Genomic DNA, 56086 nt, shown 5'->3' with positions numbered 1-56086 from the left:
CGGTTGGCCGTTTTCGACCAGGATCTGGGTCACGACACCGGCTTTGTCGGAGTCGATTTCATTCAGGAGCTTCATCGCTTCGATGATGCACAGGGTATCACCTTCCTTGACGGTAGCGCCCACTTCAACATAGGCGGCGCTGCCAGGAGCGGACGAGCGGTAGAAGGTGCCGACCATCGGCGACTTGACCACATAGCCCGTTGGCTCGGCGGCGACCACGACGGCGGCTGCCGCAGCGGGAGCGGCGGCTGGCGCGGCTGGCTGGTATTGGGCTTGCATGCCTTGCGGCTGCATCATGACCATCTGGTTTTGCGGCATGGCCGACGATTTGACGATGCGAACCTTGCTTTCGCCTTCGGTAACTTCCAGCTCTGCGATATCCGATTCGGCGACCAGGTCGATCAAGGTCTTGAGTTTTCGTAGATCCATGTAAAACCCCTAGGAATGTAGTTTGTTTTTTGAGTGATGCGGTGATGTCCAAGAACCTATCGCCGCGCTAAATGCGTGCAGATCGCGTAGATTAACGTTTTTTAAGCGCAAAGTCGATGGCAAACCGATATCCATCGATACCCAGCCCGCAGATCGTCCCCTGCGCGATCGCGCTGAGAAATGAGTGATGTCGAAACGTCTCGCGTTGATAAATATTCGAGATATGGACTTCCACGAACGGGATGGCGACCCCGGCCAGCGCATCGCGCAAGGCAACGCTGGTATGGGTCAGGCCGCCCGGATTGATGACGATGGCATCGATCCCTTCCGCTCGCGCGGCATGGATGCGGTCGATCAGCGCGCCTTCGTGGTTGCTTTGAAAGCAGACCAGGTCGGCGCCGGCCGCCATGGCTTGCGCCATTGCTGCCTGTTCGATATCGGCCAAGGTGCTGGCGCCGTAGACCTCAGGCTCGCGCGTTCCCAGCAAATTCAGGTTGGGACCGTTGAGCAGAAGGAGGTTTTTTGCCATGTATGGAAGACCGTTTTAGCGAAAGTTCCGCATTTTGCCGCCAAAGATACGCATTGGCAAGAGAAAAAAGCACGCTCCGAATTTACAATTTATCCAGATCGGCGCGCAATTGATCAAATTTCAAGCGGCCAAGATAGGTCTTTTTGACTTCGCCATCGGCGCCGATCAGCACCGTGAAGGGCAAACCGCCCGTGGCATTGCCAAAATGGCGCGACAGGTCGGTACCGCTCATGCCGGAGACATACACGGGATAGGCGATCTTGAACTTGCTGGCAAAGGTGGCAATATTGCTGGCCGAATCGATGCCGATACCGATCACCTGCAGGTTTTTCGCCGCATAGTGGCCTTGCACTTCGGATAACTCCGGCATTTCTTCCACGCAAGGCGGGCACCACGGCGCCCAGAAATTGACCAGCACATTCTTGCCTTTCCATTGCGACAACGCTTGCGTGGCGCCGGCCGCGTCCGGCAGGGACAGCGCATACAGCTCGGTGACGGGGCCCGTCGCGCCCGGCGCGATGGTCGTCGTCAGCGGCCCTGCTGCTTTGGCTTTTTCCTTGCTCAAACCGACGTAAGCGCCCATGCCGCCAAACATCAGCGCCACGATGGCGCACGCGATCCAATTCTTTTTTGTCATAACTTTATCTATATCAATGTTAGTCGGCAGCCGGCATACCATCTGCGAGGCTGGCGGCCAGCAGGCTGCGCAGCCCGGCGATGTCGGTGCGCAGCACCTTGCCATCCGCCTTGGCTTTCAGCGCGCCGCGCATATCGTCGAGCTCATACATGGCCGCGTGCACGCCTTCGTTTTTCCACAAGAAACTGGCGGTCTCGACCGCATCATAACGCGCCCCCTTGAAATGCGGGCTTTCCGACATGTCGAGCACGACATTTTTATTCAGCAGGAAGATGTGGATTTCCTTGGCGCTCTCGGCAAACAGCTGCAAATAGATCTCGTCGTGCGGGCCGGCCGTGCCATTGAGCACGGGACCGCTGAGCAGGGGATGAAATTGTTGCAACGCTTCCATCACCTGCAGCGCGATCGTGCGCAGCTGGAACAGCCGCGCCGGCTGGCTGCCGGCCAGGAACAGGGCATTGTATTGCCGCACCTGCTCCTCGATCATGTCGTTGTCAGGCAGGATATTGGGCCGGTTCGGCGCGTCGCCGAGGACTTGCCGCGCCGCCTTGCGCTTGGCGCTGCCATAGTCGGCGCCGTCCTGCGCCACGAGGCGCGCGGCAGCGGCGGCGATTTCCAGGCGCAACTGCGCGCTATCGTCAAATGCATCGTTCGTCATGAGCGAGATGATACTCCGAAGCGGAAAAAGTCATGGCGTCAGGTAAAATCCTGCACTTGCTGTTTTTTATCCCACCGTCTTACTTACTTAAGCGTGCGCCTTTCGCACTGATCACATGCATATTCATATTCTCGGCATTTGCGGTACCTTCATGGGCGGCCTGGCTGTCCTGGCCAAGGAAGCCGGCCATAAAGTTACCGGTTGCGATGCCAACGTGTATCCGCCGATGAGCACCCAGCTGGAATCGCAGGGAATCGAACTGATCCAGGGTTTCGATCCGGAACAGACCAAGCTGAACCCGGATTTGTATGTGATTGGCAATGTGGTCTCGCGCGGCAACCCGCTGGTGGAAGAGATCCTCAACCGCAGCCTGCCGTATGTGTCCGGCCCGCAATGGATCGGCGAACACATCTTGCGCAACAAGTGGGTACTGGCCGTGGCTGGCACGCATGGCAAGACGACCACGTCGGCCATGCTGGCCTGGATACTCGAAGACGCGGGCTACGCGCCAGGCTTCCTGATCGGCGGCGTGCCGATGAACTTTGGCATTTCCGCCCGCCTTAGCGGCAAGATCGACGGCAATAGCGCCGATTCCGACTTCTTCGTCATCGAAGCGGACGAATACGATACGGCCTTCTTCGACAAGCGCAGCAAGTTCGTGCATTACCACGCGAAGACGGCCATCATGAATAACCTGGAATATGATCACGCCGACATCTTCCCCGATCTGCACGCGATCGAGACGCAATTCCACCACCTGGTGCGCACCGTGCCCGGCATTGGCCGTCTCGTGTTCAACGGCGATGAAGCGTCGCTGCAGCGCGTGCTGGCGCGCGGTTGCTGGAGCGAAAAGGAAAGTTTTGGTCAAGATGCCAACTGGCAACTGCAAGAGCAGGCCGATGGCAGCTTCGACGTGTTCTTCAATGGCAAGCAGGAAGGCCATGTGGCGTGGGCGCTCACGGGCAAGCACAACCGCAGCAATGCGCTGGCGGCCATCGCCGCCGCGCGCCACGTGGGTGTACCGATAGCCCAGGCGTGCGCCTCGCTGGCCACGTTCGAGAGCGTCAAGCGCCGGATGGAAGTGCGCGGCGTCGTCAACGACATCACCGTGTACGACGATTTCGCGCACCACCCGACGGCCATTGCCACCACCGTGGGCGGCCTGCGCCAGAAGGTAGGCAGCGGCACCCGTATCCTGGCCGTGCTGGAACCGCGCTCGAACACGATGAAGCTGGGCGCCATGAAAGATGCGCTGCCGGGCAGCCTCAAGGATGCGGACCTCGTCTTCGGTTTCGGCAGCCAGCAAGCGCTGGGCTGGAGCCTGGGCGACGCGCTGGCGCCGCTGGGCAAGATTGCCAGCGCCTACGAAGACATCGATACCCTGGTGGCGGCCGTGGCGGCCAGCGCGCGTCCCGGCGACCAGATCGTGGTCATGAGCAACGGCGGCTTTGGCGGCGTGCACCAGAAATTGCTGGAGGCCCTGGGCCGATGATTCTGTACCTGCATGGATTCCGCTCGTCGCCCCTGTCGATGAAGTCGCGCCTGCTGGCCGCGCAGATGCAGGCGCTGGGCCGCGAAGGACAGTGGCTGTGCCCGCAATTGCCGGCTTCGCCGAAACTGGCGATTGAGCTGGCCCTGTCGCTGGTCAAGGACGTGGCGGCGGCCGAGCTGACGATAATCGGCTCCTCGCTGGGTGGCTATTACGCCACCTGGCTGGCCGAGCAGCTCGGTTGCCGCGCCGTATTGCTCAATCCTGCCATCGTGCCCCTGATCGACCTGGAACAGCATGTGGGCGTGACGACGGAATTCCATTCGGACAAGCCGTTCGAGTTCAAGCGCGAGTACATCGACGAGCTGCGCACGTTTGCCGTAGAGAAAATTACTGAGCCGCAACGCTATTTCCTGATTGCCGCCACTGGCGATGAAGTGCTCGACTACCGCGACATGGTGGCGCATTATCAGGGGGCGCGGCAGTTGCTCATCGACGGCAGCGACCATGGCATCAGCGAATTTGCCGACTACCTGGCGCCCGTGCTGGCCTTTTGCGGCATCGATGCGGACGCTGCCCAGTGAGGCCGGGTTCGCTGCGGCAGGCGCAATGGCATGCGCACGTAAATGCCGTCAATGCGCCGCCGGCCTTGCGCCACTGGCTCACGGGCGGCGGTTCGCTGACCGCCAAGCTGAAAGCGCATAGCCAGGCATTTCGCGTGCAATGTTTGCATCAGGAAACGGCACGTTGCTTGAGCGACGAGGCCGCCATCATTGGTTTGCACCGCGCGGGCCGCGTGTGGGAACGTGAAGTGCTGTTGCGTTGTGATGACAGACCGGCCGTGTTTGGCCATACCGTCGTGCCCATGCAGGCGACGGCCACGGACTGGCCCTTGTTTTCCGCGCTGGGCGAGCGTTCGCTGGGCACGACCCTGTTTGGCGACCGCATGGTACGCCGCGGCGAACTGGAATTTGCCCGCTTGCGCGCCGGGCACCCGCTGGTGCAGCGGGCGCAGGCGGCGCTGGCATTCGAAGGGCGGCGCGCCGACGCTCAGGCGCTGTTTTTTGCCCGCCGCTGCCTGTATCAGCGTCACCAGGGATTGCTGCTGGTAACGGAAGTATTTTTGCCGGCGGTGCTGGAGTTGACGCCCGTCACTCGTACCGTTGCAACCGACACATTAATAAACAAAGCATAACAATGAATCTATTTTTTGAAGAATCCGGCGATTTCAAGGTCGGCACGGTCCTGTCGCAAGCGGGTGAAGCGTACCAGGTCGAAATGGCCAGCGGCAAGCGCACCAAGGTCAAGGTCAAGGACGTGCTGCTGCAGTATGAAAAGCCGGCCCCGGCCGAGCTGCTGGAACAGGCCAAGGCGGTTGCCGCCGAGATCGATCTTGATTTCCTGTGGGAAGTGGCGGGCGAAGACGAGTTCGGCTTTGCCGAGCTGGGCGCCGAGTATTTCGGCCACGCACCGTTGCCGCCGGAAGCGGCCGGCCTGATCCTGGCCCTGCATTCGGCGCCCGTGTATTTCTACAAGAAGGGCCGTGGCCGCTACAAGGCGGCGCCGGAAGCGTCCTTGAAGGCAGCCCTGGCCGGTATCGAAAAGAAAAAACAGCAGGCGCTGGTGCAGGCAGGCTATGTGGAAGAGCTGAAGCAGAACCGCTTGCCCGCCTCGATGCAGCCCATGGTGCTGCAACTGCTGTTCAAGCCGGACAAGAACACGATTGAATACAAGGCGCTGGAAGCGGCGTGTACGGAATTGCACACGACGCCGCCGCGGCTGATGCTGGCTGTCGGTGGTATTGCTTCGCCGAAAGACTTGCACCTGTCGAAGTTCCTATTTGAAAATTTCCCGAAAGGCGCAGGTTTCCCGAGCGTGCCCGTGCCGTCCGTGACGGCCAAGCTGCCGCTGGCCGACGTGGCCGCCTTCTCGATCGACGACGTGACCACGACCGAGATCGACGATGCCTTCTCCGTGCAGCCGCTGCCCGATGGCACCGTGAAAGTGGGTATCCACATCGCCGCGCCGGGCCTGGGCATCCGTCCGGAAGACGTGATCGACAAGATGGCGCGCCAGCGCATGTCGACCGTCTACATGCCGGGCGACAAGATCACCATGCTGCCGGACGAAATCGTCAACGCGTTTACGCTGGCGGAAGGCACGACGTGCCCGGCCCTGTCGCTGTACGCGACCCTGGACCCGAAAGCGGACTGGGCCGTGGTCAGCACGCAGACGCGCGCCGAACTGGTGCCGATTGCCAGCAACTTGCGCCATAACCAGCTCGATGATCTGGTCAACGAGGAAACCCTGGCCAGCGGCGAAGGCGAGTACCCGCACAAGGCCGATTTTGCCGTGCTGTGGCAATGGGCGCAGCAGCTGGAACAGGGCCGCATGAAGAAGCGCGAAGCGTTTGGCCTGAAGCCGGAACAGAATAACCGCGTCGATTTCAACTTCTATGTGGAAAATGACATCGTCACCGTGGCGCGCCGCAAGCGTGGCGCGCCGCTCGACAAGATCGTCGCCGAGCTGATGATTTTTGCCAACAGTACCTGGGGCAAGATGCTGCACGACCATGGCGTGCCCGGCATTTACCGCAGCCAGGGCGGCGGCAGCGGCAATAGCTGGGCGGCAAAGATGCAGGTGCGCATGGTTACCCATGCGGCGCCGCACCAGGGCCTGGGCGTCGATCAATATGCATGGAGCACCTCGCCCCTGCGCCGCTATACCGATCTGGTGAACCAGTGGCAAATCATCGCCTGCGCCGAGCATGGCGTGACGGCGCCGCTGGTGGCCCCGTTCAAGCCGCGCGATGCGAATCTGTTCGCCATCGTTTCGGCGTTTGACGCCGCGTATGCCGCGTATGGCGATTTCCAGTCGAACATGGAACGCTACTGGTGCTTGCGCTGGTTGCACCAGGAAAATGCGCGCCAGGTCGACGCCGTCGTGCTGAAAGATGAAATCCTGCGCCTGGTCGACATTCCGCTGGTCATCAAGCTGCCGGGCATGCCGTCGGTGGCACGCGGCGCCCAGGTGAAACTGGACTTGCTGCGCTGGGATGAAGTCGACCTGAGCATCGAAGCGCGCCTGCTGGAAATCGCCGCCGTGCCCGATGCGGCGGCCGACGCCGAGCTCGACTACGAAGAAGAGGCGGGCGACGATGCTGCGGACGAAGGCGACGTGGCGGCCGAGCCATCGCCGGAAGCGGCGAACCAAGTCAGCGACGCCGATGCGGAAGTGGCGGAACTGGCCAGCGAAGACGTGGTCAGCGAGCCCGAGCTCAAATAAGGCGCCAATCAGGCTGCAAAGGCGGTGCTGAAAACTGTTGCCGGCACCGCCTTTGACGTAGAATTCAGCCATCTTGTATGGTGTGCTTGTTGCGAACTGGGTTGCGCGTGAAGTCTTTCCGAGAGAATCGTTTCCTGATGATAGCCGTGGCGGTATCGCTGCTGGCGCACGGCGCCTTGCTGGCGATGCATTTTGTCGCCCCGGCGCCGCAGCGGGCCGTGGCCACCGATCCCGGCCTGGAAGTGATCCTGGTCAACGCCAAGCATGCGAACAAGCCGCTGAAGGCCGACGCCCTGGCGCAAGCCAACCTCGACGGTGGCGGACAAGCCGACAAGGGCCGCGCCAAGTCGCCCTTGCCCGACATGCGCAAGGTGGAAGAGGGCGACAGCGTCAAGGCCAGCGCCCGGCGCATCGCCGAACTGGAACAAAAACAGCAGGAACTGCTGACGCAGGCGGCCAGGCCGACGCCTTACAGCGCCGCGCCCGTCACGGAAAAGGACAAGCCCAATCCCCTGGCCACCGGCTCGGACTTGATGGAAAGCAGCAAGGCCATCGCCCGTATGGCGGCCGAGATCAGCCAGACCGTGGAAGACCAGAACAAGCGCCCGCGCAAGACCTTCATTACACCCAGTACGCAAGAGGTCGGCTATGCCATGTATTACAAGACCTTGCAAAAGCGTATCGAGGAAATCGGCACCCTGAATTTCCCGCAAAAGAATGGCCGCAAGATGTATGGCGAACTGGTCGTCTACATCCCCATCTTCCAGGACGGCACGATTTACCAGAAGGAAGGCGGCGCCCGCGTGGAAAAAAGTTCGGGCAATCCGGCCCTCGATGCGGCGGCCCTGGCCATCGTGCGCCGCGCGGCGCCGTTTGGCCGTTTCCCACCGAACATGTTGTCGAGTGACAAGGATGACCTGTGGGTGGTGATTACCCGCTTCAAATTTACGCGTGAAGAAAAAATGGAAGCTAACCTGACTGGCGGCAGCAATTGAACAAGCAAGCAATGAATCCTGATCAATATTGTGTCTTCGGCAATCCCATCGCCCACAGCAAGTCCCCCCTGATCCACGCCGCGTTTGCCCTGCAGACGGGCGAGCCCATCGTCTATGACCGCCGGCTGGCGCCGCTCGACGGCTTTGCGCTGGCGGCCCGCACGTTTGCCGCCGAGGGCGGCAAGGGCGCGAACGTGACGGTGCCCTTCAAGCTGGACGCGTGCGCGCTGGCCACCGAGCTGACGCCGCGCGCGCAAGCGGCCGGCGCCGTCAATACCCTGCGTTTCGATGGCGACACCATTCTTGGCGACAATACCGATGGCGCGGGCCTGGTGGCCGACATCGTGCGCAACGCGGGCGTGAAGGTCGCCGGCAAGCGCGTCCTGCTGCTGGGCGCGGGCGGTGCCGCGCGCGGCGTCGTGCTGCCCTTGCTGGAACAGGGACCGCAGGAAATCTTCATTGCCAACCGCACCGTGGCCACGGCCGAGGCGCTGGTGGCGCAGTTTGCCGATGCGCTTGCCCACTCCGGCCAGCTGCGCGCCGGCGGTTTCGCGCAGCCCGATGGCGTCTTCGATATCGTCATCAACGCCACCTCGGCCAGCCTAGCGGGCGACTTGCCGCCCGTGCCGCCCGGTATCTTCGGTAGCCATACCCTGGCGCTGGACATGATGTACGGCGCCCAGCCCACCGTCTTCATGGACTTTGCCGTACAGCATGGCGCGCAGGTGCGCGACGGCCTGGGCATGCTCGTGGAGCAGGCGGCTGAAGCGTTTTACGTGTGGCGTGGCGTGCGGCCGCAGACGCAGGACTTGCTGGCGCAACTGCGCAGTGCCCTGTGAGCGCCGGCAAGAAGGGCGCCCGCAAAAGCGGTGGCCGCTACGGCTGGATCAAGTGGCTGTTCATCGTCCCCGTGCTGGCCTTTATCGTCGTGCAACTGTATTTCTTCCTGCAAATCTGGTGGTGGGTCGACCATAATCCGTCCAGCACGGCCTTCATGCGCGAACAGTTGTCTGTCTTGCAGGACAAAAATCCCAAGGCCACGATCAAGCACACGTGGGTGCCGTACAACCGCATCTCGAACAACCTGAAACGGGCCATCATCGCTTCGGAAGACGCGAATTTCTCCGAGCACGAAGGCGTGGATTGGGAAGCCTTGCAAAAGGCATATGAAAAGAATAGCAAGAAGCAGAAGGTCGTGGCGGGCGGCTCCACCATCACGCAGCAGCTGGCGAAGAATCTGTTCCTGTCCGGTTCGCGCAGCTATGTGCGCAAGGGCCAGGAACTGATCATCACGTATATGCTGGAAAACCTGATGGAAAAGGAGCGCATTTTCGAGATTTATCTGAACGTGGTGGAGTTTGGCACGGGCACCTTTGGCGCCGAAGCGGCCGCGCGCCACTATTACCGGGTCAGCGCGGCGGGCCTGAGCGCGGGACAGGCGGCAAAACTGGCCGTGATGCTGCCGAATCCCCGCTTTTACGACCGTCACCGCGATACGGGTTACCTGAACCGGCGCACGGGTGTGATCCTGCGCCGCATGGGAGCGGCGGAATTGCCTTGATGGCAGCGGGCTTTCTTTTCATAAAGTTAAAGCTGCCTGATTGGCACTATTGCGGCGCAGCATCTTAATCGGCCCCGCTTGGTGCAACGCCGCACTTTTTCCGTGAAAAAGCGGTGCCGGGGGTGGTCGTGAAAAGGCCTTTGCGGGTACACTTGCGCTGTTTTCATTTTTGGCGCCAGCGCCAGCACATCACGATAACCCCACATCCGGCTGAGAGCGCGCATGATCAATGTCTTTGTATTACAGAATGGCCGGCTCAACCAGGTGCCGATCGACAGCCGCGCAGACCTCGAAAATGCCGAACCGGTGTGGGTCGACCTGACCGACCCCACCGATGATGAACGGGCCTGGGTCAAGGCCATCTACAACGTCACCCTGCCGGGCGAAGACGAAGTCAAGGATATCGAAGCGTCGGCCCGCTATTACGAAGCGGAAAACGGCGACTTGCACCTGCGCACGGACTTCCTGCGCGAAGAGGACGACGGCCCCTCGCGCGTCATCACCGTGGCTTTCATTCTTGCCCGCAAGATTTTGTTTTCCATGCATACGGACGACTTGCCCGTGTTCCGCCTGGTGCGCATGCGCGCCCGTTCGCGGCCAGGCTCGATTGCCGACTACATGGACGTGCTGCTCGACCTGTACGCCACCGATGCCGAGTATTCGGCCGACGTGCTCGAAGGCATCTACCAGAACCTGGAAGAAGTCAGCACGCGCGTGCTGCAAAAGGAATTTACCGATGCGCACGCGGCCGAAGCGCTGAATGCGATTGCCCACGAGGAAGATTTGAACGGCCGTATCCGCCGCAACATGATGGATACGCGCCGCGCCGTGAGTTTTCTGATGCGCGGCCGCTTATTGAATTCCGAGCAGTTCGAGGAAGCGCGGCAGATCTTGCGCGACATCGAATCGCTCGATGGCCATACGTCTTTCCTGTTCGACAAGATCAACTTCCTGATGGATGCCACCGTCGGTTTCATCAACATCAACCAGAACAAGATCATCAAGATCTTCTCGGTGGCCAGCGTGGCCTTCCTGCCGCCAACCCTGATCGCCAGCGTGTACGGCATGAACTTCAAGCTGATGCCGGAACTGGAATGGTCGTTCGGCTATCCATGGGCCTGGGGCCTCATGATCACCAGCGCCATCGCACCGTTCCTGTACTTCCGCCACCGCGGCTGGCTGAAATAAGCCGTATCGCAGCATCGCCGGCGTGCTCCGCGCCCCGGTTTCAGCACGAGCGCAGCAATTTCAAAAATCGGCGATAATCATTGGTATTGCGTGGTATTAAATTGGTATTGCGTATTTGCCGATTGATGCCTGCCGCCTGCTGTGCAGAAAAGTATCGTCATTCAGACATTTTCTGCGTGGTAGCGTCCGCCTGTTCCACCTATGATCGTTACGATGCCGGCCTTGGCCGGCTGGCCGCCGCATTTCCTGTCACCGTTGTCTTCTGGAGAGTCCATGCCTGATACCGCCACCACCCCACCGCGCTTTACCCATCTGATCAGCGACTGCGATGGCGTGCTGATCGACAGCGAAGCCGTGGCCCTGCAAGCGCTGCTGGAGTTGCTGGGGCCGCGCCTGCCGAACCTGCCCGAGGGCGTCACCCTGCAAGGCTTGATCGAGCCGCGCCTGGGCCAGCGCCTGGTGCCGCTGATGCAGGATATCTACAAGGAACTGGGTTTGCCGCAATTGCCGGCCGACGAGATCATGGCCATCGGCAATGCCGTCGATGCGGCTTGCGATGCGCAATTGCGCGCCGTGCCCGGCGTGGCGCAGGCGCTGGCCGCCATTCCGCTGCCCAAGGCCGTCGCTTCGAACAGCGTCAGCGCGCGCGTGCTGTCGGCGCTCGAGCGCACTGGCATGGCGCCGCTGTTCGACAAGCGCGTGTTCACACCGGACCTGGTCGGCCACGCCAAGCCGCATCCGGGCGTCTACCTGGCGGCGGCGGCCGCCTTTGGCGTGCCGCCAAGCCAGTGCCTGGTGCTGGAAGACAGCGTCACGGGCGTGACGGCCGCCGTGGCGGCGGGCATGACGGTATTGGGATTCATCGGCGGCGGGCATATCGCGCCCGGCCAGGAAGCGCGTCTGAAGGCGGCCGGCGCGCATGTCGTGTTCAGCGACATGGCCAGTTTGCCGGCGCTGGTGGCCGCGGTGATGGACACCGCGACTGTCTGACTGCGTTTAGGCTAACTTAGCAAACACCTTGCGCGCGGCGGCGATGGTGGCGTCGATGACGGCATCGTCGTGCTGCGCCGAGACGAAACCCGCTTCGAAGGCGGCGGGCGCGAAGTACACGCCTTCGTCGAGCATGGCGTGGAAGAAGGCGTTGAACTTGCTGCGGTCGCCGGCCATCATTTCCGCGTAGCTGGTCGGTGGCGTTTCGCTGAAATAAATGCCGAACATGCCGCCGATGTAGTCGGCGCAGAAGACCACGCCCGCTTCTTTGGCGGCGGCGGTCAGGCCTTCGGCCAGGCGCTTGGCCGTGGCGCCAAGCTGCTCGTAGAAGCCCGGCTGCTGGATCAGTTTCAAGGTGGCCATGCCGGCCGCCACGGCGACCGGGTTGCCCGACAAGGTACCGGCCTGGTAGACGGCGCCCAGCGGCGCCATGTTGTGCATCAGCGCCGCACTGCCGCCGAAGGCCGCCACCGGCATGCCGCCGCCGATCACCTTGCCCAGCGCCGTCAGGTCCGGCTTGATGCCGTATAGCGCCTGCGCGCCGCCCAGTGCCACGCGCAAGCCGCACATGACTTCATCGAAAATGAGCAGGGCGCCGTGCTGCGTGCACAGTTCGCGCATCGCCTGCAGGAATTCCGGCGTCGCTTTCACCAGGTTCATATTGCCGGCTACCGGTTCGACGATGACGCAGGCGATGTCCGCGCCGAAGCTGTCGAAGGCGTCGTTCAGCTGCTCGACGTTGTTATAGTCGAGCACCAGGGTATGCTTGACGAAGTCTTCCGGCACGCCGGCCGACGTCGGGTTGCCGAAGGTGAGCAGGCCACTGCCCGCTTTCACCAGCAGCGAATCGGCGTGGCCGTGGTAGCAGCCTTCGAACTTGACGATCTTGTCGCGTCCCGTGGCGCCGCGCGCCAGGCGCAGGGCGCTCATGGTCGCTTCCGTGCCCGACGAGACCAGGCGCACCTGCTCGATCGACGGTACCAAACGCGTGATTTCCTCGGCCATCAGCACTTCGCCTTCCGTCGGCGCGCCGAACGACAGGCCCAGCGCGGCCGCATCCTGCACCGCTTTCACCACTTCCGGATGGGCGTGGCCAACGATGGCCGGACCCCAGGAGCCGATGTAGTCGATATAGCGCTTGCCGTCCGCGTCCCAGAAGTACGGGCCTTCGGCGCGCGTGATGAAGCGCGGCGTGCCGCCCACGGAGCGGAAGGCGCGCACAGGCGAATTGACGCCGCCTGGCGTGGTTTTTTGTGCGCGGGCAAACAGGATGTCGTTCTGTGAAGTCGTCGTCATGATAATCGTGCCTTGAAAGTGGATCGTTGTCTGTGTCGTCTGGTCTTATTGTGCGCCGCGCTGGCGCTGCTGCCGGAACAGCCGGTTCGGCACCAGCTTGCCCATGCCGTGGCGCTGCGCGTGGGCCAGCGCACCGGCCGTGAATTCCTGCGCCGCCACGACCACCTGCGGCACATCGTCTTCGTTTTCCGCCAGGGCCAGCAGGGCGGTGGCCGCCGCCGACAAGGTGCTGCCGGCGCCGTTGAAGATGCCGGGCAGGTGCTGCCATTCGTCGTGGCGCACCACGCCGTCTTCGCCGAACAGGGTATTGGCGCGCAGCTTGCCTTCGGCCGTGCCGGACTTGCTGGCGTCGGCCGGCATGCCGGTGACGAGCACGTATTCGCAGCCCAGGGCTACCAGGTAGTCGACGTCGTTTTGCAGGGTGTCGTCCGGGTCGGCGTCGCGCCAGGTCTCGGCCAGGCGTTCCAGTTCCACCGGCGAGAGCACCAGCAGTGTCGTTTGCGGAATCAGGAGCTGGCGCACGGCCGTCAGGATGTCTTCGTCGTCCATGCCCTGTTCCGGCAGCGCCGAAATGAAGGGGTCGAGGATCAGTGGCACGTCCGGATAGTCGGAGACGATTTCGGCGATGGCCGTGACGTTTTCCACGCTGCCCAGCGCGCCGATCTTGATGGCGGCCACGGACATGTCTTCCAGCAGCACGCGCGCCTGGTCTGAAACCCAGTCCGGGTCGACCGCCTGCACGTCTTCCACGCGGGCCGTATCGCTGATCAACAGGCCCGTGGTGACGGACAGGCCGTGGCAGCCGAAGGCTGAAAAGGTGGCCAGGTCGGCCTGGATACCGATCGCGCCGACCGGATCGGACACGCCGAAGCTTAATATGAGGGGAGAAGTTTGGTTTTGCACGGCGGGTAGATTAAGATACCTAATTCAGCATTTTACTTGATTGAAGGGTGGCAGAACGTGAGTAGCAACGAAACAACGCAGCAATTCCAAACGTGGATGTGTCTTATTTGCGGCTGGGTTTATGATGAAGCGGCCGGCTTGCCTGACGAAGACATCGCTCCCGGCACGCGTTGGGCCGATGTTCCGATGAACTGGACCTGCCCTGAATGCGGCGCGCGCAAGGACGATTTCGAGATGGTCGCGCTGTAATCAATCAGGCCCACGGGATGCCGCTGCCGCACACAGGTATCGCGGCTGCCTGTGCTATGGTATGAAAAATTGTCGAATAATCACATGACGCGTCCTTTTTTGCCCGAGACGCCGTCCGATGCCGTGTGCGTGAGCGTCACGATACTCGTCATCGACGACAGCGCGACGATACGCAGCGCGGCCGCGAAGATACTCGGCGAGGCCGGCTATCGCGTGGTGGTGGCGGAAAACGGCTTCGAGGCCCTGGCCAAGATCGCCGACTGCCAGCCGGCGCTGATCGTGTGCGACATCGTGATGCCGCGCCTGGACGGCTACCGCACCTGCGCGCTGATCAAGGCCAGCGCCGCGTATCACGCCACGCCGGTGCTGATGCTGTCGTCGAAGGAAGGTTTGTTCGACCGCGCGCGCGGCGCCATGGCAGGCGCCAGCGCCTGCCTGGTCAAGCCGCTGGCGCGCGAGGCGCTGCTGGAGGCCGTGCGGCTGCACCTGGCCGGGCATTTTGAGTAGTGATTTATTGATTGACAACGCAGCAAGGAAGCAGATGGCCATACACACAATTCTGATCGTCGATGACTCGCCGACAGAACGCTACTACCTGAGCGAGATGCTGGTGCGTGCCGGTTATGCCGTCCTCACGGCGCAGGACGGCGCCGACGCGCTGGCGCAGCTGAAGCAGGCCAGGCCCGACCTGATCCTGATGGACGTGGTGATGCCCGGTGCGAATGGCTTCCAGATCACGCGCGCCATTGCCCGCGATCCGGAACTGCAGGACGTGCCGGTGATTATCTGCTCGAGCAAGAGCCAGGAAACGGACCGCATCTGGGGCTTGCGCCAGGGCGCGCGCGATTACCTGGTCAAGCCGGTGGTGGAAGCCGAGCTGCTGGCCAAGATCGCCGCGCTTTCCTGAGCATGCACACGATGCCAGGTCACGGCGTGCCTACAGCGGCCTTTCCGCCCGCCGCTGCCGCCATGCCATCTTTCGAGACGGGCGCGCGGCAGGGGCGCTTGCGCCAGTATCAGCTGCAATTGATCGAGCGGATACAGGCCGCGCGCAGCGGCGCGCTGGCGGCGCGCAAGGAACTGGGCGTGATGCTCGGTGGCCGCCCGTGCCTGCTCGACCTGACGCAGCTCGGTGAAATCGTCATTGCCGCCGGCGTGCAGATCCAGGGCGTGCCGCTGGCGCAGGACTGGTACCTGGGCCTGGCGGCCATGCGCGGACGCCTGACGGGGGTCGTCGACCTGGCCCGCTACATGGGCGAACCGGCTTGCACGCCCGGCAATCACTGCCGCATCATCACGTTTTCTCCGCGTCTGGGCCTCAATTGCGCACTGCTGGTCGAGCGCGTACTGGGCTTGCGCCAGCTGCGCGCGATGCAATCGGTGCCCGTTCAGGATGCGGCGCACGGTGTGCTCCCATCGTGGGCCGCGCAGGCGCTGCGCGACAGCGAGGGGCAGCAGTGGCTGCGCCTGGACCTGGCGCAGCTGGCGCAATCGGAACGCTTCCTCGATGCCGGCTTTGGCGGCCTTGCCGTCCACAAGGATATTGGCTGATGGGCGCCAATTCTCCCATCCTGGCCGCTGGCATGCCCGAAGCGGAGCACGCGCCCGGCGAGCCGGCGTCGGCGGCCGACCTGCCGCTGCGCCTGCGCGATGCGCTGGGACGGCGCAAGTCGCTGGCCAGCGCGCCGGTCAGCGACTTGCGGCTGCCGCTGATCGGCCATTTCCCGCTGCAAAAACAATTGAGCATCCTGTCGACGGTGATGGCCCTGAGCCTGGCCGCCAGCCTGCTGTTCGTCGGTCTCAATACACGCAGCGGCAATATCGCCTCGGCGCAGACGCAGCTGGCCAGCGATGCGCTGATGCATTCGCAGCGCATCGGCAAGGCCGCGCCGAACGCCGTGCAGGGCAATCCGGAAGCGTTCCGCCAGCTCGAGGAAAGCCGCAATGAACTGAACCAGGATTTCCGCCTGATGCTGCGCGGCGGAACGTATCACGGCCGCGATATCGGCGAGTCGCGTGCCGCCCTGCTGGCGGCGGTGGCCGACGCACGTAAAAAATGGGCCAGCAGCGACCGCGCGGCCAGCACCATCTTGCGCCTGAAGCCGGAGCTGGGCGAATTCGACAAGACCTTGCAGCAATTGAACGCGCTGTCGCCGGCGCTGCTGGCGCAGACCGAGGAAATCGCGGCCCTGAAGGTGCAGCGCGGCGGCAATGCGCGCGACCTGGCCGTCATCGGCCGCCTGATGATGCTGAGCCAGCGCATGAGCCGCAGCGCCAGCGAGTTCCTCTCGTCGGGCAGCATCAGCTCGGAAACGGCGTTTTCGCTGGGGCGCGACACGACGTATTTCCGCACCGCCGTCGAAGGCCTGCTCAATGGCAGCGTGTCGCTGCAGCTGGCGCCCACGCGCGACGCCGAACTGCGCGACCGGATGGTGGCGCTGAAAGCCAGTTTCGACACGTACCAGAAGCTGGTCTCCTCGATACTCGACCGCCTGGATAAATTCAGTTCGGCGAAAAGCGCCGAACAGCTGATCTTCAACGAGAACGAAGACCTGCGCCAGCGTTTGACCCTGCTGCAGCAGATGTACCACGCGAACCAGGAAACCCTGGGCATCGCCTTCTGGATGATGGTTGGCGGCGTGTTGCTGACCCTGATCGCGGCGGCCGGCATCGGCAGGGTGCTGCTGCAGGACTCCGTCAACCGCACGCGCGACGCCGAGCGGCGGCGCCAGGAAGCGGAAATCCGGCGCCTGCAGTCGCAGGAAAAAGAGGAAGTGGCGAAGGCCAGGAATGAGCAGAACCAGGCGGCCATCCTGCGCCTGATGAACGAATTGCAGAAGGTCGCCGACGGCGACCTGACGGTGCAGGCCACCGTGTCGGAAGACATCACGGGCGCCATCGCCGATTCCGTCAACTACACGGTCGAGGAATTGCGCGGCCTGGTGGGGCGGGTGACGGCGACAGCGGAACAGGTCAACCGCGCCTCGACGCAGGCGCAAAGCATCTCGAGCAAGCTGCTGATCGCGTCGCAGCAGCAGTCGCGCGAAATCCAGGGCGTCAGCGCCACCGTCGTCAAGATGGCCAATGCGATTACCGACGTGTCGAAGTCGGCCAGCGTCTCGGCCGACGTGGCGCGCCAGTCGGTGGCGGCGGCGCAGCAGGGTTCGACGGCCGTGGAAAACGCCATCAAGGGCATGCATGAAATCCGCGAGCAGATACAGGATACGTCCAAGCGCATCAAACGCCTGGGCGAATCGTCGCAGGAGATCGGCGAAATCACCGAACTCATTTCCGACATCACCGAGCAGACCAACGTGCTGGCGCTGAACGCCGCCATCCAGGCCGCATCGGCGGGCGAGGCGGGGCGCGGCTTTTCCGTCGTGGCCGAGGAAGTGCAGCGCCTGGCAGAACGCTCGGCAGCCGCCGCCAAGCAGATCGGCGCGCTGGTGCGCACCATCCAGGCCGATACCCAGGATGCGACGCGGGCCATGGAAACGTCCACGCAGGGCGTGGTCGAGGGCGCGCGCCTGTCCGACGCGGCCGGCGCGGCCTTGAACGACATCAGCCAGGTGTCGAAACACCTGGCGGAACTGATCCAGGGCATTTCGTTCGCCACGGGCACGCAGGCCGGTTCGGCCAGCGGCGTGGCCTTGAATATCCAGCATATCCTGAGCGTGACGGAGCAGACCCAGGACGGCACGCAGCAAACGGCGCAGTCGATCCACAAGTTGTCGATGCTGGCGCAGGAACTGAAAAACTCGGTGTCGCGCTTCCGCGTCGCCGCCTGAACGCCGCGCCAGTCCAGGGCGAATTCTTTACCGAGGCATGCATGAGCACACCAGATAGTCCACAGCAGTCCAAGCCGTTCGACAGCGAGCCTTTGTCGTGGGTGATGGTGGAAATCCGCGAAGCGCTGGGCCGCTCGAAAACAGCCCTGTTCGAAGCGGGTGGCCGCGAGCGCGAGGAACGCGCCACGGCGCTGCAGCATGCGCGCTCGCACTTGCACCAGGCGCATGGCGCGCTGGTGATGGTGGACGTGGCCGGCGCCAGCCTGCTGACGGACGCTGCGGAACAGGCACTGGCGCGCTTTCGCGACGGCAGCCTCGAATACACGCTGGACCATGCGCAAGTCGTCGCCGAACTGTATCAAGCTTTGAGCGAATACCTGGAAGACCTGGTGGCCGGCACGCCGCCGCAGCCGGCGCGCTTGTTCCCCTATTACCGCGACCTGCAAACCATGCTGGGCGCCGAGCGCATCCACCCGGCCGACCTGTTTTTCCCTCCGGCGTCGACGCTGGAAGGGCACGCCATCGCGCTGGCGGAAGCACCCCCGGTGCCCGATTACCCGGCCTGGCGCGGGCGCTTTGAAAAATCTTTGCTGCCCTTCCTGAAGGCGCAGGATGACGCGGCGCGGCGCCAGCATGCGGGCGACTTGCACGCCACCTTGACCCTGGTGGCCGACGCGCAGCAGGACGCTCCCGCGCGCACCTTCTGGTTCGCCATGCAGGCGTTTGCGGGACTGGCGGCCAGCGGCGAAGGCATGGGCACGCTCAACGTCAAGCAGCTGTTCGGCCTGATTAACCTGCAATTGCGCCGCCTGGCACAGGGGACGGCCAGCCTGCCCGAAGCGATGCTGCGCGACGCCCTGTTCTTCATCGCCGCCGCACGCGAGCCGACGCCAGAAGCCCGCCAGTTGCGCGCCGCTTTCGCCCTGGAAGGCATGCTGCCCGTCGACGTGGAAACGCGGCGCTACGGCCAGGTCGACCAGGACACCTTGCAAGGCGCCCGCGCGGCCCTGGCGCAGGCGCGCGCCAGCTGGAGCCGGCTGGCGCAAGCCGACCTCGATCCAGCCCTGGCCACGGATTTCGACGCGTCGCTGCAACAGGTGGCCGTATATGTGGATACGCTGAAGCAGCCGGCCCTGGCCAGCCTGCTGCGCGAATGCGCGGCCGTGGCGCGGCAAGCCGTGGCCAGCGGGCGCAGCGCGGCCCTGGAAAATGAAATCGGCATGGCGCTGCTGTTTGCCGACACGGGCCTGGAGCAGCTGCGCCGCCTGCCCGACGATTTCGCGGGCAACGCGGAAACCATCGCCGCGCGCCTGCAGGCGCTGCTGGCTGGCGAAGCGCCGCCGCCTGTCACGGCGGGCGAGCTGTCGCGTCAGATCGAACAGGGCCAGACGGTGGCCGCGCTGGCCGAGGAAATGAAGACGGGCTTGCGCCAGGTGGAAAAGGTGCTCAACGCATATTACGCGGATGCAGCGGGTGCGGGGACGGGAGCCCTCAATGGCGTCGCGCCCGTGCTGGAGCAGTTGCAGCAGCAGTTGGCCGGGCTGGAACAGGAAGATGCGCGCGCCGCCGTGCTGCAGGTCGATGCGGCCGTGCGGCAGCTGGCCGGTGCCGACGCCAAGGCGGATGCCAATGCGGAGGCGCGCGCCGAGGCGCTCGACGAGATCGCGCAAAATGTCAGCGCGCTGGGCTTTTTTGCCGATATGCTGGGCCGCAACGCGCAGGCGGCCAGCGGGCGTTTCCATTTCGATGCGGCCGCCGGCACCTTCCGCGCCTTGCCATTTGAAAAAGTCGCCGCCGCCGGCCCCGTGCCCTTGCTCGACCAGGCACTGGCGCCCGCTGCGCCCGCCGGCATGGATGCTGTGCCGGCGGTGACCGATGTCGACGCGGAGATGCTCGACATCTTCATCGCCGAAGCGCGCGAAGTGCTGGCCTTCATCGACACCACCCTGGCTTTGCCGCGCGAGCAGGCCGCCAGCGGCGACCACCTGGCCATGCTGCGCCGCTCGTTCCATACCCTGAAAGGCAGCAGCCGCATGATCGGCCTGGCGCAGTTTGCCGAAGCGGCTGGCGCCATCGAACGCGTCATGAATACCTGGCTTGCCGAGGCGCGCCCCGTCAGTGACGACTTGTTTACCTTGCTCAATTACGGCTGGTACCAGCTCAGCGAATGGGTGGCCGAACTGGAAGGCGGCGCGGGGCGCGAGCGCGAGGCCGGCATGCTGCTGCTGGCGGCCGAGCGCGTGCGCGAAGGCGGCCCGTTCGAACTGCGCAAGCCTCGCCCGGCATCGGCCGCGCCCGTGGCCAGCAATGGCAATGTGATCGGACTTCCCTTGGCCACGGCGCCCACGCTCCACGAAGCGCCTGACGATCACCTCAAGCACGTGGGCGAACTGCGCATCAGCCTTCCCTTGTACAACATCTACCTGGCCGAGACGGATGAACTGCTGCGCGTGCTCACGCGCGACTTCGGCGAATGGCGCCATGAACAGCGCGCCGTCAGCGCCGAGGCGCTGCAAGCCGTGCATACCCTGGCGGGGACGTCCGGCACGGTCGGCTTCCAGTCCTTGCGCGACCTGGCGCACGCGCTGGAAACGGTCATCGAAACGGTGGTGCCGCCGCTGGCCGGCCTGCGCGCGGAGCAGCACGACGTGCTGGAACAGGCCACGCAGCGCATCGGGCAAATGCTGCAGGCATTCGCGCTGGGCGACCTGGCGCCAACGCAGCCGGACATGATCGAAGCGCTCAACACCCTGTGGCGTGCCTTGACGGCGCCGCCCGGCGAGAGCAAGGAAGACCGGCTCGACGCCCTGTTCGCGGAAGCTTACGCCAGCATCGTCGGCGCGCCGGCGCAGCCTGGCGATCCGCTGGCCGAAGTCCCGCTGCCCCAGCTCGAGACCCTGTTCGAAGCGACGTATGCGAGCATCGTCGCCGACGCGCTGCAGCCGGAGGCTGCCGATGTGCCGGCACCGTCGCCGGCGCAGGACAGCGGCGCCAGCGACGACCTGTTCGACGCCGGTTTCGAGCACGCGCCGCCATTGGAGCATGCGGCGCCGGAAGCGCCGGCGCCCGCCATCATGCCGGCCGATGCGGCCGCGCTGCTGGCGGCCAGCGCCGGCATCAGCGATGAACTCGACCTCGATTTATTGTCCGTCTTCCTGGAGGAGGGCGCCGACCTGCTGCCGCAGATCGGCGAGGCGCTGCGCAGCTGGCAGCAGCAGCCGCACGACAGCGGCCAGGCGCAGATGCTGCTGCGTACCCTGCATACGGTCAAGGGCAGCGCGCGCATGGCCGGCGCCATGCGCCTGGGCCAGCATGCGCATGAAATTGAGACGCATATCGAAAACATGCTGCACGCGGGCACCGCCACGCCGCAGGCCTTCGAGGAATTGCTGGCCCATTACGACCATGCGCTGCACCTGTTCGAGCAGCTGCAGCAACCGTTGCTGCCTTTGCCGGGCATGGAAGACACGCCGCCCGCCGAACCGAAGGCGGCGCTGGTGCGCGTGCGCGCCGATATCCTCGACCGCCTGGTGAACCAGGCCGGCGAAGTGTCGATCACGCGCTCCAAAATGGAAAATGAAGTGGGCGTGCTCGGCGCTTCGCTGTCCGAGTTTTCCGATAACCTGGCGCGCTTGCGGCGTCAGCTGCGCGAAGTGGAAATGCAGGCCGAATCGCAGATCGCCTCGCGCATGGCCGTCGGCAGCGAGCGCGAATTCGACCCGCTCGAATTCGACCGCTTTACGCGCCTGCAGGAACTCACGCGCATGATGGCCGAAAGCGTCAACGACGTGGCGTCGTTCCATGAAAATCTCAGCCACAGCGTCGATGCGGTGACGGACGACCTGGTGCTGCAGGCTCGCCTGACGCGCGAGCTGCAGCGCGACCTGATGCAGATACGGATGGTGCCGTTTGCCAGCATCGCCGAACGCCTGTTCCGCGTGGCGCGGCAAAGCGCCAAGGAAGTCGACAAGCGCGTCAACCTCGACATCCGTGGCGGCGGCGTGGAAATCGACCGCAGCGTGCTCGAACGCATGGCCGCGCCCTTCGAGCATTTGCTGCGCAACGCCATCGTGCATGGCGTCGAGCCGCGCGACGCGCGCCTGGCCGCGGGCAAGAGCGAGACGGGCGAGCTGCTGGTGCAGGTCAGCCAGCAGGGCAATGAAGTGGCGATCGCCTTTTCCGACGATGGCGCGGGGCTGGACCTGGAACGCATCCGCGCCAAGGCGCACGGCGCCGGCCTGGTGGCGACGGATGCGCCATTGACCGACGCGCAGGCGGCCGAACTGATTTTCACGCCCGGGTTTTCCACGGCCGACAGCCTGACGGAACTGGCCGGGCGCGGTTTTGGCATGGATATCGTGCGCTCCGAAGCGCTGGCCCTGGGCGGGCGCGTGGAAACGCTGACGCAGGCAGGCCTGGGCATGCGCTTCACCATCCACCTGCCGCTGACCCTGGCCGTCACGCAAGTGGTGCTGCTGGCGGCGAACGGCAAGACGTATGCCTTGCCATCGGTGCTGGTGGAGCAGGTGCTGCACCTGAAAGGCGAACAGCTGGAGCAGGTGCGGGCGGCCGGGCGCATCGAGTCGCACGGACAGTCGCTGGCGCTGCACCACCTGTCGGCCATGCTGGGCGAGACGCCGGCGGCGCAGGCCACGCAGCGTTATGCGCCCGTGCTGTTGCTGAGGAATGGCAATGACAGGCTGGCGCTGCAGGTCGATGACGTGGTGGGCAACCGCGAAGTCGTGGTCAAGCACGTGGGCCCGCAACTGGCGCGCATGCCGGGCATCGCCGGCGCTACGGTGCTGGGCACGGGCGATATCGTGCTGATCCTGAACCCGGTGGCGCTGGCGCAGCACTTGGAACACCATCCGGAACTGCTGTCGCAGTATGCGCTGGCCAGCAGCGAGCAGCATGCCGCTTCCAGCGCGCTGGCCACGCCGGCCGTGCGCGTGATGGTGGTCGACGATTCGCTGACGGTGCGCCGCGTGATGCAGCGCCTGTTCGAGCGCGAAGGCTACCAGGTGCTGCTGGCCAAGGATGGCCTCGATGCGCTGGAACAGCTGCATGCGCTGGAACCGGCCGCCATGCCGGCCCTGCTGCTGGTCGACGTGGAAATGCCGCGCATGGATGGTTTCGATTTGACGCGCAATGTGCGCAGCGACGACAAGACGCGCGCCATCCCCGTCATCATGATCACCTCGCGCAGCGCCGACAAGCACCGCGCGCACGCGTTCGAGCTGGGCGTGAATGCGTATTTCGGCAAGCCGTTCCAGGAGGAGGAATTGCTGGCGGAGGTGGGGCGGTTGTTGGGCGGTGGAGTGCATTAGGCCGAGGGATGCCAGACGTAGGTCGGGTTAGCGCGCAGCGCGTAACCCGACGCCACCAGCGGCCCGATTACGCCACCACCTTCACCACGGCATAACGCTCCAGCGTCTCCTTGCGCGCCTCGTCGTGCTGCACCAGCGGCTCCGGATAATCGCGCCCCAGCACGATGTTTTTTTGATCGAGCAGCATGCGCGGCACGAGCCAGGGCGCGTGGATTTCCTTGTCGCCCAGCGCCTTCAACTGCGGCAGGTAGCGGCGGATGAAGCGCCCGCTGGCATCGAATTTTTCCGACTGTGTAATGGGATTGAAGATGCGGAAGTAGGGCTGCGCGTCGCAGCCCGACGACGATGCCCATTGCCAGCCGCCGTTGTTCGAAGCCAGGTCGAAGTCATTGAGGTGCAGCGCGAAATACGCTTCGCCGCGGCGCCAGTCGATACCCAGATCCTTGATCAAAAAGCAGGCCGTGACCATGCGCAGGCGGTTGTGCATATAGCCCGTCTGGTTCAGCTGCGCCATGGCCGCGTCCACCAGCGGATAGCCGGTGCGCCCTTCGCACCAGGCGGCAAACGCGGCATCGGCGTCAGGCCCCGTTTCCCAGGCGATGGCATCGTAGGCCGGTTTGAAGGCGCCGCCTTCCACGTGCGGGTTCTGGTACAAAATCATGGCGTAGAAATCGCGCCAGATCAGTTCGGCCAGCCACACGGACGCGCCATCGCCGCCACCGCCCCGGTCCATCAGGTCGACGATGGTGCGGACCAGGTAGCGCAGCGAGACGGTGCCGAAGCGCAGATGCATGGACAAATACGACGGTCCCTTCAGGGCGGGAAAATCGCGCGCCACGTCATAGCGGTCCACGCGCGGCAGGAAATCCTCGAACAGTTGGCTGGCGCCCGACATGCCGGTGGGGATGGCCAGTTCGGCCAGGTTGCTGGCCTCGAAACCAAGTTCGTCCAAGGTGGGCAGGGGCGCGGGCGTGCCGGCGCGCGGCGGCGCCAGGCTGGCCGCATGCGGCTCGATATCGAACGGCGCCAGGCAGGCGGGTTCCGCGCGCATTTTCTTCAGCCAGGCATTCTTGTACGGCGTGTAGACGGTGTACGGCTTGGCCGACAAGGTCAGCACCTCGTCCTTTTCAAAGATCACCTGGTCCTTGAAGCTGAACCACAGGCGTGCGTCATGCGTGAGCGCTGCGGCCACGGTGGCGTCGCGGGCGATCGCTTGCGGCTCGTAGTCGTGGTTGGCAAAGACGGCGTCGGCGTTCAATTCGGCGGCCAGGCGCGGGATGGCTTCGGCCGCGTCCGCATGCAGCACGATCAGGTCGCCGCCGAGCTGGCGAAGCTCGGCGGCCAGCTCGGCCACGCTGGCATGGATGAAATCGACCCGCCGGTCTCGGCGCGGCAGCGCAGCCAGGATGGCGGTGTCGTAGACGAAGACGCAATGCACGGCCTGACTCTGGCGCAGGGCGTGATGCAGTGCAGCATGGTCAAATGCGCGCAGATCGCGCCGGAACCACACCAGGGAAGTCTTGATTGTCATTATTTCGCGTGTTCAGGGTCAAAGATAGGCGATTTTTTGCCGCCAACAGGGCTTTATGGCCGCTCGCGTCGCGCCTTTGGCGTCGCTGCGGCGGCAATTCAGTGTAAACTACCGGGTATGTTCGCGGTACTTTATGTGCGACAGCGATTTTGCAATCAATTTTACAATTGGCATCGAAATGCGCCGGCAGGCATAGCGAATTGATCATTAATTTATAAGATAACAAGAATAACGCCTGGCACCACGGTGCGCGCCGCCCAAGATTCGCGGCAGCTTGCGCCAGGCGTACGATAGCGGGGTAAGCGAGACTTGCCAGCAAGCCCACAGAGAGAGCATCGCGTATGAAAAAGAGTAAAATCGACCAGACTCTACCAGGACATCGTCTGATGCAGGGTGTGGGAGAACCGGCCGCGACCGGTTCCTCCACCCTGAATCTGGCCAACCATTTCCTCATTGCGATGCCGGCCATGCAAGATCCGATCTTCGGCGGCACGGTCGTGTACGTGTGTGAACACAATGAAAACGGCGTGCTCGGCGTCGTCATCAACAAGCCCACCGACATGACCATGGAAGTGCTGTTCGACCGCATCGACCTGAAACTGGCGGCCGGCAGCGACACGCCCATCATCAATGAACCGATCATGTTCGGCGGCCCCGTGCAGGATGACCGCGGCTTCGTGCTGCATACGCCGGGCGCGCGCTATTCCTCGTCGCTGACGGTGACCGATGAAGTGGCGTTTACCACCTCGATCGACGTGCTCGAAGCCGTCGCCAAGGGCGATGGTCCCGAGCGCATGCTCGTCTCGATCGGCTACTCGGGCTGGAGCCCGGGCCAGCTGGAAGACGAGATCGGCCGCAATGGCTGGCTGACGGTGGGCGCCTCGGCCGACATCCTGTTCGATTTCCCCATCGAGCAGCGCTACGTGGCCGCCATCAAATTGCTCGGTATCGATCCCCTCATGCTGGCGAGCGAGGCTGGCCACGCATGAGCGGTGACGCCATCGACACCATCCTCGCCTTCGATTTCGGCTTGAAACGCATCGGCGTTGCCATCGGCAATACCATGATTTGCCAGGCCAAGCCGCTCAGCGTGATCACGGCCACGGCAAACGAGCCGAAGTTTGCCGCCATCGATAGCCTGATCAAGGAGTGGGGCGCCAGCCGCATCGTGGTGGGCTTGCCCAGCCATCCCGATGGCACGGAACACGAGATGAGCGCGCGCTGCCGCCGTTTCGCCAACCAGGTGCATGGCCGCTTCAACCTGCCCGTGGAACTGGTCGACGAGCGCTATTCCTCGGCCGTCATCGCCGCCAAGCGCGGCGAAGTCATCGACGACCGCGCCGCCGCCATCATCCTGCAACAGTATTTCGACGCGAATTATTAATCTGACCCTAGACTCCCTCCCTGAATGATTAAGAACTCTATGCCGCATCCTACGAATCCATCCCAACTCGACGCCGAGGCCCTGTACGGGGTCTTGCTGCAGCAAGTGCAAAGCGGCCTGGCGGGCATCCCCAACGTGGCCATCGTCGGCATCCATTCGGGCGGCGCCTGGCTGGCCGAACGCCTGGCGCGCGACCTGAATCTGCTCGACCGGCTGGGCGTGCTCGACGTCTCGTTCTACCGCGACGACTTCGCCCAGAAGGGCCTGCATGCGGACGTCAAGCCGACGCAGATCAGCTTTGACGTGGCCGGCGCCACTATCCTGCTGGTCGACGACGTGCTGTACACGGGCCGCACGACGCGCGCGGCCATCAATGAACTGTTCGACTATGGCCGCCCGGCGAAGATCATGCTGGCCGCCCTGGTCGACCGCGGCGAACGCCAGTTGCCGGTGGCTGCCGATTTCGTGGCCGCCTTCACTGCCGTGCCGCCGGGCCAGGCGCTGGTCCTGAAGCAAGCCGACGATGGAAAATTCACGCTCACCATAGATACCCACCATGCTTAATCCGCAACTGAATAAACACGGCGAACTGCAACATCTGCTGACGATTGAAGGCTTGCCGAAGTCTATCGTCAACCACATTCTCGACACGGCTTCCTCGTTCGTCGGCATTTCCGACCGCGACGTGAAAAAGGTGCCGCTGATGCGCGGCAAGAGCGTTTTCAACCTGTTCTTTGAAAACTCCACGCGCACCCGCACCACCTTCGAGATCGCCTCGAAGCGCCTGTCGGCCGATGTCATCAACCTGAACATCCAGGCTTCGTCGGCCAGCAAGGGCGAGTCCCTGCTCGACACCATCGACAACCTATCGGCCATGCATGCCGATATGTTCGTCGTGCGCCACGCGCAGTCGGGCGCGCCCTACCTGATCGCCAAGCACCTGATCGACACCAAGCAGCCGCACGTCCACGTCGTCAACGCGGGCGACGGACGCCATGCGCACCCGACCCAGGGCTTGCTCGACATGTACACGATCCGCCACTACAAGAAGGATTTCACCAACCTGACGGTGGCCATCGTGGGCGACATCCTGCACAGCCGCGTGGCCCGTTCCGACATCCACGCGCTGACCACCCTGGGCGTGCCCGAAGTGCGCGCCATCGGCCCGCATACCCTGCTGCCGGGCGGCCTGGAACAGATGGGTGTGCGCACCTTTACCAACATGGATGAAGGCTTGAAAGGCGTCGATGTGATCATCATGCTGCGCCTGCAAAATGAACGCATGAGCGGCGCGCTGCTGCCGTCGGCGCAGGAATATTTCAAGAGCTACGGCTTGACGCCCGAGCGCCTGGCGCTGGCGAAACCGGACGCCATCGTCATGCATCCGGGCCCGATGAACCGCGGCGTGGAAATCGATTCGGCCGTGGCCGACGGTCCGCAGGCGGTGATCCTGCCGCAGGTGACGTTCGGTATCGCCGTGCGCATGGCGGTGATGAGTATTTTGGCTGGTAATCAGGGCTGATAGCCCAAGGACGAGTAAGCGAGCATGACGACACTACATATCAAGAACGGCCACCTGATCGACCCTGCCAACGGCATCGATGGCTTGCAAGACCTGTTTATCGCCGATGGCAAGGTGCTGGCCGTGGGCAGCGCCCCGGCCGGCTTCAAGGCCGACACCACGTTTGACGCGGCCGGCCTGGTGGTTTCCCCCGGCCTGGTCGACCTGTCCGCGCGCCTGCGCGAGCCGGGCTACGAATACAAGGCGACCCTGGAATCGGAACTGCAGGCGGCGCTGCAAGGCGGCGTCACGAGCCTGGTCTGCCCGCCCGACACGGACCCCGTGCTCGATGAACCGGGCCTGGTGGAGATGCTGAAATACCGCGCCAAGACGCAGAACAAGGCCCACGTGCATCCGCTGGGCGCACTGACCATGGGCTTGAAGGGCAAGTCGCTGACGGAAATGGCGGAACTGACGGAAGCGGGCTGCATCGGCTTCGCGCAGGCGGAAGAGCCGATCGAAGACACGACCGTGCTGCTGCGCGCCATGCAGTACGCGAACACCTTCGGCTACACGGTCTGGCTGCGCCCGCAAGACCCGCACATCGGCCGTGGCGGCATCGCCCACAGCGGCCCGCTGGCCTCGCGTCTGGGCTTGTCCGGCGTGCCCGTGATGTCCGAAACCATCGCCCTGCACACGATTTTCGAACTGATGCGTGCCAGCCGCGCGCGCGTGCACCTGTGCCGCATCTCGTCGGCGGCGGGCCTGGAACTGATCCGCGCGGCGAAAGCCGAAGGCTTGCCCGTCACCTGCGACGTGGGCGTGCACCATGTGCACCTGACGGATGCCGACATCGGCTTCTTCGACCCGAACGCCAGGGTCACGCCGCCATTCCGCAGCCAGCGCGACCGCGATGCGATCCGTGCCGGCCTGTTCGATGGCACGGTTGACGCCATGTGCTCGGACCATACGCCCGTCGACGACGATGAAAAACTGCTGCCGTTCGGCGAAGCGTCGCCCGGCGCCACGGGCCTGGAACTGCTGCTGTCGCTGGCCCTGAAATGGGCCGACGACTACGCACTGGAGCAGCCGCAAGCGGGCGCACGTTCGCTGGCGCGCGCCGTGGCCAAGGTCACGTCCGACGCGGCCCGTGTCGCCGGCATCCCGGCCGGCAGCCTGGCCGTGGGCGAAGCGGCCGACATCTGCGTCTTCGATCCCGCTGCGCGCTGGACCGTGTCGTCGGCGTCGCTGGCCAGCCAGGGCAAGCACACGCCTTTCCTCGGCTATGAGCTGAGCGGCATCGTCAAGGCGACCATCGTTGCCGGACAGGTGGCGTTTCAGCGTTAATTTTTTGTACTGGAGTGAAACTCCAGCATACTGCCGGGGTCAGTCCTTTCAGGAGCGGAATTCGCCCCATTGGGGCGGATTCCCCCGCCGGGTCTGACCCCAGAATTTGCTGTGGGTTTGCTTCTTTATCTGGTGTCATTTGAAACTTCTGCTTACCTACCGCCTCGCGCGCATTGCCATTCACCTGGGCTGCGGCATGGCCAAGAGCGCCGTGCTCTTTCCCTGGCTGGACCTGGAGGGACGCAACCGGCGCATCCGCCGCTGGTCGACGCAGCTGCTCGACATTTGCGGCGTGCACGTGGCGCAGCCGGCCGACAGCGTGCCGGCCCTCGATCATGCGATGGTGGTGGCGAACCACGTTTCGTGGCTCGACATCTTCGTCATCAATGCCGTCCATCCCTGCCGTTTCGTCGCCAAGGCGGAAATCCGCGCCTGGCCGATCCTGGGCTGGCTGGCGGGACGCGCGGGCACCATCTTCATTTCGCGCGGCAGCAAGCGCGATCTGCGCTTGATCTTCCAGGGTCTGGTGGATAAATTGACGGCGGGCGAGCGCATCGCGTTCTTCCCAGAAGGGACGACCGCCGCGCAAGGGCAGATCCTGCCGTTCCACGCCAATCTGTTCGAGGCTGCCATCGACGCGCAAGTGCCGGTGCAGCCGTTTGCGCTCGTGTATGTGGATGACAAGGGGGCCTTGCACCACGCCGTCGATTTCATCGGCGACATGAGCTTTGCGCAAAGCATGGTGGCGATCTTGAGCGGCCCGCCCATCACGGCGCGCCTGACCTGCCTGGCGCCAGTGGCGACGCTGGACGCGCACCGGCGTGAACTGGCGGCGGCAACGCAGGCGGCCGTGGCCGCTACGCTGCCGCTGGAGAAGGCCGCTTAATTCTTCACATGCAGCCAGCGCGCATGCGCGGCGCGGGCCAGGTAGTCGAGGATAAAGCCTAAAATCCCGATCAGCACGATGGCGGCCATCAGCTCCGAATACGCGAGGCGGTCGCGCGTATCGAGGATGAAGTAGCCGAGGCCCGCCGATACACCCAGCATTTCCGCCGGCACCAGCACGATCCAGATGATGCCGATGGCCAGGCGCACGCCCGTCAAAATGTCGGCCGTGATGCCCGGTAAAATCACCTTGAAGACGATTTCGCTGCGCGTGGCCGACAGGCTGCGCGCCAGCAGCAGCCAGTTCGGATCGAGCCGCGCCACGCCGGCCGCCGTATTGAGCAAAATCGGCCAGACGGCCGCAAACGCCAGCAGGAAGTATACGGGCGCGTCACCGACGCCGAGCACCATCACGGCAATCGGCATCCACGACAGCGGCGAAATCATGCGCAGCAGCTGGAACAGCGGCATGGCCGCGCCGGAAAAGCTCTTCGACATGGCCACCAGCACACCGAGCGGCACGCCGATGACGATGGCCAGTCCCAGGCCCACGGCCACCCGTTGCAGGCTCAATACCACGTGCAGCCAGATATCCGTACCGCCCACCATCTCCTGGAACGCCAGCGCCGTGGGCAAGGGCGCAAAAGCGGTGGCGATGGGCGTGGATTTCTCCAGCGCCGTCACGCCCATCGACCACAGCAGCAAGGCACAGGCCAGCCCCACGAGGGGCAGGCCGAACTTCGTGAACAACTTGCTCGCCATTGTCAGACCGCCACGGTTTCGCTGCGCAGCAGGTTGGCCGGCAAGCCGAAGGCGGCAGGGCCGCCGACCGCCGTGATGGCCTTGCGCACGAAGCGGTCATCGACCAGGTCGCGCGCGGCGAACTTCGGATCGAGGTTGGCCAGGAAGCGCGTATCGCCTTCGACCTTGGTACGGCCGATGGCGCGCACCAGTTCTTCCGTGTACGAGGCAAACGGATACGGCTGGAAGTCGATGCGGCGCTGCTGCCAGTTCTTGTGCACGATCAGGCCCTGCTTTTCGTAGCCGGCGTAATCGGTGGTGGCCAGCACCTTGGTCAGCACCTGCAGCGGATGCGGCGTGTAGCGGTGCTCGCCCACGTTCGACAGCAGCTTGGCCGTGTCGACCTGGTTCGTGCGCGTCCACAGCTGCGCCTTGACGATGGCATTGGTGACCTTTTGCGCCCATTCCGGACGCGTGTTGATGTCGCGCTCGGACAGGAAGGTGACGCAGCATGCATGGTTCTTCCACACGTCGCCCGAGAAGCGCAGGATCTTGCCGATGCCGGCGTTTTCCGCCGCCGCATTGAACGGCTCTGCCACGATGTAGCCGGCGATCGACTTGCTGGCCAGGGCCGAGACCATTTCAGCCGGTGCCAGTACGATCAGGTTGACTTCATTCGGCTTGATGGCGGCGTTGCGCGCGCGCGTGACCGGCGTCAAGCCATTCGAGGACAGGATCTGCTGCAGCAGGATGTTGTGGATCGAGTACCAGAACGGGATCGCGACCGTGCGTCCGCCCAGGTCGGAAACCTTGTTGATCTCGTTGGCCACCGTCAGCGCGGACCCGTTGACGTGGTTCCAGGCGACGACTTTTGCGGGGAACTTGGCGCCGTAGCGCACCCACAGGGTGGCCGGCGACAGCAGGTGAATGACGTTGACCTGGCCGGCGACGAAGGCTTCGATGATCTGCGCCCAGCTGCGGAACAAGCGCGGCGTTTCCGCCTGCAAGCCTTCCGCTTCGAACAGCTTGCGGGCGTGGGCGACGAGCAGCGGGGTGGCGTCCGTGATGGGCAGGTAGCCGATCTTTACGGGCTGGTCGTCGCCTTTCGGGCCCTGCTGGGCCATGGCGTCGCCGGCGAACAGTAGCGGCGAAGCAACGCTGGCCGTGGCCAGCGCCGACATGCGCAGGAAGTCGCGCCGCGTCAGGCCGCAGTCGCAATCGGACGAGGCGCAGATGTGCAGGGGTTTGTTGTGGTCTTCGAATGTCATGGGAATGTTCCGGTCGATTAATTGGGAGCAAAGGCGGGCGCTTGATCCTGCTTTTGCAGCGCCTGCAGGGCGTCGAGGATGTCCATCTTCAGGGCGATGACGTCGGCGCTGTGGCCGATGCGTGGTTGGCTGATGGCGACGGGCCATTCGCGCACGATGTTGCCCGGCTTGCCGCCCATCAGCAAGATGCGGTCGGCCACGAGGATCGCTTCGTCGATATCGTGCGTGACGAGCAGCACGGCCGTGTGCCAGCGGTGTACGACGTCGACCAGCAACGATTGCATCTCGGCGCGCGTGATGGCGTCGAGCGCGGAAAACGGTTCGTCGGCGAACAGCAGTTCCGGTTCGCGCGCCAGCGCACGGGCCAGGGCCACGCGCTGCGCCATACCACCCGACAGCGCGGACGGATACAGTTTTTCGCGGCCCTTCAAGCCGACCGCTTCGATGGCTTGCGCCACGCGCGCCTGGTGCGCCTCGCGCGTGAGCTTGGGCTGGTGCTTGAAGTCCAGGCCGAAGCCGGCGTTGCCCGTGACGTTCAGCCAGGGCAGCAAACTGGCTTGCTGGAAGACGAGGGCGCTGCGCGGGTCCGGTTCGCGCATGGGAGCGTCGAGGAACTGAATCTCGCCCGTGGATGGCGGCTGCAAGCCGGCCAGCACGCGCAGCAGGCTCGATTTTCCGCAGCCGCTGCCGCCCAGCAGGCAGACGATTTCGCGCTTGCGCACACCGAGCGAGACGTGCTGGAACACGGGCGCCGTGCCAGCATACGAGAAGCTCAGATCCTGCGCCTGCAGGGCCCAATCGGCAACGCTCATGCTTGCGCTCCCGCCGCCTTGGCCGCCTGCTGGCTGTCGAACAGCTGCAAGGCCGCCTGCAATTGCGTCAGGCTGGGCGTGACGATGGGGATGAACGACGATTCGCGCCAGCGGCGGGCAAAGCCCTGCTGCTCGGCGTTCAGGTAGGCGCGTCCGCCCATCGCCTGCAGTTCCAGCATCAGGGCCTGCTGCAGCACATCGGCCAGCTGTATGCGCAGGCGGAACATGGCTGGCGCCTGCGTCTTGAAGCGGCCATCGTGCACGCCGGCCAGCAAGGTGGCGACAGCTGCCTCCAGAGTCGCTTGCAGCGCTTCGATGCGTGGCGTGAGCTGGTTGCGCGAACCGGCGGAAATCTGCGCCGCTTTGGCCAGGCTGGCGCGCGCCAGGCCGATCGACAGGCCGCACTGCATGCCCAGAAAAGCCGGGCGCACCTGCGGCAGCCAGGCTGGCGCATTGTCGCTGATGATGTCCGCGGCGGGGATGTGCACCTGCGCCAGCTTGACGGAGGCCGTATTGCTGCCGCGCAGGGCGATCAGGTCCAGGTCGTCGCTGCGCTTGACACCCGCCGTGCCGCTGTCGAAGGCGATGATGACGGGCGGTGCGCCGTCGTCCGGCGCCACGGCTGCCGCCGCGACAAAGCCCGCCTTGCGCAAGTTCGTCACCCAGGCCAGGCCGCCGTCGACGAGCAAGCCGTCGCCGTGGCGCGCGCCCGTGATTTGCAGCTGCTCGATGCCGGACAAGAATTTCATGGCGTTCGACAAACCGCTGGCGCCTGCCTGCGTGCCGGCCAGCAGGCCGGGCAAGCGTCGCTCGGCCAGCGCGCGGTTCTCGCTTTGCAGCAGGAATTCGATAAAGCAGCGCTGGCCCCAGAAGACAAAGGCGGCCGTCACCGATTGCTCGGCCACTTTGGCGATGGCGTCGATGGCGTCGCGCACGTCGCCGCCCGCGCCGCCGTGTTCCTGTGGCACGCCGATGGCCAGCAGCTTGTCGCCAGCGAGGGCCGGTAATACGGTTTCAGCCAGCTCCGGTGATTGGTCGAGCTGGTCGGCATGCATGTGCAGCCAGTGAGTGAGGTTCGCCATGTCAGACGGCGCCAGGCAGGTAGGGCGTCAATTGCGGATTGACGGGCGTGCCAGCCAGGCTGTTGGAGAAATTGCACAGGGTGGCCAGGCTGATGCCCAGCACGACTTCAAGCGCCTGCTGCTCGTTGTAGCCGGCGGCCAGGAAGGCTTGATATTCCACGTCGCTGACGGCGCCGCGCGTGGCGATGACGGCCGTGGCGAAGGCGGCGACGGCGTCCAGCTTGGCGTCGTTCGTCGGCAGGCCGCGCTGCAGGGCGCGTACCGTGTCGGGCGTCTGGCCCGCTTTTTTCAGCGAGATGGCGCTATGGCCGGCGATGCAGAAATCGCAGCCATGGATGCGCGCGGCCGTGATCTGCACCACTTCGCGTTCCATTAACGTCAGGCTGGCGCGCGCATTGATGCCGGAGACGGTCAGATAGGTTTCCAGTGCCAGCGGGGCATTGGCCAGCACGCCGATCAGGTTGGGCAGGAAGCCATTGTTGGCGATGGCCTTTTCCACGAAGGGGCGGCTATCGGCCGGGGCGGTATCGAGAGTGTGCAGCGTCAGACGGGACATGGGGTACCTTGCTAAGTTAGTAAGTCACCCGGCCATTATATCGGCCATGCCGTGCACGCAACAGACGTCAGCGTCGTCCTTTTGTGCTCGTTCGTCTGCGATTGTGCGATCCTTGATTTCGGCAGGCGCTTAGCTGGCCAGCTGTCGCAATCTCTGGTCGCGCCGGTAGGCGCCCGGCTGCTCGCCCGTGACCCGTTTGAAGGCGCGCGTAAAGGCGGCGTGCGAGCGGTAGCCCACCAGTTCGGCCGCGCGTTCGACGGAAACGCCGTCGTGCAGCCGGCGCGCGGCGATCTTCATGCGCAGCAGGAGCAGGAACTGGGCCGGCGAGTGGCCGCTGGCGCTGGCGAAATGCTTGCAGAAGCTGGCGCGCGACATGCACGCCGCCTTGGCCATGTTCTCGATCGACCAGTCGTCGGCGGGCGCGTCGAGCATGCGTTCGAGCAGCGGCGAGAATGCGGGCTGGTGCAGCAGCGACAGCAGGCCGGCCGCCACCTGTTCGCCCTGCGCCACATGGCGGATCAGGTAAAAGAACAGCAGTTCGACCAGGCGCGCGATCAGCGGCGACGGCTGCTCCGGATCGCCGCCGGCCTCCGCCAGGATCAGGTCGAACAACGCGGCGGCCGCGCTGAAGGCGGGCGCGTCGCCGCGTATCAGCAGATACGGCGGAAACGAGTCGACGATCAGCGCGGAGAGGGCGCCGCGAAATTGAAAGAAGCCGCAGGCCAGCGCCGTCGCCGGCTGCTCCGTGGGCGTTTGCAGCGGCAGCATCGCTTGCGCGCGGACCGCCTGCAGCGGGTCGCTGTGGGGGCTGAGAAAGTGCGGCAAGTCGCGCAGCAGGAAGACGCCGTCGCGCGGGCCGAGCGCAATCGGCGCCGCGCCATCGAGGTGCAGATAGCAGTGGCCATCGAGCACCAGGTGAAAGCTGCCCAGTTCCCGGCCTGCCGTGGAGGCGCGCCAGCGGCCGCAGTACTGGCCCACATGCAGGACGGCGGTGTCGAGTTCCAGGCTGCCGAGCAGCCAGCGCGCCAGTCTGTCGGTATCAGGATGCATGGGATGGCAAAGGCAAAAGCTCCATCATACGGGCCAGGCGCGGCATGGCCAACGACCGATTTCGACTAAGCATATGCGCGCCGCGCTTGCCACTTAGCGTTTGCCGCTGTGCTGCTGGAACGTGGGGCAGTCGACCTGCAGCAGCGAGCGGTCTTGCAGGCACACGGCCGACAGTTTTCCGCCCCACACGCAGCCGCTATCGAGGCCGATCAGGTGCGGCCGCAATTGCAGTCCCAGCGCCGACCAGTGGCCGAAGACGATGGTGTCGCCGGCGCTGCGCCGTCCCGGCACGTCGAACCAGGGCAGCAGACCGGAGCCGGGCGGCGGGCTGCCGCTTTCCTTCATCTTGAAGTCCATCACGCCGTCCGGCGTGCAAAAGCGCAGCCGCGTCATGGCGTTGACGATGCAGCGCAGCCGGTCGGCGCCCTGCAGGTCGTCGCGCCAGGCGGCCGGCTCGTTACCGTACATGGTGCGCAGGAAGGCCACCCAATCATCGCTGCGCAGCATGCTGGACACCTCCCCGCTCAGGGACAGGGCCTGGGCCGCGCTCCATTGCGGCAGCAAACCCGCATGCACGAGCACATGGCCGTCGTGTTCCAGTGCCAGTGGCCGCTGGCGCAGCCAGTCGATCAACTCGTCGCGGTCGGGCGCATCGAGGATTTCGGCGAGGGTGTCGGACGCATGCTCGGGGCGGATGCCGTTGGCCACGGCCAGCAAGTGCAAGTCATGGTTGCCCAGGACGCTGTCGGCCAGGCCCTGCCGCGCCAGCGCATGAATGTGGCGCAGGGTGGCCAGCGAGGCCGGGCCGCGATTGATCAAGTCGCCCGCGAACAGCAGGCGGTACGGGCCATCCGCAGCCGCCTGGATCCGTTCGATCAGTTCAACGGTTTGGTCATGGCAGCCTTGCAGATCGCCGATAAAATAAGTTTTCATATGTGCCGGGGTGAAGTGGACTACGCGCCTGCATTATAAGCATGCCTGCCCTTTGGTGTTGGCGGCATTGCCGGCAGATGCCTGATTGCGCGCATGGCGGGCGGGAAGAAAAAAGCCGGTGCCGATTATGCCGGATGGGGATTTGATTTGGCCGCATTCCCTGCGGTCATATACCGCTCATAATCCGCCGGCACGGCGGCCGGAATGAATCGCCGCGCCACACCAGCCTTGACGGCATGCCGGAATGCCATTTCATTCATGTTTATTCACCTCCATGCGCGCTTCCGTTATATTCTTCATTTAATCTTAATGTTGGGCCGCTAAATAAACCGGGAGCCGTGATTCAATTGACGACGGATTATGCAATGGTGCGCAAATGTTTATGCAATGTAGTATATTCCACGTGATTTTATTATTTAAATTAATATAAAGGATGTACCAATGGATCTGTCTACGATGACGATGCTGGAATTGCGCAAACTGGAAGATAATGTCAAACAGGAATTGAACAGCCGCGAGCGCGAAGACTTGAACAAGGCGCGCGAACAGATCATGGCCATCGCGCAGCAGGCGGGCATTCCGCTGAAACAGCTGATACTCGATGGTTTGCACCCGCGCACGGGCAAAGTCGCGGTACGTTACCGCCATCCTGACAATACCGCTGAACAATGGACAGGCCGCGGCCGCCAGCCGTTGTGGGTCAGGCAGTGGGTGGAATCGGGCAAGTCGATCGATCTGCTGCGCGTATAATTCGGTATACTCTTGGCGCAGTAGCAAGCTGCCAGCCGCACGCTGCACCTTGCCAGGCTCCCTATTTATTCCTTATTCGCCCCTTACTTATACCGCCCACACCATGCTTCCATTGTCCAGAACGATCTTCAAGGCCTACGATATTCGCGGCATCATCGCTAAAACCCTCGATGCCAGCGTGGCGCACAAGATCGGCCAGGCATTTGGCCAGGCCGCCCTGGCCAAGGGCGAGCAGCGGGTCGTGATCGGCCGCGATGGCCGTTTGTCGGGACCGGAATTGACGGCGGCGCTGGCGCAGGGCTTGCAAGCGGCAGGCGTCGACGTGATCGACCTGGGCGTGGTGGCCACGCCGATGGTCTACTTCGGCACGAATGTGCTCGATACGCGCTCCGGCATCATGGTCACGGGCAGCCACAATCCACCCGACTACAACGGCTTCAAGATGGTGCTGGCCGGCGAAGCGATCCACGGCGAAGCGATCCAGGCGCTGTACCACAGCATCGTCGCGCACGACGGCAGCGCCAGCGCCAGGGACGTTGCCAATCCGGGCACCTATGCCACGCACGATATCCGCGCCGCCTACATCGAGCGCATCCTGGGCGACGTCAAGCTGGCGCGCCCGATCAAGATCGCCGTCGACTGCGGCAATGGCGTGGCCGGCGCATTCGCGGGCGACCTGTTCCGCGGCATGGGCTGCGAAGTCATCGAACTGTTCTGCGAAGTCGATGGCAATTTCCCGAACCACCATCCGGACCCGGCGCATCCGGAAAACCTGCAAGACCTGATCCGCTGCCTGGCCGAGACGGATGCGGAAATCGGCATCGCCTTCGACGGCGACGGCGATCGCCTGGGCGTGGTCACCAAGGATGGCCAGATCATCTACCCTGACCGCCAGATGATGCTGTTCGCCGCCGACGTGCTGACCCGCCACCCTGGCGCGCAGATTTTGTATGACGTCAAATGCACGCGCCACCTGGCGCCGTGGATCAGCAAGCATGGCGGCGTGCCGCTGATGTACAAGACGGGCCACTCGCTGGTAAAAGCCAAGCTGCGCGAAACGGGTGCACCGCTGGGCGGCGAAATGAGCGGCCATATCTTCTTCAAGGACCGCTGGTACGGTTTCGACGACGGCCTGTATTCGGCCGCGCGCCTGCTGGAAATCCTCACGCGCGAAGCGGATCCCTCAAGCTTGCTGAACTCCCTGCCGCAGTCCGACAGCACGCCGGAACTGCACCTGGAACTGAAGGAAGGCGAGAACGTCGCGCTGATGGACATGCTGCGCCGCGACGCCGTCTTCCCCGGCAATGAACAGATCATCACCATCGACGGCTTGCGCGTGGAATACGCGGACGGCTTCGGCCTGGCCCGTTCGTCGAACACCACGCCGGTGATCGTCATGCGCTTCGAAGCGGAAACGCCGGCAGCGCTGGCGCGTATCCAGGGCCAGTTCAAGAGCGTGATCCTGGCCGCCAAGCCTGACGCCGTCTTACCGTTCTGATAGCATGGCCGGTCAACCTGGCGCACAGGCGCCCTTGAAAATCCTGCTGGTGCGGGTGTCTTCGCTGGGCGATGTGCTGCATAACCTGCCGATGGTGGCGGACATCGCCCGCCATTTCCCGAACGCGACCATCGATTGGGTGGTCGAAGAGGGCTACACCAGCCTGGTGCGCCTGAACCCGCGTGTAAACACCATCTTCCCGTTCGCGCTGCGGCGCTGGCGCAAGAGCCTGGGCAAGAAAGAGACGCGCGCGGAAATCGCCGCCTTCTTCCGCAGTCTGCGCCAGACGCACTACGATTACGTGTTCGATACCCAGGGCTTGCTCAAGACGGGCATCATCATGGGCGCCGCGCGCCTGGCGCCGGGAGGACAGAAGGTCGGCCTGGCCAATGGCAGCGAAGGCTCGGGATACGAAGGCATCTCGCGCATTTTTCACACGAAAAGCATTCCTCTCGATCCGCGCACACATGCGGTAGCGCGCGGCCGCCTGGTGGCCGCCGCGGCGCTCGGCTACACGGTCGACACGCCGGCCGATTTCGGCTTGCCGGAAGTGCCGCGTAGCGAGCCGCGCCCGGACTGGATGGGCGAAGCGCCCTACTGCGTGTATTTCCACGGCACGGCGCGCGACGCCAAGAAATGGGCGCCGGAAAACTGGATCGCCCTCGGCCAGGCGCTCGCTCCCATGCCGATTTTGCTGCCCTGGGGCTCGCCCAAGGAAAAGGCGGAAGCCGAACAACTGGCGGCCGGCCTGCCGAACGCGCGCCTGCTGCCGAAACTGTCGATGGGCGACGCCATCCTGCTGGCGCGCCATGCGGCGCTGGTGGTCGGCGTCGACACGGGCTTGACGCACATTGCGGCCGCCTTCGTGCGCCCGACGGTGGAAATCTATGCCGATTCGCCGCTGTGGAAAACGGAAGGCAACTGGTCGCCGAAAATCATCAACCTGGGCGACAAGGGCGCGCCGCCCGGCGTGCCGGAAGTGCTGGCCGCGGCACGGCGCCTGCTGGCAGACTATCCTCCCGCCTGACTTTAACATTCAATAAACATGCGACTTCTTTATACCCTCGCCTGGTGGCTGGCCTTGCCCCTGGTGCTGGCGCGGCTGTGGCTGCGCGGACGCCAGGAACCCGGCTACCGCCAGCACTGGGGCGAGCGCCTGGGCTTTTACGGGCGCCAGCCGGCGTCTGCTACAAACACCATCTGGCTGCACGCCGTCTCCGTCGGCGAGACGCGCGCGGCCGAGCCGCTGATCGATGCGCTGCTGGCCGCCTGGCCCGCGTGCCGCATCGTCCTCACGCACATGACGCCGACGGGGCGCGCCACGGGTAAATCCCTGTTCGCCAAACACGGCGCGCGCCTCGTGCAAAGCTATCTGCCCTACGACACGGGCGCCATGCCGGCCCGTTTCATCCGCCATTTCGCGCCGCGCATCTGCATCCTGATGGAGACGGAAGTGTGGCCGAATCTGATCCACCAATGCAATCGCTACAAAGTGCCCGTGGTGCTGGCCAATGCACGCCTGTCGCAGCGCTCGCTGGGCAAGGCGCAGCGACTGGGCAAACTCATTGCCGACGCGGCGCGCGGCATCACCCTGGTGGCGGCGCAGACGCAGGACGACGCCGATCGCGTGCGCCAGCTGGGCGTGCGGGACGTGGTCGTCACGGGCAGCATCAAGTTCGACGTCGTCGTGCCCGAGGCTGCCCTGGCGACGGGGGCGGCGCTGCGCGCAGCCATCGGCCAGCGTCCCGTGCTGCTGTGCGCCAGCACGCGCGAAGGGGAAGAGCAGCTGATCCTCGATGCGTATATCCGCGCCAGCTTGCCCGCGCATGCGCTGCTGCTGATCGTGCCGCGCCATCCGCAGCGCTTCGACGAGGTGGAAAAATTGATCGCGGCGCAGGGCCTGGCCATGCAGCGCAGATCGGCTTTGCAGCAAGGCGACGACGTTGCGGCGGGCACGCAAGTGCTGCTGGGCGATTCGATGGGCGAGATGTTTGCGTATTACGCGGCCTGCGATTGCGCCTTCGTCGGTGGCAGCCTGCTGCCGCTGGGCGGGCAAAACCTGATCGAGCCGGCGGCGCTGGGCAAGCCCGTGCTGATCGGCCCCCACACCTTCAACTTTGCGCTGGTCACGGAGCAGGCGATCGCCGCCGGCGGCGCCGCGCTGGTGGCGGATGCCGATGCGCTGATGGCGCAGGCGTCGGCCTTGCTGCAGGATCCGTCGCGTTTATCTTCCATGGGAGAGCGGGCGCTGGCGTTTGCCAACCAGCACCGGGGGGCCACGCCGCGCACCATCGCTGCGATCAAACCGCTGCTGCCGTGATGGGCGCGGCCAACAATGTCGTCGGATTACGCGCGCTGCGCTAATCCGACCTACGTGGCTGTAGGTCGGATTAGCTTGTAGAGCGTAATCCGACAGGCGCCTACGTAAACAGCACCGGCAGCTCCTGCGAGCGTTTTCTGAGCGCCTGCTTGGCGCCATCGTAGTCGGGATAAATCGATTCCACTGTGGCCCAGAAGCGGGGGCTGTGGTTCATTTCCAGCAGGTGCGACAGCTCGTGCGCCACCACGTAGTCGATCAGCGGCAAAGCGAAGTGGATCAAACGCCAGTTCAGGCGGATCTTGCGCTCGATGGTGCAACTGCCCCAGCGCGTGCCGGCCGACGATAGCGACAGCGAATCGTAGCGCACGCCCAGCTTGTCCGCATATACGTCCAGGCGCGCCTCGAACAGCTGGCGCGCTTCGTGCTGGAACCAGCCCTTCACTTTTTCCTTCAATTGCTGCTCGCTGCCCGTGGGCGTGACCCATACGTGCAGCTCATTCGTCTCGCGCTGGAAGCTGGCGCGGTGGCGCGGCGCCTGGTGCAACCGCAAGGTGATCTCGCCACCAAGGTAGGGCAGCACGGCGCCATCGACCCAGGCCACGGGCGGGCGTTGCTGGCGCTGCACCTTGCGCTCGCCCCGTTCCAGCAGCTTCGAGACGATCCAGCTTTGCTTGGCGCGGATGGCGTTGTCGATTTCGGCCAGGGTGACGCGCTTGGGGGCCGTGACGCGCAAGCCGTTATCGTCGATCATGAAGCCGATGGAACGGCGCGTGGAGCGGCGCAGCGCGAATTCGACCAGGTGACTGCCCAGCTGCAGCTGGCGCAATGGCGGGCCATCGGCGGTGCGTGGCGGGGACGGCAGGGGAGGTGGGGCGGGACGAACGATGGGCGGCGCGGGCGCCACTACCGGTGGCGCCACGGGCGGCGCTGGCGGTGCCGTGGGGCGCACCGCCGGGGGCGTGCTGGTCGAGACGTCATGCGCGAACAAATCCAGTTGCTGGTCGCCGACCTTGATGGTCTTCATCTGCTGGCGCAGTGTCGGCTCCTGGATGACCGCGCTGATGCCGTCTAGCCAGCGTTGTAGGCGTGAGGCGAAATGACGCGCATTTCTGATTCTATCCAATTTTCCACCTGTTGCATCATGCTGTCCGGGGTTTGCCCTTCCGGCGAAATCGGTTTGCCTATCGAGACGGTGATCAGTCCCGGGCGTTTGAGGAATGACTGCTTGGGCCAGCACTCGCCTGAATTGTGCGCAATCGGCACCACCACGGCGCCCGTGGCAATGGCCAGACGCGTGCCGCCGCTTTTGTACTTGCCCGCCTGGCCCACGGGAATGCGGGTTCCTTCAGGGAACATGATAATCCATTGGCCATCGGCCAGGCGGCGCTTGCCATGCGCGACGACGCTCTTGAACGCATGCTTGCCCTGTTTGCGGTCGATGGGGATCATGCGCAGCAGCGCCATGGCCCAGCCGAAGAAGGGGATGTACAAAATCTCCTTCTTGAACACATACACGAGCGGGCGTGGCAGGCTGGGAAGCAAGAAGATGGTTTCCCATGCCGACTGGTGTTTCGACAGCACGATGGCCGGCGCGTCGGGGAAGTTCTCGGCGCCCTTGACTTCATAGCGGATGCCGCAAATGACCTTGGCACACCACAGGATAAACACGTTCCAGCGCGAGGTGACCCAATAGCGCTTGTTGTAGCTCAATGGCGCGGCAAAAAAGCACACGCAGGCCCAGACGATGGTGGCCACGATCATGATGATCATGAACAGCAGTGATCGCAGGAACAGGGAAATATTACGCAATGCGGTTCTCCGAAAATTAGATACTGAATGCCACGGTGGGCGCTGGCGCTGCTGGCGCCTTGAGCAGGTGGCTGACCACGGCGGCCAGGTCGGGGAAGACCTGGGTGCCAGGCGGCAGGCCACCCGTCTCGTTGGTTTTTTCGCCCTTGCCCGTCAATACCAGGTAGGGCACGCAGCCGCTGATGAAACCGGCCTGCAGGTCGCGCAACGAATCGCCGACCGTGGGCACGCCTTTCAGGCTGGTGTTGTAGCGCTGCGAGATTTCATGGAACATGCCCGGTTTCGGCTTGCGGCAGTCGCAATTGTCCGCGCCCGCGTGCGGGCAAAAGAAGATGGCGTCGATATCGGCGCCCACCTGCTGCGCCAGCGTGTGCATCTTCTGGTGGATCGCGTTCAGGACCGTCATGTCGAAGTATTCGCGCGCGATGCCCGACTGGTTCGAGGCGATCACCACGCGATAGCCAGCCTGGTTCAGGCGGGCGATCGCTTCGAGCGAGCCTGGGATCGGCAGCCATTCGGCCGGCGACTTGATGAAGTCCGGCGAGTCATGATTAATGACGCCGTCGCGGTCGAGAATAATCAGTTTCAGCGCCGGAGTACCCATTATGCCGCCAGCTTGGAAATATCGGCCACGCGGTTCATCATGCCGTGCAAAGACGACAGCAAGGCCAGGCGGTTGTTGCGCAGGGCGACATCCTCGGCCATCACCATCACGTCATTGAAGAAGCCATCGACATCGTCGCGCAGCTGCGCCAGGGTTTGCAGGGTGCTGGTGAAGTCGCCCTTGGCAAAGGCCGCGTCGACTTCCGGCTGCACGCGCGAGACGGCGGCGGCCAGTTTTTTCTCCGCTTCGTCCTGCAGCAGCGCCACGTTGACGCCGCCGGCGGCGACCTGGCTGACGGCTTCCTCGTTCTTTTTCAGGATGTTCGTGATGCGCTTGTTGGCAGCTGCCAGCGAGGCGCTTTCGGGCAAAGCGGCAAACGCCTGCACGGCTTCCAGACGCTGCACGATGTCGTCCAGGCGGTCCGGATTCTGTGCCACGACGGCTTCGATTTCATTCGGCGAGAAGCCGCGCTCGCGCAGGATGCCGCGCAGGCGGTCCAGCATGAAGGTGGTGACGTCCGCGACCGGGTCCTTGAAGCCGGGCACCGCTGCGAACTGCGCGGCCGCATCCGCCAGCAAGCCCTGGATCGACAATGGCAAGCGTTTTTCCAGCAGCATGCGCAGCACGCCCAGCGCATGGCGGCGCAGCGCGAACGGGTCCTTGTCGCCCGTCGGCGCCAGGCCGATGGCCCAGATGCCGACCAGGGTTTCCAGCTTGTCGGCCAGGGCCACGGCGGTGCCGGTGGCGGTGGACGGCAGGGCGTCGCCGGCAAAGCGCGGCTGGTAGTGTTCGGAGGCGGCCAAGGCCACTTCTTCCGGCTCGCCGTCATGGCGCGCGTAGTACGTACCCATGATGCCTTGCAGTTCGGGGAATTCGCCCACCATGTCGGTCAGCAGATCGGCCTTGGCCAGCAGGGCGCCCCGTTCGGCCAGAGCCACGTCGTAGTCCAATTTGGCGGCGATGGCGCCGGCCAGCGACTTGACGCGCTCTGTGCGGGCAGCTTGCGTGCCCAGCTTGTTGTGGTAGACGACGTTGGCCAGCAGCGGCAGGCGCGATGCCAGGGTTTTCTTCTTGTCCTGCTCGAAGAAGAACTTGGCGTCGGACAGGCGCGGACGCACGACGCGCTCGTTGCCGCCGATGATGTGCTCGGGCGTGTCCGTCTCGATGTTCGAGACGATCAGGAAGCGCGAGCGCAGCTTGCCTTCGCTGTCGGTCAGCGCGAAATACTTCTGGTTCGTCTGCATGGTGAGGATCAGGCATTCCTGCGGCACGGCCAGGAATTCTTCCTCGAAGTGGCATTCATACACGACCGGCCATTCGACCAGGGCCGTCACTTCATCGAGCAGCGCTTCGGGCATCAAGACCTGGTCGGCGCCGGCCTTGTCCAGCAGCTGGGCGCGGATGCGCTCCTTGCGTTCTTCGTTGCTGGCGATGACGCTGGCGTTGAGGATCAGCGATGGCGCGTAGTTTTCCGCGTGCGCGATGGCGATCGGTTCGCCGTCGGTCAGGAAGCGGTGGCCCAGGGTGCTGCGGCCGGCCGTGAGGCCCAGCAGGGTCAGGGGCAGGATATTGATGCCGTGCAGGGCGATCAGGCTGTGGGCAGGGCGCACGAATTGCACGGTGGTGCCGTCCGGGCGCTGATAGCTCATCAGTTTTGGAATCGGCAGCTTGGCGGCCGATTCGGTCAACGCAGCTTGCGCGCCGGCGGCGAGCTGGCTGCCTGGCGCCGTGTACGTGTAGAAGAAGCTTTCAGCCTTGCCGTCGGCGGCGCGTTCCAGCTCGGCCACCGTCAGGTCGGGGAAGCCCAGCGCGGCCAGTTTCTTGGCCAGCGGCGGCGTGCCGTTGCCGTTCGCGTCCAGCGCCACGGAGACGGGCAGGACTTTTTCGCGGATCGACTTATCGGGCGAGACTTCGCGCACATTGGTGATGGAGACGGCCAGGCGGCGCGGCGAGGCGTAGCTGGTGGCGACGCTGTCGGCTTCGAGGAAGTCGCGCGCTTTCAGGCCGTTGACGATGCCGGCCGTGAAGGCGGCGCCCAGTTTGGCCAGCGCTTTCGGCGGCAGTTCTTCGGTCAGCAGTTCGATGAGCAGTGTTTGGTTCATGGTGTTCTTGTCTGGTACGGCGGTGTATGAGCTAGGCGATCAAGCGGCGGCGGGTTGGTCTGCGGCGGGCAGCATCGGGAAACCGAGGCGTTCGCGCGAGTCGTAATACGCTTGCGCCACCAGGCGCGACAGGGTGCGCACGCGGCCGATGTAGGCGGCGCGTTCCGTCACCGAGATGGCACCGCGCGCATCGAGCATATTGAAGCTGTGCGACGCTTTCATGATTTTCTCGTAGGCGGGCAGGGTCAGTTGCAGCTCGATCAAACGCTTCGCTTCCGCTTCGTAGTTGCCGAACTGTTCGAACAGCAGGTCCGTATTCGCGTGCTCGAAGTTGTAGGTCGATTGCTCCACTTCGTTCTGGTGGAAGACGTCGCCGTAGGTCAGTTTTTTCGTAGTGCCGTTCTCTTCCCACTCCGTCCATACCAGGTCATACACGTTTTCCACGCCTTGCAGATACATGGCCAGGCGTTCGATGCCGTAGGTGATTTCGCCCAGCACGGGCTTGCAATCGAGGCCGCCCACTTGTTGGAAGTAGGTAAATTGGGTCACTTCCATGCCGTTCAGCCAGACTTCCCAGCCCAGGCCCCAGGCGCCCAGGGTCGGGCTTTCCCAGTCGTCTTCGACGAAGCGCACGTCATTCTGCTTCAAGTCCAGGCCCAGCGCGGCCAGCGAACCCAGATACAGGTCGAGGATGTTTTCCGGTGCCGGCTTCAACACCACCTGGTACTGGTAGTAGTGCTGCATGCGGTTCGGGTTTTCGCCATAGCGGCCATCTTTCGGGCGGCGCGACGGCTGCACATACGCGGCGCGCCAAGGCTCCGGGCCGATCGCGCGCAGGAAGGTGCCGGTGTGGAAAGTGCCGGCGCCGACTTCCATGTCGTAAGGCTGGAGCAGGGCGCAACCTTGCTTGTCCCAATAGGTTTGCAAGGTCAGAATAATTTGTTGAAATGTGAGCATCGTATGAGTTCGCCGCGCGGGAGGCTGCGCTTTGTTAAGGTTTGCTTGAAGCCCGGACGCATGCTTGGCAGCGCGTCCGGGCCGGGGTTTTGCTAATTTTAGCGGTTTTTACGGGCCCACTGTGACTCTTCGGGCAATATCGGCCGCTTATTGCTGCGCGGCGAGGTCGCGGCGGGCGGCGCGCGACAGCAGGAAGGCCGTCAGCAGGGCCAGCGCGGCCAGGGCCAGCACCAGTTTATTGCCGTACAGAATGTATGGCGTCATGCCGCCCATGCCTTGCACCTTGGCCGTCAGCGTGGCTTGCTGTTCCGGCGGCAGCAGGCTTTGCACGACGCCCTTGCCGTCGATGACGGCGGTGGCGCCCGTGTTCGTCGAGCGCAGCATGGGGCGGCCCGTTTCCAGGCTGCGCATCTGCGAAATCTGCAGATGCTGCGGGATGGCGATCGAGTCGCCAAACCAGGCCAGGTTCGAGATATTGAGCAGCACGGATGCCGACTGCTTGCCATGGCGGTGAGCGCTGGCCAGCTGGCCGGCGATTTCTTCACCAAACAAGTCTTCGTAGCAGATATTCGGCAGCACCAGCTGGTCGCGCACGGGCAAAGGCGCTTGTACTTCCGCGCCGCGGCCCATGTCGCCCAGCGGGATGGCCATCATGGCGACAAACCAGTGCAGGCCGGGCGGCACGAATTCGCCGAACGGCACCAGATGGTGCTTGCGGTACTGGTAGTACGGTCCCGGCGTGCCGTTGGGCGTGATGCCCACGGCCGCATTGTAGAAGCGCTGCTGCTCGTCGAGCACGGGCATGCCGACCAAAATCGTGCTGCCCGTCTGCTGTGAATACGTCGCCAGGCTATCCAGATAACCTGGCGGCAGCTGGTGCGGCAGCACGGTGACGGCCGTTTCCGGCGTGGCGATCAGGTCGGCCGGCGCGCTGGTGACGGCGCTCTGGTACATCTGCAGGGCGCCCAGCACGAAGCCGGGGTCGAATTTCTGCTGCTGCGGCACGTTCCCTTGCAGCAGGCGCACGGTGATCGGGCGTCCGACAGGGTGGGTCCACGCCACGTACTGCAAGCCGATGCCGGCCGCGTACAGCGCGATGACGCCGCCCAGCGCAAACCAGCGCGTGCGGTGCGTGAGTAGCAGCAGGGCGCCGGCGGACAGCGCCGCCAGCCAGCCCAGGCCATACGAGCCGAGGATGGGGGCAAAGCCGCCCAGCGGGCTGGTATTGTGGGCGTAGCCGGTGGCCAGCCACGGGAAACCCGTAAACAGCCAGCCGCGCGTCCATTCGAACAGGGTCCACGTGGCGGGCAATACCAGCAAGGTCATGGCGGGCAGCGACAGTACCCAGCGCTGGCGCAGCCAGGCGGCCGCGCCCATGGCCAGGGCCACGTAAATGGCCATCAAGAGGGCCAGCAGGGCTACGGCGATGGCGGCGATCGGCGCGGCCATGTCGCCATAGCGGTGCATGGAAATATACAGCCAGTGCGTGCCGGCCGCACACCAGCCGAAGCCATAGGCCCAGCCGATCAGCGCGCCGGCCTTGACGTTCGATGCGCGCAGCACCTGGTAGAACAGCACGCCCAGGCTGAGGATTTGCAGCGGCCAGTAGCCGAAAGGGGCGAACGCCAGCACCGCGACGGCGCCGGCGACGGCGGCAGTCAGCATGCGCGCCCACGTGCTGCGGGGCGGTTTGGCGGGGGCGTTGGGGTCGGCGCGTCTGAAACGCATTTACAGCACGCGCATGTCAGAGTTCCAGTTCCGGCACGTTGGGCAGGCGCTCGACGAGCAGCACGTGCACCTGGCGCGCATCGGCGCGCAGTACCTCGAAACGCAGATTGCCGAGGTCGAAAATATCGCCCTTGTGCGCCATGCGGCCCAGATACTTCGACACGAGGCCGCCGATGGTGTCGACGTCGTCGTCGACCAGATGGCTGCCCACTTCTTCGTTGAACTGTTCGATCTCGGTCAATGCCTTGACACGCCAGCGGGGGCCGAACTGGCCTTCCTTGAGCGAGAGGATATTGTCCTCGGCTTCGTCGAAGTCGTATTCATCCTCGATGTCGCCGACAATCTGTTCCAGCACGTCTTCGATGGTGATCAGGCCGGCGACGCCGCTGTATTCATCGACGACGATGGCCATGTGATTGTGGTTGGCGCGGAAATCGCGCAGCAGCACATTCAGGCGTTTCGATTCGGGGATAAAGATGGCGGGGCGCAGCATGTCGCGCACGTCGAAAGTTTCTTCTGCGTAATAACGCAGCAAGTCTTTCGCCAGCAGGATGCCGATGACCTTGTCGCGCTCGCCTTCGATCGCGGGGAAGCGCGAGTGGGCGGTGGACAGGACTTCCGGCATCCATTCCTCGATCGGCTTGCTGATGTCGATGACATCCATTTGCGAACGGGGAATCATGATGTCGCGCGCGCAGAGATCCGATACCTGGAACACGCCTTCGATCATCGACAGGGCGTCGGCGTCGATCAGCTTGCGTTCATGCGCATCGTGTAGAACTTCGAGCAATTCTGCACGGTTCTCTGGCTCGGGGGAAATGAGTGCGGTCAGGCGTTCAAACAGTGACCGGTGGGGCTTGACGTCAGTTCTGACGCCACTAGGGTGCTCGGGCATAGGAGGCGTGAGCCGTTGTTGCGAAGGGATATAGGATACACCAAAAGTGGGGCCATACCGGATTTCCCCGCTTTTGATGCAAATTTAATACGTTGAAGTGCGCCGTTGCGCGATCTTTTACGCCGCTTCCGGGCCCAGCACGCGCGCGCGCAAGGCCGCCACGTCGGCCTGCCAGTCGGCGAAATGCTCGCTGTCCTGCCACAGCTGGCGCAGCTCCGACGACTCTGCCGTGATGCGCTCGAAGGCCAGGCGCGCTTTTTCCAGCAGCGGCGGCGTGACTTTCTTCTTGCAGGCGGCCACCCATTCGTCTACTTCCGCGGTGGCCGGGTCGTTTTCTCCCGGCTTGCCCAGGAGGCGCGCGATCACGTCCAGCGCGGCCAGCGCTTCGGCGGCAAACGGCGCCTCGAGTTCCGCTTCCTGGCTGCCGATGACGTTGTCGAGCGTCGTTTCGACCAGTTCCAGGGTTTTATATTCGTGCAGGTCTTGCGCCCAATCCATGGCGTAGTCGTTGCCGAAGGCGTCGGTGGCCCAAGTGCCCATAGTGTGTCCTTGTTGCGTGTGTGGTTGATGGCGCTATTGTGGCATGTGGGTCAGACGTCGCGGTGCTCCGGTTACGTTTTTGGGTGTTGTCGGGTTACGCCCTGCGGGCTAACCCGACCTACCCCGACCTACTCGGCTTATTTTTGGTCCGCGTAGGGATCGCTGATGCCGAGTTTTGCGAGGATTTCCGTTTCCAGCCCCTCCATCTCGGTGGCTTCCTCGTCATCCATGTGGTCGTAGCCCTGCGCATGCAGCACGCCGTGGACGATCAAATGGGCCGTGTGCTCTTCCACGCTTTTCTTTTGTTCCGCCGCTTCCTTTTCCAGCACGTCCGTGCACAGGATGATGTCGGCGCGCGTCGGCTCGTCGTCGCCCAGTTCTTCGCCTTCGTTGTAGGCGAACGTCAGCACGTTGGTGGCGTAGTCCTTTTCGCGGTAGTCGCGGTTCAGGGTGCGGCCTTCTTCCGCGTCGACGAAGCGGATCGTGAATTCGGCCGGCGCGAACAGGGCCGCCTTGACCCAGCGGCGAACTTTCGGGCGCGTGATCAGGGTTTCCAGGCGGGTGTCCGGGTATTGCACGGACAAGGACAGTTTATTTTTTTCGGACATTTTTGGCGGCAGCTGGTTTCAATAAGGAGGGCAAGTGGGCGGCATCGGCATTGGCCGCCTGCGCCGTTTCATAGGCGTCGACGATGCGCGCCACCAGCGGATGGCGCACCACGTCGGTGCTGTTAAATTGCGTGAAGCCGATGCCGCGCACATCTTTCAACACGTGCACGGCGTCGATCAAGCCGCTCGTCTGGCTCTTGTGCAGGTCGACTTGCGTCACGTCGCCCGTCACCACGGCCTTGCTGCCAAAGCCGATGCGCGTCAAAAACATCTTCATCTGTTCGACGGTGGTGTTTTGCGCTTCATCGAGGATGACGAAGGCGTGGTTCAAGGTGCGTCCGCGCATATAGGCCAGCGGGGCGATCTCGATCACCTGTTTCTCGAACAGCTTCTGCGTGCGGTCAAAACCTAGCAAATCGTACAGCGCGTCGTACAGGGGACGCAGATACGGGTCGACCTTTTGCGCCAGGTCGCCCGGCAAGAAGCCCAGGCGCTCGCCCGCTTCGACGGCTGGGCGCGTCAAAATGATGCGCTTGACGGCGTCCCTTTCGAGCGCGTCGACGGCGCAGGCGACGGCCAGATAGGTTTTACCCGTGCCGGCAGGACCGACGCCAAAGCTGATGTCGTGTTCGAGGATGTCGCGCAGGTAGGCGATCTGGTGCGGCGTGCGCCCGCGCAGGTCGGAGCGCCGTGTTTTCAGCACGGGGCTGGCGATGTCCGGTTCGACGAAGGTGCTGGCGGGCGCGTTGGCGTGGTGTTCGGAGGCGGCGGACAGGCCCGCGCGCTGTTCCACCAGGGCCAGCTGCACTTCTTCGAGCGGCACGACCTTGTTGGCGATGGCGTAGAACTGCTCGAGGATTTCCACGGCGCGTTCGGCATTGCTGCCGCCGACGATGAATTTCTCGCCGCGGCGGAAGATCGTCACGTCGAGGGCGGCGGAAATCTGGCGCAGGTTTTCATCGAGCGGTCCGCACAGGTGCGCCAGGCGCGTGTTATCGAGCGGCTCGGGGATGAAGTAATGCGGCTGTATCGGGGCTTTGGTTTTCAACTGGCTCTTTTCAATGCGGGTGCGCTGGCGACCAATTCGCCGCGCAGGGTGTAGGAATGGCTTTCGGTGATGCGTACGTCGACCAGCTGGCCGACCAGCTGCAGCGCGTCCGGGCCCGCGTCGAAATTGACGACGCGGTTGTTCTCGGTGCGGCCTTGCAGTTCACTGTCATCGGTGTCCTTTTTGGAGCGGCCTTCGACGAGGATGGTTTGCACCGTGCCCACCATGGCCAGGCTGTACTTGCGCGTGTTGGCGTCGATGGCCGCCTGCAGCTGCTGCAGCCGGGCCAGTTTCACCTCGTGCGGCGTGTCGTCTTCCAGGCTGGCGGCCGGCGTGCCGGGGCGCTTGCTGAAGATGAAGCTGTAGCTGTTGTCAAAGCCCACGTCCGCGATCAGCTTCATCATGGCGTCGAAGTCAGCCTGGGTCTCGCCGGGGAAACCCACGATGAAGTCGGACGAAATGGCCATGTTCGGGCGCACGGCGCGGATGCGGCGGATGATGGACTTGTATTCGAGGCCCGTGTAGCCGCGCTTCATGGCGCCCAGCACCTTGTCGGAGCCGTGTTGCGCCGGCAGATATAAATGGTCGACCAGCTGGGGGATCTTCGCGTAGGCGTCGATCAGCCGCTGCGTGAATTCCTTCGGGTGGCTGGTGACGAAGCGCATGCGTTCGATGCCGGGAATGTCGGCCACGTATTCGAGCAGCAGGGCGAAGTCGGCGATCTCGCCGCCTTCCATCGCGCCCCGGTAGGCGTTCACGTTTTGCCCCAGCAGGGTGATTTCCTTGACGCCCTGGGCGGCCAGGCCCGCCACTTCCGTCAGCACGTCCTCGAAGCGGCGCGACACTTCCTCGCCGCGCGTGTAGGGCACGACGCAGTAGCTGCAGTATTTGCTGCAGCCTTCCATGATGGAGACAAACGCCGAAGCGCCTTCCACCTTGGCTGGCGGCATGTGGTCGAACTTTTCGATTTCCGGGAAGCTGATGTCCACTTGCGCATCGCCGCTGGCACGGCGCAGTTCGATCATCTGCGGCAGGCGGTGCAGCGTTTGCGGGCCGAAGACCATGTCGACATACGGCGCGCGCTTGACGATGGCGTCGCCTTCCTGCGACGCCACGCAGCCGCCCACGCCGATCAACAGGTGCGGCTTGGCCAGTTTCAGCTCGCGCAGCCGGCCCAGGTCGGAAAACACTTTTTCCTGCGCCTTTTCGCGCACGGAGCAGGTATTGAGCAGGATCACATCGGCGTCTTCCGGCGTGTCGGTGCGCACCAGGCCATCGGAGGCGCCCAGCACGTCGGCCATCTTGTCCGAGTCGTACTCGTTCATCTGGCAGCCGAAGGTTTTAATGAATACTTTTTTCTGCATGGAGTCAGGCGCTTATCGGTAAATGTGGCTGCAAATAAGTGTGGCGGAAAATAAGCTGGGCAGGCGGCTTGCGCCGTGCGCCGCTCGGGGCGGGAGGCGGTGGATGACCGGCCGGGCGCCTCTGGCTGCCCGGTGGCAGGCTCGCTGCAAGTTCAGGCCATAGTTTAGCGTAAATCGCGGGCACGGGCCATGTCGTGCTGACCTTGCCGACAAGGTTGCCGCTTGTATATGCCGCCATGTGTCGTGATGCTCAAAAGCATTTATTGCCGTACGTCACCATTGATTTGTAACAAGTTGCTGCAAAGCCTTGTGTGCGCCCGCTGGCATCCTAATGTGTTGAAATAGCATCGTTGCCAAGCCAACCAGCAGCTTGATTGATATTTAACAATCAGGAAGTTTGCGCGAGGCGCAGATGCCGCGTGTTTGGGCTAGTATATTGTCTTATATGCAATTCATTTTGGTGGATTGCAGTGCTGTTTACTCACGCGGCAAGTTGCGTACGTTGGCTGGGCGTGGCTGTGCGAGTCCTGTGCGGGCAGTGCGATAAGGAGGAAGGGCGGGGGAAGGCTGAATCAGTGGGCAAGACGTTTATTTAAACACTCTAAGCCAGCCTTAAGTTCGTATCGGCATTATTTTCTACATTCACCAGACGAGGAAAAATCATGGCACATCATGCATTAGCATCGCAAGAGAGTTACAACCCGAACCACCTGCTGGATATTCTGCTGAGCAAGATGCAGCTGAAGAACGATGCAGCCCTGTCGCGTCTGCTTGAAGTGGCGCCACCGGTCATCAGCAAGATCCGCCACCACCGCTTGCCGGTTGGCGCCTCGCTGCTGATCCGCATGCACGAAGTAACGGGCATGAGCATCCGCGACCTGCGCGACTTGATGGGCGACCGCCGCACCAAGTACCGTCTGTCCGACGCCCAGGGCCGTCCAAAAGCGGAAGACCGCGGCGATGCGCAAGAATCGAATTACGCGCACTGATGTGGCGGTTGTACGCTGACTGTGCCGCTTGCGTAGCTGCTGGCGGCAACAGGCTGGCGTGGACCGGGCAGCATGGACGTACCGTCATACCCCTAACGGCTTTCGCTTCGCAGCGAGGGCCGTTTGCGTTTGCGGCATTGTGAGGATATTGCTTAGCTCAGCAGTGCCGAGGTGATTTCGTCGTAGCGCAGCTCCGTTTCGCGGAACAGCTGCAGATACGCGTCTTCGCCCAGGCCCAGCGCATCCCAGGCCACCGGCGAGACGCGCGGCACCATATCGTCGCCCGCCTGCGCCAGGTCGAGCGCGCAAACAATCGCGTTGGCCACGTGGATCAGCGATGCGAGAAAGCCTGCCCCGGGCGTTTCCGGCTGCAGATAGTTGCCCAGCGCCAGGCGCATGGTGTCGGAAAAATTCCAGTGTTCGGCCAGGGCCACGCCCGCCTGCACGTGGTCCACGCCGAGCACGGCCTGCTCCGCTTCGAGCAGGCTGCAATCGTGCGCGGCCTGGTGCGCGATGGCTTGCGCGTAGTGCGCGGGAAAGCTGCTGACCAGCACCAGGCGGCCGATGTTGTGCAGCAAGCCGGCCGTGAACGCGTAATCCTGGTTGAAACGGATCTGTCGCGCCAGCACCTTGGCGCAGGCGGCCGTCGCCACCGAATGACGCCAGAAGGCCTTGTCGTCGAAACCGGGGCAGCGTCCTTCCGGAAAGCAACCGGTGATGGCGGCCGACGTGATCAGGCTGCGCGTCGTCTGGAAGCCCAGGTAGGTGATCGCCTGCTGGATGGTGGTGGCCTTCACTTGCAAGCCATAGTGGGACGAGTTGGCCAGGCGCAGGGTTTTCGCCGTCAATGCCTGGTCGTACGACACTTTTTTGGCCAGCACGGAAATATCGACATCTTCCTGGTCGATGCTGTTGAGCAACTCCATGACGACGGCGGGCAAGGATGGCAAGTCATCGAGGTGGGCGACGATATCGTCGAGCGTCAGCTGCGTGCTCATGCGGACTCTCCCGTGCCCAGGCGGTACGCCGTGACATAGCTGCGCAGCAAGGTGGTGGCCGCGTCCAAGGGATCGTCGGGATCATGCTTGCGGAACAGGTAGGCCAGCCGTTCGCTGTCGGCCGCCTGCTGCGCGGCGATGGCTTCCGGAGTAGGGGGCGGCGCCTGGATCGGCAGCATGTCGATGTTGTGGCGGGGCATCAGGGCCAGCATGTTTTCCGTCAATACGGCGCCTTGCGGCAACAGCACTTGTCCATGCGCATCGAGCAAGACATCCGACAAGATCATGCCGGGACGAACTTGTTCCAGGGGTAGATGTTGATGCGTGACCGCCATGACGACTCCTTAGATGATTGCGGGATATTACCATTGCCATGCCGCAATGTCTCAACCTGCATCAAAGTCCCTATCGAAAGTGGAAATACTGTAAATCTTGCCAATAAGCATGTCATACCGTACATTTGATTCAGGCCCTTGTATTGCTGACGTATCTGCGCCCGCGCCGCGGGCCGGCGGCAGGCCTGGCCCGGGGAGTGTTGATTGATGGCGAGTATCCAAGTCCGGCTGACCCTGCTTTTTGTCGTGATCGTCACCTTGGTGCTGGGCATTTCCGGCAGCTATACCCAATATACACTGAGCCAGGAACTCGAATCGGGCAGCGCGCGCCTGCGCAGCGGCGTGCTCACGCGCTTGCAGACGAGCTTGCCTTCGGCACTGTGGGACCTCGACAAATCCAAGGTCGACAGCATCGTCGCGGCTGAAATGCTGCCGCCGGAACTGGTTGGCATCCGCGTCTACGACGCCTCGGTCGGCCTGTTCGCGGGCGAGGTGCGCGACGCGGGCGGCACCCTGGTGCCTTTGAGCGCCGACGTGGCCATGGGCGGCACGCCTGTCGAGGCGCCGCTGGTGTTCCGCGACGCCGTGGCGGCGGCCACGGGCGGCAAGCCGGTGATCGTCGGCAAGGTCATCGTCAATTTCAGCCGCGCGCAGATCGATGCGGCCCTGCATGCCGAAGTGCGGCGCAAGGTGCTGGAAGTGTTGCTGCTTGACATCATCCTCGTGGGCGCCCTGGCGCTGAGCCTGCGCATCGTCTTCGAACCGCTGAAACAGTTGCGCGACGGCTTGTTCGACCTGGCCACGCGCGGCAGCGACGAGGTCGAAGAGCTGCCGGAAAATCGGCGCGACGAACTGGGCGACGTGATCCGCGGCTTCAATGCCGTGCAGCGCAAGCTCAAGTCCATCATCGAGGGCAGCCGCGAGGCGGAAGACATGGCGCGCCGTTCGCAGCAGGCAACGGCGCAGGCCATGGACGAGCTGCGCCGCACGCAGGAATCGTTGCTGCAATCGGAGCGCCTGGCCTCGCTGGGCAGCCTGGTGGCCGGCGTGGCGCATGAAATCAACACCCCGGTCGGCATCGCGCTGACCAGCGCCTCGGTGCTGAAGGAAGCTACCGATGACATCAG

The 56086-nt window shown here is 63.9% G+C and carries 55 protein-coding genes (2 of these 55 cut by a window edge); 27 read left to right on the top strand and 28 right to left on the bottom strand.

What is annotated here, in order from left to right; genetic code table 11:
• The 4 genes from accB to OPV09_RS25760 all read right to left on the bottom strand — a co-directional run.
• Positions 1 to 429, bottom strand: partial view of an acetyl-CoA carboxylase biotin carboxyl carrier protein gene (accB, locus tag OPV09_RS25775; RefSeq protein ID WP_034746625.1) — the 5' portion only. The gene continues 36 nt to the left of window position 1, outside the view; the window shows 429 of its 465 coding nt (coding positions 1–429); the start codon lies at positions 427 to 429; its stop codon lies beyond the left edge, outside the window.
• A 91-nt stretch (positions 430 to 520) separates the two neighbouring features.
• A complete protein-coding gene (aroQ, locus tag OPV09_RS25770; protein ID WP_034746628.1) occupies positions 521 to 958 on the bottom strand; it encodes a type II 3-dehydroquinate dehydratase in 438 nt (145 codons plus the stop codon).
• An 82-nt stretch (positions 959 to 1040) separates the two neighbouring features.
• Complete coding sequence (locus OPV09_RS25765) at positions 1041 to 1595, bottom strand: TlpA family protein disulfide reductase (RefSeq protein ID WP_034746631.1); 555 nt, start codon at positions 1593 to 1595, stop codon at positions 1041 to 1043.
• Positions 1596 to 1614: 19 nt separating this feature from the next.
• Positions 1615 to 2253, bottom strand: a complete 639-nt coding sequence (locus OPV09_RS25760) for a hypothetical protein (RefSeq protein ID WP_338679732.1) — start codon at positions 2251 to 2253, stop codon at positions 1615 to 1617.
• Between the two features lie 115 nt (positions 2254 to 2368).
• On the opposite strand from OPV09_RS25760, the gene mpl reads away from it, so the two are divergent.
• The 9 genes from mpl (at position 2369) to OPV09_RS25715 (ending at position 11761) form a co-directional block, all read left to right on the top strand.
• Positions 2369 to 3745 (top strand): UDP-N-acetylmuramate:L-alanyl-gamma-D-glutamyl-meso-diaminopimelate ligase, encoded by a 1377-nt coding sequence (gene mpl, locus OPV09_RS25755; RefSeq protein WP_338679731.1) that lies wholly within the window; start codon positions 2369 to 2371, stop codon positions 3743 to 3745.
• Positions 3742 to 4326 carry a YqiA/YcfP family alpha/beta fold hydrolase gene (locus OPV09_RS25750; protein WP_338679730.1) on the top strand — a complete coding sequence of 195 codons (585 nt, stop codon included), beginning with the start codon at positions 3742 to 3744 and terminating at the stop codon, positions 4324 to 4326. The genes mpl and OPV09_RS25750 overlap by 4 nt, the downstream gene beginning before the upstream one ends.
• Positions 4323 to 4937 (top strand): chorismate--pyruvate lyase family protein, encoded by a 615-nt coding sequence (locus OPV09_RS25745; RefSeq protein ID WP_338679729.1) that lies wholly within the window; start codon positions 4323 to 4325, stop codon positions 4935 to 4937. Before OPV09_RS25750 ends, OPV09_RS25745 begins: the two co-directional genes overlap by 4 nt.
• Before the next feature lie 2 nt (positions 4938 to 4939).
• The gene (locus OPV09_RS25740; protein WP_072455059.1) at positions 4940 to 7027 is read left to right on the top strand and encodes a ribonuclease catalytic domain-containing protein; all 2088 of its coding nucleotides are present in this window, start codon (positions 4940 to 4942) and stop codon (positions 7025 to 7027) included.
• Between the two features lie 137 nt (positions 7028 to 7164).
• On the top strand, positions 7165 to 8022 hold the full coding sequence (locus OPV09_RS25735) for an energy transducer TonB family protein (protein WP_034746649.1): 858 nt from the start codon (positions 7165 to 7167) through the stop codon (positions 8020 to 8022).
• 11 nt (positions 8023 to 8033) lie between these two features.
• On the top strand, positions 8034 to 8861 hold the full coding sequence (gene aroE / locus OPV09_RS25730; RefSeq protein WP_338679728.1) for a shikimate dehydrogenase: 828 nt from the start codon (positions 8034 to 8036) through the stop codon (positions 8859 to 8861).
• The gene (mtgA, locus tag OPV09_RS25725; protein WP_128141928.1) at positions 8858 to 9583 is read left to right on the top strand and encodes a monofunctional biosynthetic peptidoglycan transglycosylase; all 726 of its coding nucleotides are present in this window, start codon (positions 8858 to 8860) and stop codon (positions 9581 to 9583) included. The genes aroE and mtgA overlap by 4 nt, the downstream gene beginning before the upstream one ends.
• 222 nt (positions 9584 to 9805) lie before the next feature.
• Complete coding sequence (corA, locus tag OPV09_RS25720) at positions 9806 to 10771, top strand: magnesium/cobalt transporter CorA (RefSeq protein WP_034746658.1); 966 nt, start codon at positions 9806 to 9808, stop codon at positions 10769 to 10771.
• 273 nt (positions 10772 to 11044) lie between these two features.
• The gene (locus tag OPV09_RS25715; protein WP_070301206.1) at positions 11045 to 11761 is read left to right on the top strand and encodes an HAD family hydrolase; all 717 of its coding nucleotides are present in this window, start codon (positions 11045 to 11047) and stop codon (positions 11759 to 11761) included.
• Between the two features lie 6 nt (positions 11762 to 11767).
• On the opposite strand, the gene hemL is transcribed toward OPV09_RS25715, so the two are convergent.
• Positions 11768 to 13057 (bottom strand): glutamate-1-semialdehyde 2,1-aminomutase, encoded by a 1290-nt coding sequence (gene hemL, locus OPV09_RS25710; protein WP_338679724.1) that lies wholly within the window; start codon positions 13055 to 13057, stop codon positions 11768 to 11770.
• 45 nt (positions 13058 to 13102) lie between these two features.
• Positions 13103 to 13960, bottom strand: a complete 858-nt coding sequence (gene thiD / locus OPV09_RS25705) for a bifunctional hydroxymethylpyrimidine kinase/phosphomethylpyrimidine kinase (protein WP_034746671.1) — start codon at positions 13958 to 13960, stop codon at positions 13103 to 13105.
• Between the two features lie 96 nt (positions 13961 to 14056).
• Here thiD and OPV09_RS25700 point away from each other — a divergent pair, with 96 nt between their 5' ends.
• The 6 genes from OPV09_RS25700 to OPV09_RS25675 all read left to right on the top strand — a co-directional run bounded on the left by OPV09_RS25700 (position 14057) and on the right by OPV09_RS25675 (position 23324).
• The gene (locus tag OPV09_RS25700; protein WP_010401308.1) at positions 14057 to 14209 is read left to right on the top strand and encodes a rubredoxin; all 153 of its coding nucleotides are present in this window, start codon (positions 14057 to 14059) and stop codon (positions 14207 to 14209) included.
• 84 nt (positions 14210 to 14293) lie between these two features.
• Positions 14294 to 14716: a response regulator gene (locus tag OPV09_RS25695; RefSeq protein ID WP_070301208.1), complete on the top strand. Its 423-nt coding sequence runs from the start codon at positions 14294 to 14296 to the stop codon at positions 14714 to 14716.
• Positions 14717 to 14750: 34 nt separating this feature from the next.
• On the top strand, positions 14751 to 15116 hold the full coding sequence (locus tag OPV09_RS25690) for a response regulator transcription factor (protein ID WP_034746677.1): 366 nt from the start codon (positions 14751 to 14753) through the stop codon (positions 15114 to 15116).
• A gap of 26 nt (positions 15117 to 15142) precedes the next feature.
• On the top strand, positions 15143 to 15760 hold the full coding sequence (locus OPV09_RS25685) for a chemotaxis protein CheW (protein ID WP_338679722.1): 618 nt from the start codon (positions 15143 to 15145) through the stop codon (positions 15758 to 15760).
• A complete protein-coding gene (locus OPV09_RS25680) occupies positions 15760 to 17997 on the top strand; it encodes a methyl-accepting chemotaxis protein (RefSeq protein ID WP_070301209.1) in 2238 nt (745 codons plus the stop codon). Before OPV09_RS25685 ends, OPV09_RS25680 begins: the two co-directional genes overlap by 1 nt.
• A gap of 41 nt (positions 17998 to 18038) precedes the next feature.
• Positions 18039 to 23324, top strand: coding sequence for an Hpt domain-containing protein (locus OPV09_RS25675; RefSeq protein ID WP_338679720.1), 5286 nt, complete (start codon positions 18039 to 18041; stop codon positions 23322 to 23324).
• Between the two features lie 67 nt (positions 23325 to 23391).
• On the opposite strand, the gene OPV09_RS25670 is transcribed toward OPV09_RS25675, so the two are convergent.
• A complete protein-coding gene (locus OPV09_RS25670) occupies positions 23392 to 24855 on the bottom strand; it encodes a deoxyribodipyrimidine photo-lyase (protein ID WP_338679719.1) in 1464 nt (487 codons plus the stop codon).
• A 386-nt stretch (positions 24856 to 25241) separates the two neighbouring features.
• Between OPV09_RS25670 and OPV09_RS25665 the strand changes: the two genes are divergently transcribed.
• From OPV09_RS25665 to OPV09_RS25640, 6 genes are all read left to right on the top strand, one after another.
• Positions 25242 to 25844, top strand: coding sequence for a YqgE/AlgH family protein (locus tag OPV09_RS25665; RefSeq protein WP_034746689.1), 603 nt, complete (start codon positions 25242 to 25244; stop codon positions 25842 to 25844).
• Positions 25841 to 26239 (top strand): Holliday junction resolvase RuvX, encoded by a 399-nt coding sequence (gene ruvX / locus OPV09_RS25660; RefSeq protein ID WP_223278885.1) that lies wholly within the window; start codon positions 25841 to 25843, stop codon positions 26237 to 26239. Before OPV09_RS25665 ends, ruvX begins: the two co-directional genes overlap by 4 nt.
• 39 nt (positions 26240 to 26278) lie before the next feature.
• A complete protein-coding gene (gene pyrR / locus OPV09_RS25655) occupies positions 26279 to 26803 on the top strand; it encodes a bifunctional pyr operon transcriptional regulator/uracil phosphoribosyltransferase PyrR (RefSeq protein WP_034746692.1) in 525 nt (174 codons plus the stop codon).
• On the top strand, positions 26796 to 27761 hold the full coding sequence (locus tag OPV09_RS25650; protein WP_034746695.1) for an aspartate carbamoyltransferase catalytic subunit: 966 nt from the start codon (positions 26796 to 26798) through the stop codon (positions 27759 to 27761). Before pyrR ends, OPV09_RS25650 begins: the two co-directional genes overlap by 8 nt.
• Positions 27762 to 27785: 24 nt before the next feature.
• Positions 27786 to 29087, top strand: a complete 1302-nt coding sequence (locus OPV09_RS25645; protein WP_338679717.1) for a dihydroorotase — start codon at positions 27786 to 27788, stop codon at positions 29085 to 29087.
• 139 nt (positions 29088 to 29226) lie between these two features.
• Positions 29227 to 29973 (top strand): lysophospholipid acyltransferase family protein, encoded by a 747-nt coding sequence (locus OPV09_RS25640; protein ID WP_338679716.1) that lies wholly within the window; start codon positions 29227 to 29229, stop codon positions 29971 to 29973.
• Here the strand turns inward: OPV09_RS25640 and OPV09_RS25635 are convergent.
• The 8 genes from OPV09_RS25635 to OPV09_RS25600 form a co-directional block, all read right to left on the bottom strand.
• Entirely contained in the window at positions 29970 to 30734 is a 765-nt protein-coding gene (locus OPV09_RS25635; protein ID WP_070301214.1) for an ABC transporter permease, read from the bottom strand. The genes OPV09_RS25640 and OPV09_RS25635 overlap by 4 nt on opposite strands.
• A gap of 2 nt (positions 30735 to 30736) precedes the next feature.
• Positions 30737 to 31981 carry an ABC transporter substrate-binding protein gene (locus OPV09_RS25630; RefSeq protein WP_034746706.1) on the bottom strand — a complete coding sequence of 415 codons (1245 nt, stop codon included), beginning with the start codon at positions 31979 to 31981 and terminating at the stop codon, positions 30737 to 30739.
• Positions 31982 to 31998: 17 nt separating this feature from the next.
• Positions 31999 to 32793 (bottom strand): ABC transporter ATP-binding protein, encoded by a 795-nt coding sequence (locus OPV09_RS25625; RefSeq protein WP_338679715.1) that lies wholly within the window; start codon positions 32791 to 32793, stop codon positions 31999 to 32001.
• Complete coding sequence (locus OPV09_RS25620) at positions 32790 to 33875, bottom strand: acyl-CoA dehydrogenase family protein (protein WP_338679714.1); 1086 nt, start codon at positions 33873 to 33875, stop codon at positions 32790 to 32792. Before OPV09_RS25620 ends, OPV09_RS25625 begins: the two co-directional genes overlap by 4 nt.
• A gap of 1 nt (position 33876) precedes the next feature.
• Positions 33877 to 34431 carry a carboxymuconolactone decarboxylase family protein gene (locus OPV09_RS25615; RefSeq protein ID WP_338679712.1) on the bottom strand — a complete coding sequence of 185 codons (555 nt, stop codon included), beginning with the start codon at positions 34429 to 34431 and terminating at the stop codon, positions 33877 to 33879.
• 129 nt (positions 34432 to 34560) lie between these two features.
• A complete protein-coding gene (locus OPV09_RS25610; RefSeq protein WP_338679711.1) occupies positions 34561 to 35481 on the bottom strand; it encodes an AraC family transcriptional regulator in 921 nt (306 codons plus the stop codon).
• Between the two features lie 93 nt (positions 35482 to 35574).
• A complete protein-coding gene (locus OPV09_RS25605; protein WP_072455074.1) occupies positions 35575 to 36414 on the bottom strand; it encodes a symmetrical bis(5'-nucleosyl)-tetraphosphatase in 840 nt (279 codons plus the stop codon).
• Between the two features lie 125 nt (positions 36415 to 36539).
• Positions 36540 to 36674, bottom strand: a complete 135-nt coding sequence (locus OPV09_RS25600; RefSeq protein WP_302849533.1) for a hypothetical protein — start codon at positions 36672 to 36674, stop codon at positions 36540 to 36542.
• A 181-nt stretch (positions 36675 to 36855) separates the two neighbouring features.
• Here OPV09_RS25600 and OPV09_RS25595 point away from each other — a divergent pair, with 181 nt between their 5' ends.
• The 4 genes from OPV09_RS25595 to waaA all read left to right on the top strand — a co-directional run bounded on the left by OPV09_RS25595 (position 36856) and on the right by waaA (position 40982).
• On the top strand, positions 36856 to 37164 hold the full coding sequence (locus OPV09_RS25595) for an H-NS family nucleoid-associated regulatory protein (protein WP_070301219.1): 309 nt from the start codon (positions 36856 to 36858) through the stop codon (positions 37162 to 37164).
• Positions 37165 to 37267: 103 nt separating this feature from the next.
• Entirely contained in the window at positions 37268 to 38662 is a 1395-nt protein-coding gene (locus OPV09_RS25590; protein ID WP_034746728.1) for a phosphomannomutase/phosphoglucomutase, read from the top strand.
• A gap of 4 nt (positions 38663 to 38666) precedes the next feature.
• Positions 38667 to 39689, top strand: coding sequence for a lipopolysaccharide heptosyltransferase I (gene waaC / locus OPV09_RS25585; RefSeq protein WP_338679710.1), 1023 nt, complete (start codon positions 38667 to 38669; stop codon positions 39687 to 39689).
• An 18-nt stretch (positions 39690 to 39707) separates the two neighbouring features.
• Positions 39708 to 40982, top strand: a complete 1275-nt coding sequence (gene waaA / locus OPV09_RS25580) for a lipid IV(A) 3-deoxy-D-manno-octulosonic acid transferase (protein ID WP_338679709.1) — start codon at positions 39708 to 39710, stop codon at positions 40980 to 40982.
• 100 nt (positions 40983 to 41082) lie between these two features.
• Here the strand turns inward: waaA and OPV09_RS25575 are convergent, their stop codons facing one another.
• The 11 genes from OPV09_RS25575 to miaB form a co-directional block, all read right to left on the bottom strand.
• Entirely contained in the window at positions 41083 to 42006 is a 924-nt protein-coding gene (locus OPV09_RS25575) for a M48 family metallopeptidase (RefSeq protein ID WP_034746736.1), read from the bottom strand.
• A gap of 44 nt (positions 42007 to 42050) precedes the next feature.
• Complete coding sequence (locus OPV09_RS25570) at positions 42051 to 42791, bottom strand: lysophospholipid acyltransferase family protein (protein WP_034746739.1); 741 nt, start codon at positions 42789 to 42791, stop codon at positions 42051 to 42053.
• Positions 42792 to 42807: 16 nt separating this feature from the next.
• Positions 42808 to 43395, bottom strand: coding sequence for a D-glycero-beta-D-manno-heptose 1,7-bisphosphate 7-phosphatase (gmhB, locus tag OPV09_RS25565; RefSeq protein ID WP_058048328.1), 588 nt, complete (start codon positions 43393 to 43395; stop codon positions 42808 to 42810).
• The gene (gene glyS, locus OPV09_RS25560; RefSeq protein ID WP_338679707.1) at positions 43395 to 45497 is read right to left on the bottom strand and encodes a glycine--tRNA ligase subunit beta; all 2103 of its coding nucleotides are present in this window, start codon (positions 45495 to 45497) and stop codon (positions 43395 to 43397) included. The genes gmhB and glyS overlap by 1 nt, the downstream gene beginning before the upstream one ends.
• A 39-nt stretch (positions 45498 to 45536) precedes the next feature.
• Positions 45537 to 46454: a glycine--tRNA ligase subunit alpha gene (glyQ, locus tag OPV09_RS25555; RefSeq protein WP_034746745.1), complete on the bottom strand. Its 918-nt coding sequence runs from the start codon at positions 46452 to 46454 to the stop codon at positions 45537 to 45539.
• Positions 46455 to 46601: 147 nt separating this feature from the next.
• Positions 46602 to 48182 carry an apolipoprotein N-acyltransferase gene (gene lnt, locus OPV09_RS25550; RefSeq protein ID WP_338679706.1) on the bottom strand — a complete coding sequence of 527 codons (1581 nt, stop codon included), beginning with the start codon at positions 48180 to 48182 and terminating at the stop codon, positions 46602 to 46604.
• 16 nt (positions 48183 to 48198) lie between these two features.
• The gene (locus OPV09_RS25545; protein ID WP_034746750.1) at positions 48199 to 49077 is read right to left on the bottom strand and encodes an HlyC/CorC family transporter; all 879 of its coding nucleotides are present in this window, start codon (positions 49075 to 49077) and stop codon (positions 48199 to 48201) included.
• Between the two features lie 117 nt (positions 49078 to 49194).
• Complete coding sequence (locus OPV09_RS25540) at positions 49195 to 49617, bottom strand: DUF4259 domain-containing protein (RefSeq protein ID WP_338679704.1); 423 nt, start codon at positions 49615 to 49617, stop codon at positions 49195 to 49197.
• 137 nt (positions 49618 to 49754) lie between these two features.
• Entirely contained in the window at positions 49755 to 50225 is a 471-nt protein-coding gene (ybeY, locus tag OPV09_RS25535; RefSeq protein ID WP_070301227.1) for an rRNA maturation RNase YbeY, read from the bottom strand.
• On the bottom strand, positions 50209 to 51273 hold the full coding sequence (locus OPV09_RS25530) for a PhoH family protein (protein WP_034746759.1): 1065 nt from the start codon (positions 51271 to 51273) through the stop codon (positions 50209 to 50211). The genes ybeY and OPV09_RS25530 overlap by 17 nt, the downstream gene beginning before the upstream one ends.
• Complete coding sequence (miaB, locus tag OPV09_RS25525) at positions 51270 to 52637, bottom strand: tRNA (N6-isopentenyl adenosine(37)-C2)-methylthiotransferase MiaB (protein WP_139091229.1); 1368 nt, start codon at positions 52635 to 52637, stop codon at positions 51270 to 51272. The genes OPV09_RS25530 and miaB overlap by 4 nt, the downstream gene beginning before the upstream one ends.
• 662 nt (positions 52638 to 53299) lie before the next feature.
• On the opposite strand from miaB, the gene OPV09_RS25520 reads away from it, so the two are divergent.
• Entirely contained in the window at positions 53300 to 53626 is a 327-nt protein-coding gene (locus OPV09_RS25520; protein WP_034746769.1) for a hypothetical protein, read from the top strand.
• A gap of 152 nt (positions 53627 to 53778) precedes the next feature.
• Here the strand turns inward: OPV09_RS25520 and OPV09_RS25515 are convergent, their stop codons facing one another.
• Both OPV09_RS25515 and OPV09_RS25510 read right to left on the bottom strand, forming a co-directional pair.
• Positions 53779 to 54624 carry an HDOD domain-containing protein gene (locus OPV09_RS25515; protein WP_034746771.1) on the bottom strand — a complete coding sequence of 282 codons (846 nt, stop codon included), beginning with the start codon at positions 54622 to 54624 and terminating at the stop codon, positions 53779 to 53781.
• On the bottom strand, positions 54621 to 54959 hold the full coding sequence (locus OPV09_RS25510) for a hypothetical protein (protein WP_257620210.1): 339 nt from the start codon (positions 54957 to 54959) through the stop codon (positions 54621 to 54623). Before OPV09_RS25510 ends, OPV09_RS25515 begins: the two co-directional genes overlap by 4 nt.
• Positions 54960 to 55166: 207 nt before the next feature.
• Between OPV09_RS25510 and OPV09_RS25505 the strand changes: the two genes are divergently transcribed.
• Positions 55167 to 56086 carry the 5' portion of a HAMP domain-containing sensor histidine kinase gene (locus OPV09_RS25505; RefSeq protein WP_338679698.1) on the top strand. It continues 646 nt past the right edge of the window, so only the first 920 of its 1566 coding nucleotides appear in the window; it begins with the start codon at positions 55167 to 55169; its stop codon lies beyond the right edge, outside the window.

Source organism: Janthinobacterium sp. TB1-E2 (genome assembly GCF_036885605.1).
In the GTDB taxonomy this organism is placed as follows: Bacteria; Pseudomonadota; Gammaproteobacteria; order Burkholderiales; family Burkholderiaceae_D; genus Janthinobacterium; species Janthinobacterium aestuarii.
This window is presented reverse-complemented; position numbering and strand designations above follow the sequence as displayed.

Excerpts from the sequence above, each read along its gene's own strand:
- aroQ (WP_034746628.1), bottom strand. The coding sequence starts at position 958 with ATGGCAAAAAACCTCCTTCTGCTCAACGGTCCCAACCTGAATTTGCTG.
- OPV09_RS25765 (WP_034746631.1), bottom strand. The coding sequence starts at position 1,595 with ATGACAAAAAAGAATTGGATCGCGTGCGCCATCGTGGCGCTGATGTTT.
- OPV09_RS25760 (WP_338679732.1), bottom strand. The coding sequence starts at position 2,253 with ATGACGAACGATGCATTTGACGATAGCGCGCAGTTGCGCCTGGAAATC.
- mpl (WP_338679731.1), top strand. The coding sequence starts at position 2,369 with ATGCATATTCATATTCTCGGCATTTGCGGTACCTTCATGGGCGGCCTG.
- OPV09_RS25750 (WP_338679730.1), top strand. The coding sequence starts at position 3,742 with ATGATTCTGTACCTGCATGGATTCCGCTCGTCGCCCCTGTCGATGAAG.
- OPV09_RS25740 (WP_072455059.1), top strand. The coding sequence starts at position 4,940 with ATGAATCTATTTTTTGAAGAATCCGGCGATTTCAAGGTCGGCACGGTC.
- OPV09_RS25735 (WP_034746649.1), top strand. The coding sequence starts at position 7,165 with ATGATAGCCGTGGCGGTATCGCTGCTGGCGCACGGCGCCTTGCTGGCG.
- aroE (WP_338679728.1), top strand. The coding sequence starts at position 8,034 with ATGAATCCTGATCAATATTGTGTCTTCGGCAATCCCATCGCCCACAGC.
- corA (WP_034746658.1), top strand. The coding sequence starts at position 9,806 with ATGATCAATGTCTTTGTATTACAGAATGGCCGGCTCAACCAGGTGCCG.
- OPV09_RS25715 (WP_070301206.1), top strand. The coding sequence starts at position 11,045 with ATGCCTGATACCGCCACCACCCCACCGCGCTTTACCCATCTGATCAGC.
- hemL (WP_338679724.1), bottom strand. The coding sequence starts at position 13,057 with ATGACGACGACTTCACAGAACGACATCCTGTTTGCCCGCGCACAAAAA.
- OPV09_RS25700 (WP_010401308.1), top strand. The coding sequence starts at position 14,057 with ATGTGTCTTATTTGCGGCTGGGTTTATGATGAAGCGGCCGGCTTGCCT.
- OPV09_RS25695 (WP_070301208.1), top strand. The coding sequence starts at position 14,294 with ATGACGCGTCCTTTTTTGCCCGAGACGCCGTCCGATGCCGTGTGCGTG.
- OPV09_RS25690 (WP_034746677.1), top strand. The coding sequence starts at position 14,751 with ATGGCCATACACACAATTCTGATCGTCGATGACTCGCCGACAGAACGC.
- OPV09_RS25680 (WP_070301209.1), top strand. The coding sequence starts at position 15,760 with ATGGGCGCCAATTCTCCCATCCTGGCCGCTGGCATGCCCGAAGCGGAG.
- OPV09_RS25675 (WP_338679720.1), top strand. The coding sequence starts at position 18,039 with ATGAGCACACCAGATAGTCCACAGCAGTCCAAGCCGTTCGACAGCGAG.
- OPV09_RS25670 (WP_338679719.1), bottom strand. The coding sequence starts at position 24,855 with ATGACAATCAAGACTTCCCTGGTGTGGTTCCGGCGCGATCTGCGCGCA.
- OPV09_RS25665 (WP_034746689.1), top strand. The coding sequence starts at position 25,242 with ATGCAGGGTGTGGGAGAACCGGCCGCGACCGGTTCCTCCACCCTGAAT.
- ruvX (WP_223278885.1), top strand. The coding sequence starts at position 25,841 with ATGAGCGGTGACGCCATCGACACCATCCTCGCCTTCGATTTCGGCTTG.
- pyrR (WP_034746692.1), top strand. The coding sequence starts at position 26,279 with ATGCCGCATCCTACGAATCCATCCCAACTCGACGCCGAGGCCCTGTAC.
- OPV09_RS25650 (WP_034746695.1), top strand. The coding sequence starts at position 26,796 with ATGCTTAATCCGCAACTGAATAAACACGGCGAACTGCAACATCTGCTG.
- OPV09_RS25645 (WP_338679717.1), top strand. The coding sequence starts at position 27,786 with ATGACGACACTACATATCAAGAACGGCCACCTGATCGACCCTGCCAAC.
- OPV09_RS25635 (WP_070301214.1), bottom strand. The coding sequence starts at position 30,734 with ATGGCGAGCAAGTTGTTCACGAAGTTCGGCCTGCCCCTCGTGGGGCTG.
- OPV09_RS25630 (WP_034746706.1), bottom strand. The coding sequence starts at position 31,981 with ATGACATTCGAAGACCACAACAAACCCCTGCACATCTGCGCCTCGTCC.
- OPV09_RS25625 (WP_338679715.1), bottom strand. The coding sequence starts at position 32,793 with ATGAGCGTTGCCGATTGGGCCCTGCAGGCGCAGGATCTGAGCTTCTCG.
- OPV09_RS25620 (WP_338679714.1), bottom strand. The coding sequence starts at position 33,875 with ATGGCGAACCTCACTCACTGGCTGCACATGCATGCCGACCAGCTCGAC.
- OPV09_RS25615 (WP_338679712.1), bottom strand. The coding sequence starts at position 34,431 with ATGTCCCGTCTGACGCTGCACACTCTCGATACCGCCCCGGCCGATAGC.
- OPV09_RS25610 (WP_338679711.1), bottom strand. The coding sequence starts at position 35,481 with ATGCATCCTGATACCGACAGACTGGCGCGCTGGCTGCTCGGCAGCCTG.
- OPV09_RS25605 (WP_072455074.1), bottom strand. The coding sequence starts at position 36,414 with ATGAAAACTTATTTTATCGGCGATCTGCAAGGCTGCCATGACCAAACC.
- OPV09_RS25600 (WP_302849533.1), bottom strand. The coding sequence starts at position 36,674 with ATGAATGAAATGGCATTCCGGCATGCCGTCAAGGCTGGTGTGGCGCGG.
- OPV09_RS25595 (WP_070301219.1), top strand. The coding sequence starts at position 36,856 with ATGGATCTGTCTACGATGACGATGCTGGAATTGCGCAAACTGGAAGAT.
- OPV09_RS25590 (WP_034746728.1), top strand. The coding sequence starts at position 37,268 with ATGCTTCCATTGTCCAGAACGATCTTCAAGGCCTACGATATTCGCGGC.
- waaC (WP_338679710.1), top strand. The coding sequence starts at position 38,667 with ATGGCCGGTCAACCTGGCGCACAGGCGCCCTTGAAAATCCTGCTGGTG.
- waaA (WP_338679709.1), top strand. The coding sequence starts at position 39,708 with ATGCGACTTCTTTATACCCTCGCCTGGTGGCTGGCCTTGCCCCTGGTG.
- OPV09_RS25575 (WP_034746736.1), bottom strand. The coding sequence starts at position 42,006 with ATGAAGACCATCAAGGTCGGCGACCAGCAACTGGATTTGTTCGCGCAT.
- gmhB (WP_058048328.1), bottom strand. The coding sequence starts at position 43,395 with ATGGGTACTCCGGCGCTGAAACTGATTATTCTCGACCGCGACGGCGTC.
- glyS (WP_338679707.1), bottom strand. The coding sequence starts at position 45,497 with ATGAACCAAACACTGCTCATCGAACTGCTGACCGAAGAACTGCCGCCG.
- glyQ (WP_034746745.1), bottom strand. The coding sequence starts at position 46,454 with ATGCTCACATTTCAACAAATTATTCTGACCTTGCAAACCTATTGGGAC.
- lnt (WP_338679706.1), bottom strand. The coding sequence starts at position 48,182 with ATGCGTTTCAGACGCGCCGACCCCAACGCCCCCGCCAAACCGCCCCGC.
- OPV09_RS25545 (WP_034746750.1), bottom strand. The coding sequence starts at position 49,077 with ATGCCCGAGCACCCTAGTGGCGTCAGAACTGACGTCAAGCCCCACCGG.
- OPV09_RS25540 (WP_338679704.1), bottom strand. The coding sequence starts at position 49,617 with ATGGGCACTTGGGCCACCGACGCCTTCGGCAACGACTACGCCATGGAT.
- ybeY (WP_070301227.1), bottom strand. The coding sequence starts at position 50,225 with ATGTCCGAAAAAAATAAACTGTCCTTGTCCGTGCAATACCCGGACACC.
- miaB (WP_139091229.1), bottom strand. The coding sequence starts at position 52,637 with ATGCAGAAAAAAGTATTCATTAAAACCTTCGGCTGCCAGATGAACGAG.
- OPV09_RS25520 (WP_034746769.1), top strand. The coding sequence starts at position 53,300 with ATGGCACATCATGCATTAGCATCGCAAGAGAGTTACAACCCGAACCAC.
- OPV09_RS25515 (WP_034746771.1), bottom strand. The coding sequence starts at position 54,624 with ATGAGCACGCAGCTGACGCTCGACGATATCGTCGCCCACCTCGATGAC.
- OPV09_RS25510 (WP_257620210.1), bottom strand. The coding sequence starts at position 54,959 with ATGGCGGTCACGCATCAACATCTACCCCTGGAACAAGTTCGTCCCGGC.